The organism is Tessaracoccus sp. MC1865, from assembly GCF_017815535.1.
Classification (GTDB): Bacteria; Actinomycetota; Actinomycetes; order Propionibacteriales; family Propionibacteriaceae; genus Arachnia.
In genome coordinates this window covers 1,258,253-1,314,436 of sequence record NZ_CP072596.1, presented here as the reverse complement: position 1 = coordinate 1,314,436, position 56,184 = coordinate 1,258,253, and the positions used below count along the sequence as shown (strand labels likewise).

Annotated in this window: 55 protein-coding genes, 1 tRNA gene and 3 rRNA genes (2 of these 59 only partly in view); 11 read left to right on the top strand and 48 right to left on the bottom strand. The window is 67.9% G+C overall.

Annotated elements, in window-relative coordinates; all coding sequences use genetic code 11:
• The 7 genes in view from J7D54_RS06005 to J7D54_RS05975 are tightly spaced (at most 53 nt apart) and all read right to left on the bottom strand, a layout consistent with a single transcriptional unit that may run on beyond the window.
• Positions 1–309, bottom strand: the 5' portion of a protein-coding gene (locus J7D54_RS06005; RefSeq protein ID WP_182764905.1) for a pyridoxamine 5'-phosphate oxidase family protein. Its footprint begins 93 nt before the window's first position; only the first 309 of its 402 coding nucleotides appear in the window; it begins with the start codon at positions 307–309; its stop codon lies off the left edge, out of view.
• A 20-nt stretch (positions 310–329) separates the two neighbouring features.
• Positions 330–1,244 carry a hypothetical protein gene (locus tag J7D54_RS06000; RefSeq protein WP_182764906.1) on the bottom strand — a complete coding sequence of 305 codons (915 nt, stop codon included), beginning with the start codon at positions 1,242–1,244 and terminating at the stop codon, positions 330–332.
• A 53-nt stretch (positions 1,245–1,297) separates the two neighbouring features.
• Positions 1,298–2,050 carry a pseudouridine synthase gene (locus J7D54_RS05995; protein ID WP_182764907.1) on the bottom strand — a complete coding sequence of 251 codons (753 nt, stop codon included), beginning with the start codon at positions 2,048–2,050 and terminating at the stop codon, positions 1,298–1,300.
• Positions 2,034–2,636: an SMC-Scp complex subunit ScpB gene (scpB, locus tag J7D54_RS05990; protein ID WP_182764908.1), complete on the bottom strand. Its 603-nt coding sequence runs from the start codon at positions 2,634–2,636 to the stop codon at positions 2,034–2,036. Before scpB ends, J7D54_RS05995 begins: the two co-directional genes overlap by 17 nt.
• Positions 2,633–3,463: a ScpA family protein gene (locus tag J7D54_RS05985; protein WP_182764909.1), complete on the bottom strand. Its 831-nt coding sequence runs from the start codon at positions 3,461–3,463 to the stop codon at positions 2,633–2,635. Before J7D54_RS05985 ends, scpB begins: the two co-directional genes overlap by 4 nt.
• Positions 3,460–3,837 carry a hypothetical protein gene (locus J7D54_RS05980; protein ID WP_182764910.1) on the bottom strand — a complete coding sequence of 126 codons (378 nt, stop codon included), beginning with the start codon at positions 3,835–3,837 and terminating at the stop codon, positions 3,460–3,462. Before J7D54_RS05980 ends, J7D54_RS05985 begins: the two co-directional genes overlap by 4 nt.
• Positions 3,834–4,742 (bottom strand): ParA family protein, encoded by a 909-nt coding sequence (locus tag J7D54_RS05975; protein ID WP_182764926.1) that lies wholly within the window; start codon positions 4,740–4,742, stop codon positions 3,834–3,836. Before J7D54_RS05975 ends, J7D54_RS05980 begins: the two co-directional genes overlap by 4 nt.
• A 475-nt stretch (positions 4,743–5,217) precedes the next feature.
• Here J7D54_RS05975 and J7D54_RS05970 point away from each other — a divergent pair, with 475 nt between their 5' ends.
• A complete protein-coding gene (locus J7D54_RS05970; RefSeq protein WP_182764911.1) occupies positions 5,218–6,486 on the top strand; it encodes a GNAT family N-acetyltransferase in 1,269 nt (422 codons plus the stop codon).
• A gap of 11 nt (positions 6,487–6,497) precedes the next feature.
• Here J7D54_RS05970 and xerD read toward each other — a convergent pair whose 3' ends face one another.
• The 10 genes from xerD to J7D54_RS05920 are packed head-to-tail and all read right to left on the bottom strand — an operon-like array spanning position 6,498 to position 15,863.
• The gene (gene xerD, locus J7D54_RS05965) at positions 6,498–7,412 is read right to left on the bottom strand and encodes a site-specific tyrosine recombinase XerD (protein WP_182764927.1); all 915 of its coding nucleotides are present in this window, start codon (positions 7,410–7,412) and stop codon (positions 6,498–6,500) included.
• A complete protein-coding gene (locus J7D54_RS05960) occupies positions 7,409–8,032 on the bottom strand; it encodes an NUDIX domain-containing protein (protein WP_182764912.1) in 624 nt (207 codons plus the stop codon). Before J7D54_RS05960 ends, xerD begins: the two co-directional genes overlap by 4 nt.
• A 3-nt stretch (positions 8,033–8,035) precedes the next feature.
• The gene (locus tag J7D54_RS05955; protein ID WP_182764913.1) at positions 8,036–9,673 is read right to left on the bottom strand and encodes a CTP synthase; all 1,638 of its coding nucleotides are present in this window, start codon (positions 9,671–9,673) and stop codon (positions 8,036–8,038) included.
• Between the two features lie 47 nt (positions 9,674–9,720).
• Complete coding sequence (locus J7D54_RS05950; protein WP_182764914.1) at positions 9,721–10,161, bottom strand: hypothetical protein; 441 nt, start codon at positions 10,159–10,161, stop codon at positions 9,721–9,723.
• 11 nt (positions 10,162–10,172) lie between these two features.
• Complete coding sequence (gene recN / locus J7D54_RS05945; protein WP_182764915.1) at positions 10,173–11,843, bottom strand: DNA repair protein RecN; 1,671 nt, start codon at positions 11,841–11,843, stop codon at positions 10,173–10,175.
• A complete protein-coding gene (locus J7D54_RS05940; RefSeq protein ID WP_182764916.1) occupies positions 11,844–12,743 on the bottom strand; it encodes an NAD kinase in 900 nt (299 codons plus the stop codon). It abuts the gene before it with no gap.
• Between the two features lie 9 nt (positions 12,744–12,752).
• Entirely contained in the window at positions 12,753–13,469 is a 717-nt protein-coding gene (locus J7D54_RS05935) for a TlyA family RNA methyltransferase (RefSeq protein WP_182764917.1), read from the bottom strand.
• Positions 13,466–13,678: a hypothetical protein gene (locus J7D54_RS05930; RefSeq protein ID WP_182764918.1), complete on the bottom strand. Its 213-nt coding sequence runs from the start codon at positions 13,676–13,678 to the stop codon at positions 13,466–13,468. Before J7D54_RS05930 ends, J7D54_RS05935 begins: the two co-directional genes overlap by 4 nt.
• Entirely contained in the window at positions 13,675–14,667 is a 993-nt protein-coding gene (locus J7D54_RS05925) for an HAD-IIA family hydrolase (RefSeq protein WP_182764919.1), read from the bottom strand. Before J7D54_RS05925 ends, J7D54_RS05930 begins: the two co-directional genes overlap by 4 nt.
• Positions 14,664–15,863, bottom strand: a complete 1,200-nt coding sequence (locus tag J7D54_RS05920; RefSeq protein ID WP_182764920.1) for a tetratricopeptide repeat protein — start codon at positions 15,861–15,863, stop codon at positions 14,664–14,666. Before J7D54_RS05920 ends, J7D54_RS05925 begins: the two co-directional genes overlap by 4 nt.
• 6 nt (positions 15,864–15,869) lie before the next feature.
• On the opposite strand from J7D54_RS05920, the gene J7D54_RS05915 reads away from it, so the two are divergent.
• Positions 15,870–17,336 carry a hypothetical protein gene (locus J7D54_RS05915; protein ID WP_182764921.1) on the top strand — a complete coding sequence of 489 codons (1,467 nt, stop codon included), beginning with the start codon at positions 15,870–15,872 and terminating at the stop codon, positions 17,334–17,336.
• 47 nt (positions 17,337–17,383) lie between these two features.
• On the opposite strand, the gene rrf is transcribed toward J7D54_RS05915, so the two are convergent.
• The 3 genes from rrf to J7D54_RS05900 form a co-directional block, all read right to left on the bottom strand.
• A 5S ribosomal RNA gene (gene rrf, locus J7D54_RS05910) occupies positions 17,384–17,500 on the bottom strand.
• 108 nt (positions 17,501–17,608) lie between these two features.
• Positions 17,609–20,700 (bottom strand): 23S ribosomal RNA (locus J7D54_RS05905).
• Between the two features lie 344 nt (positions 20,701–21,044).
• A 16S ribosomal RNA gene (locus J7D54_RS05900) occupies positions 21,045–22,565 on the bottom strand.
• Together the 16S, 23S and 5S rRNA genes form the textbook arrangement of a ribosomal RNA operon.
• A gap of 1,018 nt (positions 22,566–23,583) precedes the next feature.
• Here J7D54_RS05900 and J7D54_RS05895 point away from each other — a divergent pair.
• A complete protein-coding gene (locus J7D54_RS05895; protein WP_182764283.1) occupies positions 23,584–24,597 on the top strand; it encodes a CapA family protein in 1,014 nt (337 codons plus the stop codon).
• 11 nt (positions 24,598–24,608) lie between these two features.
• Here the strand turns inward: J7D54_RS05895 and tyrS are convergent, their stop codons facing one another.
• Genes tyrS through argC form a run of 8 tightly spaced genes read right to left on the bottom strand, consistent with a single transcriptional unit; the run spans position 24,609 to position 33,612 of the window.
• Positions 24,609–25,862: a tyrosine--tRNA ligase gene (gene tyrS / locus J7D54_RS05890; protein ID WP_182764284.1), complete on the bottom strand. Its 1,254-nt coding sequence runs from the start codon at positions 25,860–25,862 to the stop codon at positions 24,609–24,611.
• Between the two features lie 58 nt (positions 25,863–25,920).
• A complete protein-coding gene (locus J7D54_RS05885) occupies positions 25,921–27,408 on the bottom strand; it encodes a carboxyl transferase domain-containing protein (RefSeq protein WP_182764285.1) in 1,488 nt (495 codons plus the stop codon).
• Positions 27,409–27,458: 50 nt separating this feature from the next.
• Positions 27,459–28,862 carry an argininosuccinate lyase gene (argH, locus tag J7D54_RS05880; protein ID WP_182764286.1) on the bottom strand — a complete coding sequence of 468 codons (1,404 nt, stop codon included), beginning with the start codon at positions 28,860–28,862 and terminating at the stop codon, positions 27,459–27,461.
• Positions 28,859–29,350, bottom strand: a complete 492-nt coding sequence (locus J7D54_RS05875) for an arginine repressor (protein ID WP_182764287.1) — start codon at positions 29,348–29,350, stop codon at positions 28,859–28,861. Before J7D54_RS05875 ends, argH begins: the two co-directional genes overlap by 4 nt.
• Complete coding sequence (locus tag J7D54_RS05870; RefSeq protein ID WP_182764288.1) at positions 29,343–30,515, bottom strand: acetylornithine transaminase; 1,173 nt, start codon at positions 30,513–30,515, stop codon at positions 29,343–29,345. The genes J7D54_RS05875 and J7D54_RS05870 overlap by 8 nt, the downstream gene beginning before the upstream one ends.
• Entirely contained in the window at positions 30,515–31,432 is a 918-nt protein-coding gene (argB, locus tag J7D54_RS05865; protein ID WP_182764289.1) for an acetylglutamate kinase, read from the bottom strand. Before argB ends, J7D54_RS05870 begins: the two co-directional genes overlap by 1 nt.
• Entirely contained in the window at positions 31,433–32,584 is a 1,152-nt protein-coding gene (gene argJ, locus J7D54_RS05860) for a bifunctional glutamate N-acetyltransferase/amino-acid acetyltransferase ArgJ (RefSeq protein WP_182764290.1), read from the bottom strand.
• Entirely contained in the window at positions 32,581–33,612 is a 1,032-nt protein-coding gene (argC, locus tag J7D54_RS05855; RefSeq protein WP_182764291.1) for an N-acetyl-gamma-glutamyl-phosphate reductase, read from the bottom strand. Before argC ends, argJ begins: the two co-directional genes overlap by 4 nt.
• A gap of 92 nt (positions 33,613–33,704) precedes the next feature.
• Between argC and J7D54_RS05850 the strand changes: the two genes are divergently transcribed.
• On the top strand, positions 33,705–34,592 hold the full coding sequence (locus J7D54_RS05850) for a hypothetical protein (RefSeq protein ID WP_182764292.1): 888 nt from the start codon (positions 33,705–33,707) through the stop codon (positions 34,590–34,592).
• Here the strand turns inward: J7D54_RS05850 and J7D54_RS05845 are convergent.
• Genes J7D54_RS05845 through J7D54_RS05835 form a run of 3 tightly spaced genes read right to left on the bottom strand, consistent with a single transcriptional unit; the run spans position 34,589 to position 36,591 of the window.
• The gene (locus J7D54_RS05845; protein ID WP_182764293.1) at positions 34,589–35,659 is read right to left on the bottom strand and encodes a cytochrome P450; all 1,071 of its coding nucleotides are present in this window, start codon (positions 35,657–35,659) and stop codon (positions 34,589–34,591) included. The two genes, J7D54_RS05850 and J7D54_RS05845, sit on opposite strands and share 4 nt — an antisense overlap.
• A 48-nt stretch (positions 35,660–35,707) precedes the next feature.
• Positions 35,708–36,058: a hypothetical protein gene (locus J7D54_RS05840; RefSeq protein ID WP_182764294.1), complete on the bottom strand. Its 351-nt coding sequence runs from the start codon at positions 36,056–36,058 to the stop codon at positions 35,708–35,710.
• Positions 36,059–36,063: 5 nt separating this feature from the next.
• Positions 36,064–36,591, bottom strand: coding sequence for a TetR family transcriptional regulator (locus J7D54_RS05835; protein WP_182764295.1), 528 nt, complete (start codon positions 36,589–36,591; stop codon positions 36,064–36,066).
• Between the two features lie 80 nt (positions 36,592–36,671).
• Here J7D54_RS05835 and J7D54_RS05830 point away from each other — a divergent pair, with 80 nt between their 5' ends.
• Positions 36,672–37,271 carry a DNA-directed RNA polymerase subunit beta gene (locus J7D54_RS05830; RefSeq protein WP_182764296.1) on the top strand — a complete coding sequence of 200 codons (600 nt, stop codon included), beginning with the start codon at positions 36,672–36,674 and terminating at the stop codon, positions 37,269–37,271.
• Positions 37,272–37,458: 187 nt separating this feature from the next.
• Here the strand turns inward: J7D54_RS05830 and pheT are convergent, their stop codons facing one another.
• The 7 genes from pheT to J7D54_RS05795 form a co-directional block, all read right to left on the bottom strand.
• Positions 37,459–39,948 (bottom strand): phenylalanine--tRNA ligase subunit beta, encoded by a 2,490-nt coding sequence (pheT, locus tag J7D54_RS05825; RefSeq protein ID WP_182764297.1) that lies wholly within the window; start codon positions 39,946–39,948, stop codon positions 37,459–37,461.
• On the bottom strand, positions 39,945–41,057 hold the full coding sequence (pheS, locus tag J7D54_RS05820) for a phenylalanine--tRNA ligase subunit alpha (RefSeq protein WP_182764298.1): 1,113 nt from the start codon (positions 41,055–41,057) through the stop codon (positions 39,945–39,947). The genes pheT and pheS overlap by 4 nt, the downstream gene beginning before the upstream one ends.
• 46 nt (positions 41,058–41,103) lie before the next feature.
• Positions 41,104–41,910 carry an RNA methyltransferase gene (locus tag J7D54_RS05815; RefSeq protein ID WP_182764299.1) on the bottom strand — a complete coding sequence of 269 codons (807 nt, stop codon included), beginning with the start codon at positions 41,908–41,910 and terminating at the stop codon, positions 41,104–41,106.
• Positions 41,911–41,921: 11 nt separating this feature from the next.
• Entirely contained in the window at positions 41,922–42,290 is a 369-nt protein-coding gene (rplT, locus tag J7D54_RS05810) for a 50S ribosomal protein L20 (RefSeq protein ID WP_076063952.1), read from the bottom strand.
• A gap of 98 nt (positions 42,291–42,388) precedes the next feature.
• Positions 42,389–42,595, bottom strand: coding sequence for a 50S ribosomal protein L35 (gene rpmI / locus J7D54_RS05805; RefSeq protein WP_076063949.1), 207 nt, complete (start codon positions 42,593–42,595; stop codon positions 42,389–42,391).
• 25 nt (positions 42,596–42,620) lie between these two features.
• Complete coding sequence (gene infC, locus J7D54_RS05800; RefSeq protein WP_371811088.1) at positions 42,621–43,289, bottom strand: translation initiation factor IF-3; 669 nt, start codon at positions 43,287–43,289, stop codon at positions 42,621–42,623.
• A 264-nt stretch (positions 43,290–43,553) separates the two neighbouring features.
• Positions 43,554–44,063, bottom strand: a complete 510-nt coding sequence (locus tag J7D54_RS05795; protein WP_182764300.1) for an SseB family protein — start codon at positions 44,061–44,063, stop codon at positions 43,554–43,556.
• Positions 44,064–44,116: 53 nt separating this feature from the next.
• On the opposite strand from J7D54_RS05795, the gene J7D54_RS05790 reads away from it, so the two are divergent.
• Positions 44,117–44,635 (top strand): hypothetical protein, encoded by a 519-nt coding sequence (locus J7D54_RS05790; RefSeq protein ID WP_182764301.1) that lies wholly within the window; start codon positions 44,117–44,119, stop codon positions 44,633–44,635.
• A gap of 20 nt (positions 44,636–44,655) precedes the next feature.
• Here J7D54_RS05790 and J7D54_RS05785 read toward each other — a convergent pair whose 3' ends face one another.
• Genes J7D54_RS05785 through J7D54_RS05755 form a run of 7 tightly spaced genes read right to left on the bottom strand, consistent with a single transcriptional unit; the run spans position 44,656 to position 49,523 of the window.
• Positions 44,656–45,174: a hypothetical protein gene (locus J7D54_RS05785; RefSeq protein WP_182764302.1), complete on the bottom strand. Its 519-nt coding sequence runs from the start codon at positions 45,172–45,174 to the stop codon at positions 44,656–44,658.
• Between the two features lie 8 nt (positions 45,175–45,182).
• Positions 45,183–46,046 carry an ATP phosphoribosyltransferase gene (hisG, locus tag J7D54_RS05780; RefSeq protein ID WP_209455223.1) on the bottom strand — a complete coding sequence of 288 codons (864 nt, stop codon included), beginning with the start codon at positions 46,044–46,046 and terminating at the stop codon, positions 45,183–45,185.
• A 13-nt stretch (positions 46,047–46,059) separates the two neighbouring features.
• Complete coding sequence (locus J7D54_RS05775) at positions 46,060–46,323, bottom strand: phosphoribosyl-ATP diphosphatase (RefSeq protein ID WP_182764303.1); 264 nt, start codon at positions 46,321–46,323, stop codon at positions 46,060–46,062.
• An 18-nt stretch (positions 46,324–46,341) separates the two neighbouring features.
• On the bottom strand, positions 46,342–47,592 hold the full coding sequence (gene mshC, locus J7D54_RS05770) for a cysteine--1-D-myo-inosityl 2-amino-2-deoxy-alpha-D-glucopyranoside ligase (protein ID WP_182764304.1): 1,251 nt from the start codon (positions 47,590–47,592) through the stop codon (positions 46,342–46,344).
• Between the two features lie 17 nt (positions 47,593–47,609).
• Positions 47,610–48,347, bottom strand: coding sequence for an SCO1664 family protein (locus J7D54_RS05765; RefSeq protein WP_182764305.1), 738 nt, complete (start codon positions 48,345–48,347; stop codon positions 47,610–47,612).
• On the bottom strand, positions 48,344–48,862 hold the full coding sequence (locus tag J7D54_RS05760) for a DUF3090 domain-containing protein (RefSeq protein ID WP_076063930.1): 519 nt from the start codon (positions 48,860–48,862) through the stop codon (positions 48,344–48,346). Before J7D54_RS05760 ends, J7D54_RS05765 begins: the two co-directional genes overlap by 4 nt.
• Positions 48,863–48,866: 4 nt before the next feature.
• Positions 48,867–49,523, bottom strand: coding sequence for an MSMEG_4193 family putative phosphomutase (locus tag J7D54_RS05755; protein WP_182764306.1), 657 nt, complete (start codon positions 49,521–49,523; stop codon positions 48,867–48,869).
• 68 nt (positions 49,524–49,591) lie between these two features.
• Between J7D54_RS05755 and J7D54_RS05750 the strand changes: the two genes are divergently transcribed.
• Both J7D54_RS05750 and J7D54_RS05745 read left to right on the top strand, forming a co-directional pair.
• On the top strand, positions 49,592–50,419 hold the full coding sequence (locus J7D54_RS05750; protein WP_182764307.1) for an undecaprenyl-diphosphate phosphatase: 828 nt from the start codon (positions 49,592–49,594) through the stop codon (positions 50,417–50,419).
• Positions 50,420–50,432: 13 nt separating this feature from the next.
• Positions 50,433–51,416 (top strand): aldo/keto reductase, encoded by a 984-nt coding sequence (locus J7D54_RS05745; RefSeq protein WP_182764308.1) that lies wholly within the window; start codon positions 50,433–50,435, stop codon positions 51,414–51,416.
• On the opposite strand, the gene J7D54_RS05740 is transcribed toward J7D54_RS05745, so the two are convergent.
• Positions 51,397–51,771, bottom strand: a complete 375-nt coding sequence (locus J7D54_RS05740; protein ID WP_182764309.1) for a DUF3224 domain-containing protein — start codon at positions 51,769–51,771, stop codon at positions 51,397–51,399. The two genes, J7D54_RS05745 and J7D54_RS05740, sit on opposite strands and share 20 nt — an antisense overlap.
• 132 nt (positions 51,772–51,903) lie before the next feature.
• Here J7D54_RS05740 and J7D54_RS05735 point away from each other — a divergent pair.
• Positions 51,904–51,988: transfer RNA gene (locus J7D54_RS05735), tRNA-Leu, on the top strand.
• A gap of 70 nt (positions 51,989–52,058) precedes the next feature.
• Here J7D54_RS05735 and J7D54_RS05730 read toward each other — a convergent pair.
• Together J7D54_RS05730 and J7D54_RS05725 are read right to left on the bottom strand one after the other, a co-directional pair.
• Complete coding sequence (locus J7D54_RS05730; RefSeq protein WP_182764310.1) at positions 52,059–53,342, bottom strand: cyclopropane-fatty-acyl-phospholipid synthase family protein; 1,284 nt, start codon at positions 53,340–53,342, stop codon at positions 52,059–52,061.
• A complete protein-coding gene (locus J7D54_RS05725; protein WP_245244164.1) occupies positions 53,339–54,586 on the bottom strand; it encodes an FAD-binding oxidoreductase in 1,248 nt (415 codons plus the stop codon). Before J7D54_RS05725 ends, J7D54_RS05730 begins: the two co-directional genes overlap by 4 nt.
• A 260-nt stretch (positions 54,587–54,846) precedes the next feature.
• On the opposite strand from J7D54_RS05725, the gene J7D54_RS05720 reads away from it, so the two are divergent.
• Positions 54,847–55,521, top strand: a complete 675-nt coding sequence (locus J7D54_RS05720; protein WP_182764311.1) for an SDR family NAD(P)-dependent oxidoreductase — start codon at positions 54,847–54,849, stop codon at positions 55,519–55,521.
• A 35-nt stretch (positions 55,522–55,556) separates the two neighbouring features.
• Positions 55,557–56,184, top strand: the 5' portion of a protein-coding gene (locus J7D54_RS05715; RefSeq protein WP_182764312.1) for a glucose-6-phosphate dehydrogenase. 734 nt of this gene lie beyond the right edge of the window; only the first 628 of its 1,362 coding nucleotides appear in the window; its start codon is at positions 55,557–55,559; its stop codon lies beyond the right edge, outside the window.

Here is a 56,184-nt window from a genome sequence, read left to right as displayed (position 1 = left end):
GTTCGTCACGGCCGGGTCCGCCGCCCCGGCGGTGCCCTGCACCAGGACGGACCAACCGATGGCCGAATCCGGGTCGATCTCGTCCACCTGGAACGAGACCTTCCTGCCGTCGGCGAGCTTCGCGAGGCTGGAATCGGTGTCGGTGTGGAAGATGATGGTGCGATCCACGACCTGGTAGTTCACGGGGACCACGATGATTCCGTCGTCGCCCTGCCAAGCGATGCGACCGATCACGGTCTCACTCAGCAACGCCCAACATTCGTCGCCATCGAGCCGGGAGAAGTAGGTCACCTGTTGCGGATCGGTCATATCTCAAACTGTATCGCTTGTCAGCCGTTGAACGTGGTGCGGCCGCCCAGCTTGGTGGCCAGCGCGTCGTCGATGCCGTCGGCGATCTGGCTGAGGTGGAGTAACGCCTGGTGCAGGTGGGCCGCGACGAAGGGTTTCGCGGCCACGGAGATCTGCACGAAGACGCGGTCCCGGTGCAGCGCGAAACGTCCGTAGCGGGCCTCGACGTTGAGGTCGTTGAGCACCTCACACGCCCGCGAACGGCCGCCGACCTCGTGCACGAGCGCCGAGAACAGCACGAGCTCAGCCGCGTCCGGGGTGGAGCGGAGGAAGACCATCGTGGACCCGACGCGGATGGCGACGTCGCCCTGGTCGTTGCGCAGCGGGGGATGGCCGTAGGCCTTGGCCAACTCGTGGTCCACGAGGTGGTCCAGGTCCGTCCGGTTGGCCGGCATGACCGCCATCTGGTCCTTGCTGAGCGGTTTGGGCGTGAGGGGAACCCAGTCGGTCTGCCCCTTCAGGATCTCGGCCAACTGGTCCGGCTCCAGGAAGATGGGGTGCAGCACGCCGAACACCTCCGCCAGGGTCTCGGTGGCGAGTTGCGCCAGGGCCGCCGAGTTCTCCTGGTCCACGACGGTGTGGAACGTGTTCCACTCGTCGTTGGGCTGGTCCCATGCCAGGCGGTGCAGGCCTTCGGCCTGCGCCCCGGTGGGCGCCCCGCCGTCGGGCCCCTTGACGTAGGCGGCGATCATCCCCGGCGCGGTCACGGAGAACCGGATGCCGGGGGGCTCGTCGGCCTCACCGTCACCGGGCTTCCTGGCCGAAGCCACGGAGATCGTCAGATCCGCAGTGGAATCCATCACCGACAACACCTCGTCGAGGCGTGTGGTGAACTCCTCCCAGGCGCCCTGTTGGGTCGCGTCGAAGTCGAAGTCGAAGTCCTCGTACCCGGCCATGGGCCACCTCCTTGACCTTCAACCTAGCGCACCCGTCTGTTGGCCTGGCCAGGTCACATGCCCACGAGGTCGAGCAGTTCTCCCAGTTCCTCCCTGGTCAGTTCGCGGATCTCGCCGACCGGCAGGTTGCCGAGCCGGACGGGACCGATCGCGGTCCTGGCCAGGCGGTCGACGGGGTGCCCGACCGTGTCGAACATCCTGCGCACGATGCGGTTGCGGCCCTCGTGCAGCGAGACCTCGATCAGCGTCCGGTTAGCAGCGCGGGAGACGAGCTTCACCTTGTCCGGCTTGACGGGGCCGTCCTCAAGCGTGACGCCCTTCTCCAGGCGCTTGATGGTGCGGTTGTCCATCACGCCCGCGGCCTGCACGGTGTAGGTCTTGGTGACTTTGTAGCTGGGGTGCGCCATGCGGTGGGCGAACTCGCCGTCGTTGGTGAGCAGGATCAGGCCTTCGGTCTCGGTGTCGAGGCGGCCGACGTGGAAGATCCGCTCCCGCAGCCTGGGCAGGTAGTCGAGCAGCGTCTTGCGCCCCTCCGGGTCCTCCATCGTGGAGACCACGCCCCGAGGCTTGTTCATCACGAGGTACAGGTTGTGGCGCGGCGGCGGGATGCGCGAGCCGTCCACCCGGATGTGGTCCGTCTCGGGATTGACGCGCTTGCCCTGCTCAGTGACGATCTTGCCGTTGACCTCCACCCGTCCCTCCTCGATGAGGAGTTCACTGGCACGCCGCGATGCGAGGCCGGCCGAGGCCAGCACCTTCTGCAAGCGGATGCCCTCGGTCTTTTCGTTGTCAGGCTGGTCGTTCATCTTCGCGTTCCTCCTCGGGCCGGGCCTCAGGCGCCATCGCGGCGGCGAGTTGTCCCAGCTCAGCTTCCAAGGCTACGGCGTCAGGCAGCATGGGCGCCAAGTCCGGCAATTCCTTCAATGAATTCAGCCCGAGTTTCTGCAGGAACAGCGGCGTGGTCGCGAACGTCATGGCTCCGGTGACCGGGTCCTCCCCCGCCTCCGTGATCAGCCCGCGCACGAGCAACGTCTTGACCACGCCGTCGACGCCCACGCCGCGCACTCCCGAGATCCGGCCGCGGGTCACCGGCTGCAGATAGGCGATGACTGACAGGGTTTCGAGGGCCGCCTGGGTCAGGCGGGAGCGCTGGTCCGAAACCAGCCAGGCCTCCAGGACGTCGGCCAGCGCCGGGTCCGTGGCGAAGCGCCAGCCGCCGGCGATACGTCGCAGCCGGATGCCGCGTCCGTTCTCCTCATAAAAGGCGGCGATCTCGTCCAGCAGGCGGTCGGCCTCATCGACGGTCAGGTCGAGCGCTGCGGCCAACTCCTGCGTGGTGGTCGGCTCAGTGGCCATCAGCAGGATGGCCTCGAGGGCGCCGTGGGTGCTCATGCATCCTCCAGTTCGGGTTGTGGTCCGTAATCGTCGGTGACCTCGATGGCGGCCTCATCACCGGCGGTCCACCGCACCGTCAGCTCGGCGAGCGGTTCGAGTTGTTCGAGTGCCACCTGTTGTGCCCGGAACAGCTCCAGGATGGCCAGGAAACGCACCACAACGGTGAGCCGGTCTGCCCCGGAGATGAGCGACCTGAATGTGGCTGCGCCCTCGCGGCGCAATCTGTCGGCGATGAGCGTGACCTGCTCCGGGACGCTGACAGTGTTGCCGTGCAGGTGGCCCAGCTCGACGACCGGGGCGGGCTTCGGCACCATCGCGGCCGCCGCGAGCCGGGCGACATCGTCGGGGGTCAGCGTCAGTTCCACCTCCGGGAGGAGGCCGCGGAACTGCTCCTCGATCCCGCCGGGCCTCCAGTGCGTGGACTCGGCGCCGTTCATCGACTCCGCCACCCACTCGGCGAGCTTCTTGAACGCGCGGTACTGCAGGAGGCGGGCGAACAGGAGGTCGCGGGCCTCCAGCGCCGCGATGTCCTCGGGATCGCTCACCTCACCTCCGGGCAGGAGGCGGGCGGCCTTGAGGTCGAGCAGGGTGGCGGCCACCACGAGGAAGGAGCTGGTCCTGTCGAGGTCCCAGACCTCCCCGCCCAACTTCACGTAGGCGATGAACTCATCCGTCACGGCGCTGAGCGCCACCTCGGTGATGTCCAGTTCGCGCCGGGAGATGAGGTCGAGCAGGAGGTCGAAGGGGCCCTCGAAGTTGCTCAGCCGCAACTCGAAGCCCGGCAGCTCGTCGCGCTGCTCCGACTGTGCCCGTCCCCTGCTCACTGCTGTCTGAGTTCGGCCACGAGGTCGCTGTCGCCGCCGCGCGCCACGAGGTCTGCGAGGGCGTGGGCGACGGCCACGCGCACGATGCGCCCCCGGTCGACGCGGATGCCGTGCGTGCGCCGCAGGTCGAGGTTGGCGTCCTCGAGGGCGAGCAGTTCGTCCTCGCTGAAGTAGACGGTGATCTTGTGGTCGTGGCGGACCCGGCCGGTGGGCGCGGGTGCGGCCGCGTCAGCGGCGAGCTCTGCCACCGGCTGCACGGCGGGCGCAGCCTGGGCCTCCGCAGGCGGTGCCTCCGGCGTCGCCTCGCGCGGCTGCCGCGTCGGCCGGAACAGCTCCGAGGCCCCGGGGAGTTCGGCGCGCTTGGGCTTGCTCACACCTCACTCCTCAACAACACCTCTCGCGCGAGCTGCCGGTAGGCGTCAGCGCCGGGGGAAGCCGAGGCGTAGGTGGTGATGGGCTCGCCGGCCACCGTCGTCTCCGGGAACTTGATGGTGCGACGGATGACAGTGTGGAACACGTCGTCGCCGAAGGCCTGGACCACGCGCTCCAGCACCTCGCGGCTGTGCAGCGTGCGGGCGTCATACATGGTGCCGAGAATGCCCATGACCTCGAGTTCCGGGTTCAGCCGGTCCTGCACTTTGGCGATCGTGTCGGTCAGCAGCGCCACGCCGCGCAACGCGAAGAACTCGCACTCCAGCGGCACGACGACATAGTCGCTGGCGGTGAGCGCGTTGATCGTGAGCAGGCCCAGGCTCGGCGCGCAGTCGATGAGGATGTAGTCGTAGCTGGAGCGAATCTTGGTCAGGACGCGCTGGAGGGTCTGCTCCCGGGCCACTTCGCTGACGAGCTGCACTTCGGCCGCGGAGAGGTCGATGTTGCTGGGCAGGATGTCGAGGCCGGCCACGGTGGTCTCCATGATGACCTCGCGCGGTTCGTATTCGCGGCTCAGCAGCAGGTTGTAGATGGAGCGGTCCAGTGTGTGGGGATTCACGCCGAGGCCCACCGAGAGGGACCCCTGAGGGTCGAAGTCGACAAGGAGGATCTTGCGGCCTGTTTCCGCCAACGCGGCACCCAGGTTGATGGCGGTGGTGGTCTTCCCGACGCCGCCCTTCTGGTTGGTCATCGCCATGATGATGGCGTTCTTCGGGGCGCCGGGGGCGGGTCTCTCAGGCTCAGGGAACGTTGGGAGGGGTCGGCCCGTGGGACCGATCACACCGGTATCGATGAGGGTCGATTCCCCCGGTGCATCCGGTACCTGGAACTCGGGCTTTTCAAACAGGCCGCTATCCGCCACCGCATTGCCTCCTACTTCTCTGCAAGTGGGGACCAGCCTAGTGGACGCACCCTGGTCTATTTCTTCCGAGCGGCCCCGAACAGGGCGGTGGCCTGACCAAGTATGAGTTGGTCAGGCCACCTGGGTGTGGCGGGTGGTGGCGGCCCACCTGCCTGGAAGGGCATCCGGGTTTTCTCACCCACCTCGCCGGGTGGGGTGCTACTGGATCAAACCTGCAGCAATCGAAAGTAGGACTTTCCCTTCCTGCCCTTCCCCGAAAGGAAGTGCGTAGGGATATGTCTACACCGCTCTTCACCCCATGTCAGCAGAATGAGGGAAATTCACTGGAAGTTTGCCGTTTCGTCGGCGTGTCTTGGGTCGATAGTCACTTCGGACCGATACAAGTGATGCGAGCCCGGACCACGTATGAGGTGGTCCGGGCATATCTGTCCCCCGGATACCGGGCACTAGAGTCGAAGGCGTGCAAGGACCCTACGAATACGATCTGATGCCGCTCGACACCCCGGACGACAGCCCCGCCTGGGCCGAGTATCTCGACGTGTTCCGCTTCAGTTTCCTGGAGCAGCGCGCCTCCGACGAAGGGCTGGCCACCTACCGGAAGCACCGCCGCGAAGACAGGGCGTGGTTGGGCAGGGTGACGACGGAGGGGCCAGGCCTCACGGGCCGGGAGGCGGTCGCGGCCTTCGCGGCGGCACCCACCACGATCAACTGCGGACGCGGCCTCATCGACGGCCTGGTGATCAACACCGTCGCGGTCCGGCCCAGCCACCGCCGCCGCGGTCTGCTGAAGCACATGATGCGTCAGCAACTCGACGCGGCGCGTGGGCACGGCATGCCGCTTGCCACCCTGACGGCGTCAGAAGCGACCATCTACGGCCGTTTCGGTTTCGGCATCAGCACCCACACCCACCCCATCGAGGTCGACACCAGACGCTTCTCGCTCCGGGCCGACGTGCCGGCCGCGCCAGGCACCGTCGAGTTCGTCCCGCCGTCGTTCCTGCGCGACCACTGGGCGCGCCTGGTCACCGCACACCAGGCGCGTTTCCGGGGCGCCGTCGGGCACCTGCACGGCCACTTCCTGGTGGACACCGGCCTCTGGGATTCCGGGGAGAACGGGCCCGCCCGCTCGCTGCGGTGCGCGGTGCACTTCTCCGCCACCGGCGAGGTGGACGGATTCGCGTTGTTCACGCCCAAAGGCTGGGACGAGACCCCCATCACCACGGCCGTTCGCAAGGTGTGCGCTGCGGACCAGGCAGTCAACCGGGCGCTGTGGCGCACGTTGGCGGAGATGGACCTGGTCGAGCGGCTGACCTATCCCCTGTCCCCTCCGGGCGATCCGCTGGCGGCGTCCCTCGTCGACCCATGGGCGGTCACCGCCAAGGAGGGCGACGACCCCGTGTGGTTGCGCATCCTCGACCTCCCATCGGCCACCGCACAGCGCGGCTTCGACGGTGAGGGCGACGTGGTCGTCGAGATCTCCGACGCCATGGGCTACTGCCAGGGCACCTGGCGGGTCAGTGCGCGGGACGGGCACGGCGTCGCGGCACCCTCGGAGCAGGCAGCGGAGGTGCTGCTGCCCATCGACGTGCTCGCGTCTATGTGGCACGGTGACCGCTCCGCGTCGGAGTTGGCCCTGTCCGGGTTGGTGCAGGGTGAGCCCGCCGCCATCAGCCGGCTCTCACGCCTGTTCCAGGTGGACGAGCCGCCGATGAACCTGGCCGCCTTCTAGGAACCCGCAGGTCAGCGGGCCCGCGGGTGGGCGGCTGCGTGCACCTCACGCAGGTGCTCGATGGTCACCAGGGTGTAGATCTGGGTGGTGGCGACCGACGAGTGACCCAGCAGTTCCTGCACCACCCTGAGGTCTGCTCCCCCGTCGAGCAGGTGCGTCGCGAAGGAGTGGCGCAGCGAGTGCGGCGACACGTCCACGTTGAGGCCGGCGGCCTCCGCAGCGCGCTGGATCACGGCCCACGCGGACTGGCGGCTGAGCCGCATGCCACGCTGGTTGAGCAGCAGCGCCGGCGTGTGCTTCTTCGCGGCCTGCGCCAGCGCCGGCCGCGCGCGCACCAGGTAGGCCGACAACGCCTTGGCCGCGTAGCTGCCCAGGGGGACGACCCGCTCCTTTCCGCCCTTGCCGAGCAGGCGGATGCCGACGTCCGGTTCGGACAGTGCGGCGGTCACGTCGTCCACGTCCAGCCCGCAGACCTCCGAGACCCGGGCTCCGGTGCCGTAGAGCAACTCCAACAGGGCGGCGTCCCGAAGGCCGACGACCTCCGTGCCGTCCGGTGCGTCCAGGATCCGTGAGACCTCCGCGACGGTGAGCGCCTTCGGCAGCCGCTGCTCGAGCTTCGGCGGCGACACCTCAGCCGCCGGGTTCTGCGGCGCCAGGCCCTCCTCGGCGCAGAACTGGTGGAACGTGCGCACGCTGACGACGTGTCTGGCCACCGAGGACCGGGCCTGGGAGGTGCTCAACTCGCGGACGAACTCGGTCACCTCCACGGGTGTCACCTCCGCCACCGACAGGATGCCCCGCTCGGACAGGAAGGTGACGTAGCGGGCCAGGTCGCGGCGGTAGGCCGCCACCGTGTTGGTGGCCAGCCCCCGCTCGACGCGGACGTGGTTGAGGTAGTCGTCGCGCGCCCGCTCCAGCGCGCTCACTCCTGGCGGGCGAGCCACGCGGCTTCCGCCGGCCGCAGGTCCTCGAGACGGCCGGACAGCCGGGCGGTCTCGAATGCGAGCACCCCGGCCACCAGCGACGGCGACTGGCAGCGCCCGGCCAGGATCTCGTCGACCAGGTGCTGCCTGGGCACCCAGGACCAGGTCATGTGCGCCTCCTCGCCCTCGAGCACGAAACCCTCCGGACGCGCGGCGGGGCGCACGTCCCTGGCCAGATAGATCCTGAGCGACTCCTCCGACGAGCCGGGGGTGGTCAGAATGTCGACCAGCACGTCCCAACGGTCTGCTGCCAGCTCGACCTCCTCGGCGAGCTCACGCTGGGCGCTGAGGACCCACTGCTCGCCGTCGACGTCGAGCAGCCCGGCGGGGATCTCCACCAGTTCCAGACCGACCGGGTGGCGGTACTGGCGCAGCACGGCGATCTCGTCGGTGCTCTCCTCCCATGCCACGACGGCCACCGCGCCCGGATGCGTGATGAACTGGCGGGTGATCTCCTCGCCGGACGGAGTGGCGACCGTCTCCTCCACGAAGGACGTCACCCTGCCGGACCCCAGCACCTCCCGGCTCCGCACCGGCCACTTCATCGGCTCGTCGACACGCATGCGCTACCCCTTCCGTGCCGCGAGCGCGGCTCCGATCAGCCCAGCGAACAGCGGATGCGGCTTCGTCGGGCGCGACTTCAGCTCGGGGTGCGCCTGCGTGCCCACGTAGAAGGGATGCACGTCCTCCGGCAATTCGACGAACTCGACAAGCTGCGAATCCGGCGAGGTGCCCGAGACCACCAGGCCCGCCTCTTCGAGACGTGCCCGGTAGGCGTTGTTCACTTCGTAGCGATGGCGGTGGCGCTCCTCGACCCTGGCCTCACCATAGACCCTGCGCACGACAGTTCCGTCGCGCAGGAGCGCCGGGTAGGAACCGAGCCGCATGGTGCCGCCCAGGTCGCCGTCTCCGGCCACGATGTGGCTCTGCTCGGCCATCGTCGCCACGACCGGCTCTTCGGTGTCCGCATCGAACTCGGTCGACGACGCTCCTCCCAGCCCGGCCAGATTGCGGGCCGCCTCGACCACCATGCACTGCATCCCCAGGCAGAGGCCGAGCGTCGGAACGCGGTGTTCACGGGCGTAGGTCAGTGCCCCGAGTTTGCCTTCCACGCCCCTGATGCCGAAGCCCCCCGGCACGCAGATCGCGTCGGCCCCCTCCAGGGCCCGGGCCGCCCCCTCGCGGGTCGCGCAGTCGTCGGAGGCGACCCACCGCAGGTCGACAGCGGCGCGGTGCGCGAAGCCGCCGGCGCGCAGCGCCTCGGACACGGAGAGGTAGGCGTCGGGGAGGTCGATGTACTTGCCGACCAACGCCACCGTCACCCGCTCAGCGGGCTGCTCGACGCGGCTCAGGAGCTCATCCCAGGCCTTCCAGTTCACGTCGCGGAAGGACAGTTGGAGGCGGCGCACCACGTAGGCGTCGAGCCCCTCGGAGTGCAGCACCCGGGGGATCGCGTAGATGCTCGACGCGTCGGCGCAGCTGATCACGGCCTCTTCGTCCACGTCGCACATGAGCGCGATCTTGCGCTTCATCGCGGGGGGCACCTCCAGCGAGGAGCGGCACACGATCGCGTCGGGTTGGATACCGACCTGGCGCAGCGCGGCCACCGAGTGCTGCGTGGGCTTGGTCTTCAGCTCGGCTGCCGGTTTCAGGTACGGCACGAGTGAGACGTGGAGGAAGAAGACCCGGTCACGGCCCACCTCGTGGCGAACCTGGCGGGCGGCCTCCAGGAACGGCAGGGACTCGATGTCGCCGACGGTGCCCCCGATCTCGTGGATGACCACGTCGACGTCCGGCCCGGCCATCGAGAGCATCCGGTCGCGGATCTCGTCGGTGATGTGTGGCACCACTTGAACGGTCTGGCCGAGGTATTCGCCGCGGCGTTCGCGCGCTATCACGGTGGAATAGACCTGGCCCGTGGTGACGTTGGCGCTGCTGGTGAGGTTCACATCCAGGAAGCGCTCGTAGTGGCCGATGTCGAGATCGGTCTCCGCACCGTCGTCGGTGATGAAGACCTCGCCGTGCTGGAACGGGTTCATGGTGCCCGGGTCCACATTGAGGTAGGGATCCAGCTTCTGCATGGTGACGCGGAGGCCGCGCCCTACCAGCAGCGTGCCGAGGCTGGCGGCGGTGAGGCCCTTGCCCAGCGAGGAGACGACGCCCCCGGTGACGAAGATATGACGGGTGGTGTTCGGTTCATGCACGGAACTCCATGTTAAGTGGCCCACGTTTCCACCGCGTTACATCTGGGTCACGGCTGCGCCGGCGTCGTTTCCACCGCCTCGATCCTCGCCCAGCGCCGCGCTCGGGCATCGCCCCAGGCGGCCCCGAGGACCACCCAGACGTAGAGCGCCACGGCGATCCACCAGCCCGCATGCAGCGGCTCGTGCTCCTCGCCGAGGAACATGACCTGCAGGTCCCAGGCGGCACCGCCGAGGAGCTCGCCGACGACCACCACCAGCGGGTAGGCGAACGCTCCTGCCAACGCGGCACGCACCAGCCCGAAGGCGGCGAGGATGAGGGGCGGCGCGACGAACAACAGGATCCGGTCGTCCATCCAGGTGGGGACATACCTCTGCGTGCCCCACTCCAGATGCCCCAGGTGCCAGATCCAGAACAGCAGCACCACGCCCACGGCCACCAGGATCCGGTCCAGGTACCGTTGCACTCCCGCGAGGAGCCGTGCGGCCATTGATGTTCCCCCTACCGGGCAGCTTGTGCGAGCAGCTCCTGCGCGTGCTCGATCCCCTTCGTCGATGAGGAGGCGCCGCCCATCATACGGGCGAGTTCCGCGGCGCGCTGGTCCTGGGTGAGTAGACGCACACCCGAAGTGGTCACTTGGCCGTCGGACTCCTTGGCCACCACGAAGTGGGCGTCTGCGAACGCGGCCACCTGAGCCAGGTGGGTCACGACGATCACCTGGCTGTGGCCGGCCAGTCGTTGCAGCCGCCGCCCGATCTCCAGGCCGACGGCGCCGCCCACGCCCGCGTCCACCTCGTCGAACACATAGGTGTGCTGCGCGCCGGCGTCTGCCAGCACGACCTCGAGCGCGAGCCTGACGCGCGAGAGTTCGCCGCCGGATGCCACCTTGCCCAGCGGCGCGGGTTCGGAGCCCGGGTTGGCGGTGAAGAGCAGTTCGATGCGGTCCGCCCCGTGCGGCCCGATGGGCGCGTCGGTGACGGCGAAGCGGAGTTCGGCATGCGGCATGGCCAGCGCTTCCAGCTCGCCCTTGACGCGTTCCGCGAGGTCGTCGGCTGCCTGGTGGCGGGCCGCCGAGATGGCCGCCGCGTCCGCCGCGAGCGCGGCATCGAGTTCGGCGACGCGGACGCGCAGCGTGTCGATGCGCTCGTCGCTGCCGAGCAGCTGGCCCAGCCTGGCCGCAGACGTCTGAGCCCAATTGAGCACGTCGTCGACGGTGGTGCCGTACTTGCGGGTGAGGCCAGCCAGCGCGCCGCGCCGCTGCCCCACTGCTTCGAGGCGGAGCGGGTCCGCCACCAGGTCCTCCACGTAGCCGGCCACGTCCGCGGCGAGGTCTCCGGCCAGCATCGTGAGCTCAACTGCACGGCTCGCCAGCAAGGCGGCGGCCTCGTCGCGTTCAGCCAGGGCCGCGAGCGCCTTGCGTGCCTCCCCGGCGAGGCCGACGGCGCCGGGAGCATCGAAGTCGGTCTCCGAGCCGCTCAACGCCTCGTGCGCGGTGGCCGCGAGGCTGCGCAGGTCGTCCAGGTCCATGAGCTTGGCCTGCTCTGCGGCCAGCGCGTCATCCTCACCCGGTTGCGGATCCACGGCGCCGATCTCCTCCAGACCGAAGCGCAGCATGTCGGCCTCGCGGGCGCGGGCCATGGACTGCTCCTCGAGTTCCTGCAGTTCGGCGGCCGCGGCTTTCCGCTCCGCAAAATTGGCCCGGTAGCGGGCCAGCTCCCCGGGCTTGGCGTGCGCGTCGAGCAGCTCGCGCTGGCGGTCCGGGCTGGACAGCCGGATCTGGCCTGACTGCCCGTGGATCGTGGCGATCTCACCGATGAGGTCCGCCAACGCGGAGATGGGGACGCCCGCGCCTCCGAGCACCGCGCGGGAGCGGCCCTGAGCCGTCACCTGCCGCAGCGTGACCAGCTCGCCGTCCTCGGCGTCGCCGCCGAGGTCACGGACGCGCGCGGCCAGGTCTTCGGCCACTTCCCAGCGGCCCTCCACGACGGCCCGGTCCGCGCCGCGCCGTACGATCCCCGCGTCGCCGCGGCTACCCAGGAGGTGGCCGAGGCCCGAGACGATCATGGTCTTGCCGGCACCCGTCTCGCCGGTCAGGGCGGTGAGGCCCGGCCCAAGTTCGAGTTCGGCCTCGTCGACCACTCCGAAGGCTGTCATCCGCAACGCGGTGAGCATCTACTTCTCCGTCTGCTTGCGCCACCCGTGGACGGGGAGCACGAACTTCTTCACGAGTCTGGTGGTGAACGGCTGCTCGCCGAAGCGGGCCAGGCGCAGTGCGACGCCGAGCTGGGTGACTTCGACGGTCTCACCGTCGGCGACCTCGTGGCTCCTGCGCCCGTCGCACCACAGGATGCCGCGCGCGGGGAGGTCCGGGGTGATGTTGAGCCGCACCTTCGACGAAGGGCTCAGAACCATGGGGCGGTTGAACAGCGCGTGGGCCGCGATGGGCACCACGAGCATGGCCTTCACGTCGGGCCAGACGACGGGCCCACCTGCGGAGAAGGCGTAGGCGGTGGAGCCGGTGGGGGTGGACACGAGCACTCCGTCGCAGCCCCAGCGCGAGAGCGGGCGGTCGTCGATGCTCACCAGGACGTTGAGCATGCGCTCGCGGGCCATCTTCTCCAGCGACACCTCGTTGACCGCCGAGGAAGTCCACGTGAGGTTGCCATCACGGTCAGTGACCCGCACCTCCAGGGCGAGGCGCTCCTCCACCTGATAGCGGCGCTCCTCGACGACGGTGGCCAGCTCGTGCAGATCCGACGGCTCAAGTTCGGCGAGGAAGCCCACATGACCGAGGTTCACCCCGAGCAGGGGCACGCCCAGCGGCAGCGCCCACTCCGCAGCGCGCAGGATGGTGCCGTCGCCACCGAACACCACGGCCAGTTCCGCCATGCGGTTGTCCAGGGCCTGGAACTCGACGGCTGAGCTCACCCGGGCGGCGATCCGCTCGACATCGTCGTCGAAGACGAGGAAGTCGAAGCCCATCCTGTGGAGGTCCGCCATGAACGCGATCGCGTTGTCGAGGGCCTCCTCCCGGTCAGGGTGGACGAGGACGGCCACGGTTCGCTTGTTCACGCGCCCAGCCTACCGAGTCAGCCGGACGAAGTACTCCACGTTGCCCGATGCGCCGGGCAGTTCGCTGATGCCGCGCCACCGCTCGATCCAACCGAAGACTGCGGCGTCGGAGACCACCGTGTCGACCGCCTCGGTGCGCAGTCTCTCGTCCCGGACGACACCACCGGAGCCGAGCCGTTCGCGGCCCACCTCGAACTGGGGCTTGACGAGAAGGAGCGCCTCGCCGTTTGCCGGCAGCACGCCGAGGAGGGGCTGGAGCAGGAGGCGCAGGGAGATGAAGGAGATGTCGCCGACGATCCGGTCGACGGGTTGCCCGTCGAGATGCTCGAGTGTGAGGTCACGCAGGTTGAGACCTTCGTGGACGCGCACGCGGGGGTCCGAGCGGAGCTCGGCGACCAACTGGTCGTGGCCCACGTCGACGGCGTAGACCAGGTCTGCGCCGCGCTCTAGGCAGACCTGGGTGAAGCCGCCGGTGGACGCTCCCGCATCGAGCACCCTGCCCCGGACTGTGAAGCCTGACGCGTCAAGGGCCCCCAACAGCTTGTGGGCGGCGCGGGAGACCCAACGCTCCGCGTCCGCAACGAGTTCGTCCTCGTAGCCGACGCGCAGCGACGCCTTCGCCGCCGCGGCTCCGTTGACGCTCACACGTCCTTCGGCGATGAGCGCGGCCGCATGCGTGCGGGACCGCGCCAGTCCACGCTCGACGAGGGCGACGTCAAGTCTCACCGTGCGACGCCGGGGATCCCCAACTGCGTGAGGTTGGGGTCGTTGTTGAGCACCGCCTGGAGCACCGACTGCGCCTCGGTCAGCTTCGCCGTCTGCTCTTCGAACGGCAGGTCGTCCAGCGACTCGAGGCCGGCCATGACCTCGCCCACCAACTCGACCCGCCGAACCTCGGCGGGTGCTGCGCTCCGCGGCGTAGCCCCCTCGCTCACCTCAGGAGGTCCAGCGAGTTGAGCACGTTCGAGATGTCCACGTCGAAGCGCCACCGCGCCTGGAGGCCAGCCCAGAGGGCATCGAGCTGCTCGTCGCGGGTGACTGGCCGGGTGGACAGGTAGCCCACCCCGTCGGTGAAGTCGACCTCCTGGTAGCCACAGATGTAGCGCTGCCCCTGGAATGCGGCCTCCCGCTTGGGCTCGAGCAGCGCGGTGGCGTCGAAACCGATGTGGGTGGGGCGGAACGCCGGCGGGGCGACATCGAGGTCGGCCTTGCCATGGGCGCCGGTGAAGACGAACAGCGAATCCATGCCGACGTTGTTGGCCCCCAGGATGTCCGTGTCGGTGCGGTCACCCACGAAGATGGGGTGCGCCGCGCTGAGGCGGAGCACGGTTTCATCGAGCAGCGGACGGTACGGCTTGCCGGCGATCTTCGGGTCGATCGCCACGCAGTTACGCACCACGCCGATCTGGGAGCCCAGCCCGGGCACGATCCCGCGCTCGGAGGGCCTGGTCAGATCGGGGTTGGTGGCGTACCAGACGGCGCCGCCCTGGATCGCCAGGGCTGCGTCCTCCAGACGGGTCCACTCCAGCGTCGGGTGGTAACCCTGCACGACGGCCATCGGCTCGTCATCGAGGGAGTCGACGACGGTGAACCCGGCGCCCGCGAGCTGCTTGGTCAAGGCGTCCGTGCCCACGGCGAGGATCTTCGCGCCGGCCGGGAGATCAGCCACCAGCATGCGCAGGGTCGCCTGCGTGGAGTTCACGACGTCGCCCTCGCTGGCGCGGATCCCCAGTTCCTCGAGGTGCTCCGCGACAGCCGCGGGGGTACGCGCGGCGTTGTTGGTGACGAAGCCCACGTGGGTGCCGCGGGAACGCAGTTCCTCCAGCGCCTCAGGAATGCCCTCGACCGCATAGGGGCCGAGGTAGATCACTCCGTCGAGGTCGAACAGGGCTGCGTCATAGTCAGCGGCAAGGGCCTTGGTCATCGCTCGGTCTCCTCCGTCGTCGGCTCCCCCAGCGTATCGGTCACCGGCTCGTCAACTCCCCCAGGTAGGCCGTCGGTGTCGACGGTCACGTCCCCGGGGGTCGCATCCTCCGTCGTCACATCGGTGGAGTCGACAGACTCGGGATCGTCGCCCACAGCAGGTGCCTCCACCGCAGCGAAGTCCTGTTCTTCCAGGTCGTCGTCGTCCTCGGGCTGGGACTCCGACTCAAAATGGCCCCCCGCTTCGACGACTTCGAGCTCTTCGTCGTCTTCCGGGCCGTCTTCCCCATCGTCGTCGAGGTCGTCTTCCTCATCGTCGTCGGCGTCGTCATCGTCGAGGTCGTCATCGTCGAGGTCGTCATCCTCGAGGTCGTCTTCCCCATCGTCGTCGAGGTCGTCTTCCCCATCGTCGTCGTCGTCATCGTCGAGGTCATCATCGTCGAGGTCGTCATCCTCATCCTCCTCGAGGTCATCCTCGTCGTCGAACTCGTCGGCGTCGCGCCCGTCCCTGTCGAGATCCTCCTCGGACTCGTCCTCTTCGGACTCGTCCTCGTCGTCCTCTTCCTCAGTGAAATCGGGCAGCGTGATGCCGTCGATCTCCGCGAGCCGCTCGGCGATGTCCAGGTCGCCGGAACGGTCGAGTTCAGAGGCGGAAGTGAACCACTCGCGCGCAGCAGCGCTGTCACCGCTCTCCTCGAGGAGGTTGGCCAGCGCGTACTGCAGGCGCGCTTGGGCCTGGGGCGGGCCGACCTTGCGGGAGATCGCCGCCCTCAGGAGACGGAGGGCTTCGTCGCGCTGACCGAGGTCATCGCGGATCCCGGCCTCCACCAGGAGGCACTCGATGTGCAGGTTCACGTCCGGGTGCTTCGGGTTGAGTTCGTTGAGCACGTCGAGCGCTTCGTGGTGCCGCCCGAGCGCCCGCTCGCAGTCGGCGATCAGCGGGATCAGTTCATCGCCCCCGGACATCCGGCGGATGGCGCGGAACTCGCGCAGTGCGACGGCGAATTCGCCGGCGGCATACGCGGTCTCAGCGGCCGCTTCACGGACGATCGGAAGCCGGCCGGCACGACGCCTGGCTGCCTCCGCGTGACGGAAGGCAAGTGCAGGGTCGGTGTCGATGTACTGGCCAGCGGCCCAGATATGCGCGGCGACGGTCGCAGCAAGGTCCTTGGGGAGGCCTCTGAGCTCGGCCTTCACACCGGGATGCAGTTCCTTCTCGTCGTACTCGAGCGGGGTTGCGGGTTCATCCGCACGCGGTGCAGTGCCGGGGCGGTGGACGCGCTCTTCCCGATCGTCACGGTCCCAGCGTCGATCATCATCGCGGCGAGGGCCGCGGTCATCGCGGTCGGCCCAGGGACGGCGTTCGCCCTCGGCGCGGGGGCCACGGCGGTCGTCGTCGCGGCGTGGGCCGCGGCGGTCGTCGCGGTCACCCCACGGGCGGCGTTCGCCCTCGGCGCGAGGGGGACGACGGTCGTCGTCGCGGCGTGGGCCGCGGCGGTCGTCGCGGTCGCCCCAGGGACGGCGTTCGCCCTCGGCGCGAGGGGGACGGCGGTCGTCGTCGCGGCGTGGGCCGCGGCGGTCGTCGCGGTCGCCCCAGGGACGGCGTTCGCCCTCGGCGCGAGGGGGACGGCGGTCGTCGTCGCGGCGCGGGCCGCGGCGGTCGTCGCGGTCACCCCACGGGCGGCGTTCACCCTCAGAGCGAGGAGGACGCCGGTCGTCACGGTCGCCCCAGGGACGGCGTTCGCCCTCGGCGCGAGGGGGACGACGGTCGTCGTCGCGGCGTGGGCCGCGGCGGTCGTCACGGTCACCCCACGGGCGGCGCTCACCCTCAGCACGAGGAGGACGACGATCGTCGTCGCGGCGCGGGCCACGGCGGTCGTCACGGTCACCCCACGGGCGGCGCTCACCCTCAGCACGAGGAGGACGACGGTCATCGTCGCGGCGCGGGCCACGCCGGTCATCGCGGTCGCCCGAGGGACGACGCTCACCCTCAGAGCGAGGAGGACGCCGGTCGTCACGGTCGCCCGAGGGACGACGCTCACCCTCAGAGCGAGGAGGACGCCGGTCGTCACGGTCGCCCCAGGGACGACGCTCACCCTCAGAGCGAGGAGGACGCCGGTCGTCGCGATCGCCCCAGGGACGACGCTCACCCTCAGCACGAGGAGGACGACGATCGTCGTCGCGGCGCGGGCCACGGCGGTCGTCGCGGTCACCCCACGGGCGGCGCTCACCCTCGGCGCGAGGGGGACGACGGTCATCGTCGCGGCGCGGGCCACGGCGGTCATCGCGGTCGCCCCAGGGACGGCGTTCACCCTCGGCGCGAGGGGGACGACGGTCATCGTCGCGGCGCGGGCCGCGGCGGTCATCGCGGTCACCCCAGCTACGCGCTTCCCCACCCTGACGCGGGCCGCGACGTTCATCGTCGCGTCCGGTTCCGCGGGAGCCTCGCGGCGCACCGCCGCTTCGAGGAGCGCGACGTTCGTGGTTCTCGCCGTCTCGCCCGCGGTTGCCCTGGCCTTCGTCCGGTGTGGAGTTGTCAGTCATAGGGACCATCATCCCAGCAGAGGGGCGCTACTCCCAACTTTTCGGGGCAGTCCCTCCGCAGCCGCCGCCTCGACCGGCAGCCCGACGCCGACGACCCCGCTGAGGGCGCCGCAAAAGGGACTGTAAATGCAACAAACCCCCCGAACGAGGTTCGGGGGGTTTGCTATAAAGAAGTCCGGCGGCGTCCTAGTCTCCCACGAGGTCCCCCTCGCAGTACCATCGGCGCAGAGAGGCTTAACTTCCGGGTTCGGGATGGGACCGGGTGTTTCCCTCTCGCTATGGCCACCGTAACACTATGGGAAATAGCGTTCGGATACACCTTGCTCAAGTCTGTGTTGAGTTGTGTGTTCCCGACCGTATCTCGGGAACCTCACAGTGGACGCGTAGCATCTTTGTAGAAAGACAAGCCCTCGGCCTATTAGTATCGGTCAGCTCCGCACATTGCTGTGCTTCCACATCCGACCTATCACCTCGTGGTCTACAAGGGGCCTTACCAGATTATTCTGTGGGAGTCCTCATCTTGAAGTGTGCTTCCCGCTTAGATGCTTTCAGCGGTTATCACGTCCCAACGTAGCCAACCAGCCGTGCTTTTGGTAAACAACTGGCACACCAGAGGTTAGTCCGACCCGGTCCTCTCGTACTAAGGTCAGCTCTTCTCAAGACTCCTACGCGCGCAGCGGATAGGGACCGAACTGTCTCACGACGTTCTAAACCCAGCTCGCGTGCCGCTTAATGGGCGAACAGCCCAACCCTTGGGACCGACTCCAGCCCCAGGATGCGACGAGCCGACATCGAGGTGCCAAACCATGCCGTCGCTATGGACGCTCGGGCAAGATCAGCCTGTTATCCCCGGGGTACCTTTTATCCGTTGAGTCCTGGCGCTTCCATGTGCCACCAGAAGATCACTAGTCCCGACTTTCGTCCCTGCTCGAGATGTCTCTCTCGCAGTCAAGCTCCCTTGTGCACTTACACTCGAAACCTGATTGCCAACCAGGCTGAGGGAACCTTTGGGCGCCTCCGTTACCTTTTGGGAGGCGACCGCCCCAGTCAAACTACCCATCAGGCACTGTCCCTGATCCAGATAATGGACCTAGGTTAGATAACCAGAGTGACCAGAGTGGTATTTCAACGATGACTCCACCTGAACTGGCGTCCAAGCTTCAAAGTCTCCCACCTATCCTACACAAGTCACACCGATCACCAATACCAAACTATAGTAAAGGTCCCGGGGTCTTTCCGTCCTGCTGCGCGTAACGAGCATCTTTACTCGTAATGCAATTTCGCCGAGTTCGTGGTGGAGACAGCGCCCAAGTCGTTACTCCATTCGTGCAGGTCGGAACTTACCCGACAAGGAATTTCGCTACCTTAGGATGGTTATAGTTACCACCGCCGTTTACTGGGGCTTAAGTTCTAGGCTTCGCCGTGAGGCTAACCCTTCCCCTTAACCTTCCAGCACCGGGCAGGAGTCAGTGCGTATACATCGTCTTACGACTTAGCACGCACCTATGTTTTTAGTAAACAGTCGCTTGGGCCTGGTCTCTGCGACCCTCAACGCTTTCGAAGTAAATTCTAATACGCATCAGGTCCCCCTTATTCCGAAGTTACGGGGGTATTTTGCCGAGTTCCTTCACCACGATTCTCTCGATCGCCTTAGTATTCTCTACCTATCCACCTGTGTCGGTTTGGGGTACGGGCGGCTAATATCTCGCTCACGAAGCTTTTCTAGGCAGCATAGGATCACTCTTACGACAACCAAAGTTGCCGACACATCATGTCTCAGGCTTAATGAAACGCGGATTTGCCTACGTCTCGCCCTACACACTTGACCCGGTATATCCAAAACCGAGAAGAGCTACCTTCCTGCGTCCCTCCGCAGCTTGCCTACTATGAACTTGGGTCACAGACTCAGTGAAGATCCGTCCGAAGACATCACCACACCTCGCGTGCTTAGCATCATCCAGTTCGGCAGGGGCGATATTTCGCCGGTACGGGAATATCAACCCGTTGTCCATCGACTACGCCTGTCGGCCTCGCCTTAGGTCCCGACTTACCCAGGGCAGATTAGCTTGACCCTGGAACCCTTGGATATTCGGCGGACGGGTTTCTCACCCGTCTTTCGCTACTCATGCCTGCATTCTCACTCGTGTGCTCTCCACGGCTGGGTCACCCCGCCGCTTCACTGCGCACACGACGCTCCCCTACCCATCCACACAACCTTACGGCTTAAACGTGTGAATGCCATAGCTTCGGCGGATAACTTGAGCCCCGCTAAATTGTCGGCGCAGAATCACTTGACCAGTGAGCTATTACGCACTCTTTCAAGGGTGGCTGCTTCCAAGCCAACCTCCTGGTTGTCTCCGCAACTCCACATCCTTTTCCACTTAGTTATCGCTTAGGGGCCTTAGCTGATGATCTGGGCTGTTTCCCTCTCGACTATGAAGCTTATCCCCCACAGTCTCACTGCCGCACTCTCACTTACCGGCATTCGGAGTTTGACTGATTTCGGTAAGCTTGTGGGCCCCCTAGACCATTCAGTGCTCTACCTCCGGTAAGAAACATGCGACGCTGCACCTAAATGCATTTCGGGGAGAACCAGCTATCACGAAGTTTGATTGGCCTTTCACCCCTATCCACAGCTCATCTCCTCGGTTTTCAACCCAAGTGAGTTCGGTCCTCCACGACGTCTTACCGTCGCTTCAACCTGGCCATGGATAGATCACTTCGCTTCGGGTCTAGAGCACGCGACTAAAAACGCCCTATTAGGACTTGCTTTCGCTACGGCTTCCCCACACGGGTTAACCTCGCCACGTACCACTAACTCGCAGGCTCATTCTTCAAAAGGCACGCCGTCACCCCGAAAGGCTCCGACGGATTGTATGCGATCGGTTTCAGGTACTATTTCACTCCCCTCCCGGGGTACTTTTCACCTTTCCCTCACGGTACTTGTCCGCTATCGGTCACCAAGGAGTATTTAGGCTTAGCGGATGGTCCCGCCAGATTCATGCGGAATTTCAGGGGTTCCGCATTACTTGGGGTGACGCTCCAGAGTGATCAACTTACGCCTACAGGAGTCTTACCTTCTCTGCTGTGCCATTCACAGACACTTCAACTTCACTGATCATTTTTTACTCTGTGGCTGCTCGACAGCGCAACCAGAACGGCCCCACAACACCCCGCATGCAACGCCTGTCAGCTATCACACACACGAGGTTTGGCCTCTTCCGCGTTCGCTCGCCACTACTAACGGAATCACTATTGTTTTCTCTTCCTGTGGGTACTGAGATGTTTCACTTCCCCACGTTCCCTCCAACTGCCCTATATATTCAGGCAGAGGTTGCCGGACATGACTCCGGTATTTCAAGGTTTCCCTATTCGGAAATCCACGGATCAAAGCTCGTTTACCAGCTCCCCATGGCTTATCGCAGGTTACAACGTCCTTCATCGGCTCTTGGTGCCAAGGCATCCACCGATCGCACTTAGTAGCTTGTCAAAAAATCTACAAAGATGCTCGCGTCCACTGTGAAGTTCTCAAAATACGGGCGAGCCCAGGACAACAACCACCTCGAAAGGCGACTGCCGGCATGGTCCGCTAGAAGGCGTTGCACAAGCAACCGACCCTTCAGGACCCAACAGCGTGCTTAGCCCGACACCCACCATCCCCCGACTTTCCACTCCCAGACCACAAGGACCCAGGTTGTACTGACGAGAAACGACTTCCTCCGAGCTTCAAAAGTCAATGTTCCACATTCCGGTGCCGGCCGCGCTGGAAACATCTGTCCCAGAACACGACCATGAGCACCACAGTCAAAAACTGTGCTGCTACAGGCTCCTTAGAAAGGAGGTGATCCAGCCGCACCTTCCGGTACGGCTACCTTGTTACGACTTAGTCCTAATTACCGGTCCCACCTTCGACGGCTCCCTCCCACAAGGGGTTAGGCCACCGGCTTCGGGTGTTACCGACTTTCATGACTTGACGGGCGGTGTGTACAAGCCCCGGGAACGTATTCACCGCAGCGTTGCTGATCTGCGATTACTAGCGACTCCGACTTCATGGGGTCGAGTTGCAGACCCCAATCCGAACTGAGACCGGCTTTTTGAGATTCGCTCACCCTTGCAGGTTCGCAGCTCTTTGTACCGGCCATTGTAGCATGCGTGAAGCCCTGGACATAAGGGGCATGATGACTTGACGTCATCCCCACCTTCCTCCGAGTTGACCCCGGCGGTCTCCTATGAGTCCCCGGCATTACCCGCTGGCAACATAGGACGAGGGTTGCGCTCGTTGCGGGACTTAACCCAACATCTCACGACACGAGCTGACGACAGCCATGCACCACCTGTAAACCGACCATAAAGGGGCACCTATCTCTAGATGTTTCCGGCATATGTCAAACCCAGGTAAGGTTCTTCGCGTTGCATCGAATTAATCCGCATGCTCCGCCGCTTGTGCGGGGCCCCGTCAATTCCTTTGAGTTTTAGCCTTGCGGCCGTACTCCCCAGGCGGGGTACTTAATGCGTTAGCTGCGGCACGGAGTTCGTGGAATGAACCCCACACCTAGTACCCACCGTTTACGGCGTGGACTACCAGGGTATCTAAGCCTGTTTGCTCCCCACGCTTTCGCTTCTCAGCGTCAGGAAAGGTCCAGAGAACCGCCTTCGCCACTGGTGTTCCTCCTGATATCTACGCATTCCACCGCTTCACCAGGAATTCCATTCTCCCCTACCTTCCTCAAGTCTGCCCGTATCGGAAGCAGGCTCAGGGTTAAGCCCTGAGTTTTCACTACCGACGCAACAAACCGCCTACAAGCTCTTTACGCCCAATAAATCCGGACAACGCTCGCACCCTACGTATCACCGCGGCTGCTGGCACGTAGTTAGCCGGTGCTTCTTCTGCAGGTACCGTCACTCTCGCTTCGTCCCTGCTGAAAGCGGTTTACAACCCGAAGGCCGTCATCCCGCACGCGGCGTTGCTGCATCAGACTTGCGTCCATTGTGCAATATTCCCCACTGCTGCCTCCCGTAGGAGTTTGGGCCGTATCTCAGTCCCAATGTGGCCGGTCACCCTCTCAGGCCGGCTACCCGTCGAAGCCTTGGTGAGCCACTACCTCACCAACAAGCTGATAGGCCGCGAGTCCATCCTTGACCGCCGGAGCTTTCAAACCAACACGATGCCGTGAAGGCTGGTATCCGGTATTAGCACCTGTTTCCAGGAGTTATCCCAAAGTCAAGGGCAGGTTACTCACGTGTTACTCACCCGTTCGCCACTCGTGTACCCCCGAAAGGGCCTTACCGTTCGACTTGCATGTGTTAAGCACGCCGCCAGCGTTCGTCCTGAGCCAGGATCAAACTCTCCGTTGAAAATTATCAGCACAGACACCCCAAAAGGCACCTGCTCAACTGTCAACTAGTTTGATACCGACAAAATCCAAAAAACTGGACTTTAATCAATATTAATTCAAAGGAATCCATCCCCAACCAAAGCTGGGAGACGGGTTCGCACGACAAGACTCCAAAAAGCCTTGCCAGTGCATGTATTTGGCATTGACTTAAAGCACACTGTTGAGTTCTCAAGTTTCGGGTGCGACCCGCGCATCAAACACACCATTTCCAGTGCGATTTCCGCTTGGGGCAACTCGATCAACCTTACTCGCTTGCTGCCGGCCGGTCAAACCCGGGCCGTCTTGAGCTCGTGCAGTTGAATTGTCTTCGCCGCTGAGCGGCTCGTCCAACTTTACTTACTTGCGCTCGGCCTGTCAAATCGTTTCGACGTGGCTGAGGAGTTCAAGAGCAGAAGCAAATCCCATGTGACTGGGGGTTTTGCTTGTTGGCAACCGCTTTCGCGGTTCCAAACCCTACCCGACTCACCTCATCGATGTCAAACCGACTGGTTTGGGGCCGATCGCTGTTGAGTTGTTGGTACCGCCGAAGCGGCCTGCTACACATTACCCGTTTCCCGTGAGGCCGGCAAATCGCTGGCCCCGGGCCCACGCTCGTCGCCCAGGCATGGAGCGGGTTCCTCTGAACGCACACTCGTCCCGTAGCTACGGCTTGGTGGGTATGGCTCCTGGTCCGTCCTGATTCAGTGCGGTGCACCTCGGAGCTTGAGGAACATTACACCTGTGCCGCAGTCCCGGCAAATCAGACCTGGGGGTGATCCGGGTGCGTGCACTCCGCAGGGGATTCGTACAGTGGAGCCATGAGACTGAGGGGCTGCGCCATTGCTGCTGTGACGGCGGTGCTCCTGGTGGGTTGTGTCCCCATGAGGGCTGGGGTGGTCCCGTCACCTCTCCCCTCTCCCCCAGGTAGCGCTGCTTCGCCCACCGCTGCGTCGTCAGCCCTAGAGGCGCCCAGGCCGTTCGCCGCCCGCACTGTCAGCGTGAACGTGAGCGGGGACCTGTTGTGGCACAACAGTCTCTGGGCCAGCGCGGAGCTGGATGCCGGCGCGTCGGCCTCGGGGAGGTTCGACTTCGTCCCCCAGCTCGCGTCCCTGACCGACTACGTGTCGGCCGCTGATCTGGCCATCTGCCATTCGGAGGTGCCCTTCGCCCCCGCGGGAGGCCCGTACGAGAACTACCCCACGTTCGCCGCGCCCCAGGAGATCGCCCCGGCCATCCGGGCGACGGGTTGGGACCTGTGCACCACGGCGTCGAACCACACCATGGACCAGGGCTGGGAAGGGTTGGTGCGCACGATCGAGGTGCACCGGGCTGCGGGGATCCTGACCGCCGGCTCCTACGCCTCGCCACTGGAGGCGTCCACCCCGGTCATCTTCACCACAGCCTCAGGCGTGAGGGTGGCCGTGGTGAGCCAGACCTACGGGCTGAACGGTCTGGCGAGGCCGGCCGGTAAGCCCTGGTCCGTCGATCTGCTCGACGCCGAGCGGGCTGTGGCACAAGCGAGAGCGGCCAAAGCAGCGGGGGCCGACCTCGTGGCGGTGCACATGCACGCCGGAGACGAGTACTCCAGCGCCGTCACCGCTCAGCAGGCCGCCTACGCCGAAGCCGTGACTGCCGCGCCGGAGGTGGACCTCGTGTTCGGGCAGCACGCCCACGTGGTGCAGCCCGTCACGAAGGTCAACGGCAAGTGGGTGGTCTACGGGGCGGGCAACCTGATCGCGGCCAGCGGCCCCGCCCAACCCCACACCTACGACGGATACGTGGCCCAGATCACCTTCACGGAGCAGGAGGGCGGGGCCTTCACCGCCACCGCCGCAGAGTACGCACCCACCATGATCACCGCGAAGTCGGGCAGCGTGCCCGCCCGGGTCCACCTCATTCCAGATGAGCTCAGGAAGGGTACGCCGCTGTCCTCCGCGATGTTGGAATCCGCCGCGCGCACTCGCGCCGTGGTGCACTCGCTCGGCGAAGAGGGCCTGACTGAACGGCAGTAGCCGTCGAGGTCTCAGCGCAGGCTGGCGATGCCGACCGTCTTGCGCCCGCGCCGCACGACGGCGAAGCGACCGTGCAGCAGCCGTTCCCCGTCGAGCGTCACATCCGGGTCCTCGACCTTCTCGTTGTTGAGGTACGCGCCGCCCTCGGCCACAGTGCGACGGGCTTCGCCCTTCGACTTCGACACTCCTGCCGCGACCATGGCGTCGACGATCGTGGCCCCGGGTTCCAGCTCGCCGCCACCGACTTCGCCGGCGACACTGCTGAGCGTTTCCGGGCTCAGTTCGTGCAACTCACCGCGACCGAAGAGCGCCGCGGCCGCGGCGACAGCCGCCTCCCGTTCCGCTCTTCCGTGGACGATGTCGGTCACTTCATCAGCCAGCGCCCGCTGCGCCTCGCGCTTGAAGGGCGCCTCGATGGTGGCCTGCTCGAGGGCCTCGATCTCCTCGCGGGAGCGGAACGAGAACACCTTCAGGTAGTCCACCACCTTGGAGTCCTCCGAGTTCAGGAAGAACTGGTGGAAGGCGTAGGGGCTGGTGAGCCTGCCGTCGAGCCAGACGGTGCCGGATTCGGTCTTCCCGAACTTGGTGCCGTCCGCCTTCGTCAGCAGCGGGGTGGCCAGCGCATGCGCCCTCCCCTGGTCTGAACGACGGATGAGTTCCACACCTGCGGTCAGGTTGCCCCACTGGTCCGAGCCGCCCGTCTGCAGGGTGACGCCGTAGCGGCGGTACAGCTCACGGAAGTCCATCGACTGGAGGAGCACATAGGAGAACTCCGTGTACGAGATGCCGGCCTCGAGGCGACGGGCCACCACGTCGCGGGCCAGCATGCGGTTGACCGGGAAATGCTTGCCGACGTCGCGCAGGAAGTCGAGCACCGACATGGTGCTGGTCCAGTCGTAGTTGTTGACCATGGTGGCGGCGTTCGGGCCGTCGAAGTTGACGTAGCGCCCCACCTGGCCGCGGATCCTGTCCACCCATTCGTGCACCAACTCGACCGAGTTCATCACGCGCTCGCCTGATTCCTTCGGGTCACCGATGAGGCCGGTGGCACCGCCCACCAGCATGAACGGCTGGTGGCCGGCGTCCTGCAACCGTCGGGCCAGCAGCGCCTGCACGAGGTTGCCGGTGTGGACGCTCTCCGCCGTGGGGTCGAAGCCGATATAGAACTTGACCGGCCCGTCGTCCAGGTGCGCAGCGAGCGCCTCCGGATCGGTCGAGTGGGCGATCAGCCCACGCCAACGCAGGTCGTCAAGTAGTGCATTCACAAGCGCCATCGTAGCGTCCGCTCCCGGGGAGCCGTTCCGCGGCCGTCTGACGGTGCGACTACCCCGCGGGCCAGCCGAGCTGCCGGTACCGCCTGCGGCGGATCGCCCTGCGGTCGCGGCCGGGCATGGTCACGACGCGGGCGACCTCGTCGTGCAGCGCCTCGCCCAACCGTCGGCAGAACTCCTCGCGGTCCCGCGCGGGGTCGTCCGGCTCCGCAACGATGCGGTCGACGATGCCGGCCGTCACCAGGTCTGCCGAGCGAACCCCCTGGGCGGTGGCCATGTCCGCCGCGTGATCGACGTCGCGGTACACGATCGCCGAGGCCCCCTCGGGCGGGAGCGGCGCGAGCCAGGCGTGCTGTGCGGCGACCACGCGATCTGCCGGCGTCAGGGCCAGCGCGATGCCGCCGGTCCCCTGCCCCATCAAGAGGCTCACGGTGGGGCTCGGCAGGGTGAGCAACTCGCTGAGCGTCCGGGCGATCTCGGAGGCCAGCCCGCGCTCCTCCGCCTCCTTCGACAGCGCCGCCCCAGGGGTGTCGATGACGGAGATCAGCGGCAGCTTGAGCTCGCGGGCCAGCCGGATCCCCCGTCGGACCTCCCTGAGGGCGGCGGGGTCGAGCGGCCGCCCCTGGTCGTGTCGGTCCTGCCCGACGATGACGCACGGCGCATCGCCCCAACGGGCCACGGCCAGGACGGAGCCGGGGTGGGACTCACCGTCGCCGGTGCCGTTGAGCATGGTCACGTCCGAAGCGGCGACCTCCAGGAGGTCGCGGAGGCCGGGGCGGTCGTCGCGGCGGGTGCGGGCCACCGACTCCCAAGCGGGGACATCCGGCAACTCCACCGCGGACGGCAGCGGCGGCGGCATCGCACCGACGCGCTGCTGGACCACGCTGAGCAGTCTGTCAAAGGCCGCCGGCACGTCGGCGATGTCGCACACGGCATCGATGACGCCGCGTTCGGCCAGGTTGTCCGACAGTTGCACACCGGGCGGGAACGGGGCGCCGTAGAGCGCTTCGTACACGCGGGGCCCCAGGAAGCCGACGAGGGCGCCGGGCTCCGCGAGCGTGACGTGCCCCAGCGATCCCCAGGAAGCGAACACGCCGCCCATCGTGGGGTTGCGCAGGTACACGAGGTACGGCAGGTGCTCGTCCTTGTGAGCCATGACGGCGCCGGTGATCTTGACCATCTGGAGGAACGCGACGGTGCCCTCCTGCATGCGGGTGCCGCCGCCCACCGGCAGCGCGATGATGGGGAGGCGCTCAGCGGTGGCGCGCTCGATGGCGCGGGTCAGGCGCTCCCCCGCCGAGACCCCGATGGACCCGCCGAGGAAGGCCGCATCACCGGCGACGAGGGCCACACGTCTGCCGTTGAGGGTGCCCTCACAAGCGACGACCGACTCGTCGCGACCCGTCCTCGCGCGGGCGGCCTCCAGGTCGTTGCGGTACGGCTCGACGATGGCGGGATCCGGGATCGCCTCGTCCCAGGCCCGGACGGAGCCGTCGTCGAGGATGGTGGAGATGATCTCGTCCACAGTGAGTCGCGTCATTGCCTGCCCCTGTCAGCGGATGGCTTCAGGTTAGTGGGGCCCTGCCGGCATCAGAAATCCGCCAGGGCCGCCTGGGCTGCGCGGAGTTCGGCGAGCTGTTCGGCGACCCTCGCGGGCGCGGTGCCGCCACGTCCGTCGCGCGACGCCACGGACCCCTCGACGGTGAGCACTCCGAGGACGGCGTCGTCGAGGTGCGCGGAGATCCGGGGAAGGTCGTCCGCGGCGAGGTCCTGGAGCGTGATGCCCTCGGACTCGCAGTAGCGGACGGTCTCCCCGGCAACCTCGTGGGCGACGGCGAACGGCACGCCGCTGCGCACCAGGTGGTCCGCCACGTCCGTCGCCAGCGAAAAGCCCTTCGGCGCCACCTCTGCCATGCGCTCGGGATGGAACGTCAGCGTGCCGACCATCCCGGCGACCGCGGGGATCAGCACATGCAGCTGATCGATGCCGTCGAAGATGGGCTCCTTGTCCTCCTGCAGGTCGCGGTTGTAGGCCAGCGGGAGACCCTTGAGCGTGGCCATCAGGCCGGTCAGGTTCCCGATGAGGCGGCCGGCCTTGCCCCGGGCGAGTTCGGCGACATCGGGGTTCTTCTTCTGCGGCATGATCGAACTTCCCGTGGACCAGGCGTCGTCGAGGGTCGCGAAACCGAACTCTGCGGTGCACCACAGGATGACGTCCTCGGAGAGGCGGGACAGGTCCACGCCGATCTGCGCCAGCACGAACGCCGCTTCGGCGATGAGGTCGCGCGCCGCGGTGCCGTCGATCGAGTTCGGCACGGACGAGGCGAAGCCCAGTTCCCGGGCTACCAGCTCAGGGCTCAGGCCCAGCGACGTGCCCGCCAGGGCAGCCGAGCCGTACGGGCTGACCGAGAGGCGCTTGTCGAGGTCGTGGAGGCGTTGGATGTCGCGGACCAGCGGCCAGGCGTGGGCCAGCAGGTGGTGGCTGAGCAGGATGGGCTGGGCCGACTGGAGGTGCGTGCGGCCGGGCATGACGGCGCCCAGATACTTCTCCGCCTGGGCCGCGAGCGCACTGAGGACACCGTCGACGTCCTGGGCGATCAGCCGGATCTCCTCGCGGAGGTAGGAGCGGATCAGCGTGGCGATCTGGTCGTTGCGCGAGCGGCCGGCGCGGATGCGGCCGCCGAGGTCCGCCCCGACGATGTCCTTCAGACCCCGCTCGAGGGCGCCGTGCACGTCCTCGTCGCTGTCGGCGGGCAGGAAGTCGCCCGCCTCGACGCGACGGGCCAGCTCGGCCAGCCCCTCATCCATGGCCGTGGCCTGCTCCTGGGTGAGCAGGCCGGCCGCCAGCAGTGCCTTGGCGTGGGCGCGGGAGCCGGCGATGTCGTGCAGGGCGAGGCGCCAGTCGAACTGGGTCGACTTGCTCAGCGCGAACATCGCCTCGCTGGGCCCGCCCTCGAATCGGCCGCCCCAGAGTCGTCCCTGATCAGTGCTCACAAGTCTTCCTTTGCTGGTTTGCCGGTGCGGGTCATCTCGGAGACGGCCCCCACCGTTCGGATGGCGGCCTCAGTGTCGGTGGCGATCACCAGCACGGTGTCGTCGCCGGCGATCGTACCCAACACGCCGGGGAGCCCGGCGAGGTCGAGGTACGAGGCGAAATACTGCGCCGCGCCGGGCGGCGTCCTGACGAGGATCTGGGTGCCGGCGTGCCGGATGGACTGCAGCAGCTCGGCGCACAGCCGGGCGAGCTTCTCCAGGGCGGCGTCCTCGCCCTCCTCCCCTGCGGGGGCGTACACGAGGGCACCGCCGACGGCGCGCTGCCGCACGGCGCCCAGCTCGAGGAGGTCCTTGCTGAGCGTGGGCTGGCTCACGGCGATGCCGTGCTCGGCCAGGGCGTCGATCAGTTCACCCTGCGACGTGTAGCGCGCCTCCACGAGCAACTGACGCAGCGTGGCGAGCCGGCCGGCGCGGGTCAACTTAGGCATTGTCCCGGAGCAGCGCGGGAAGTGCGTCGAGGAACGGCTGCAGGTCGTCGGGGGTCGCGATCAGCGGCGGAGCGAGCCGGATAACGTTGGGCCGCGGTGCGTTGATCACGAAGCCCGCGTCGAGGGCCGCGTCGGCGACCTGCGCGGCGTTCTCGCCGGTCAGCACGACGCCGAGCAGCATGCCCCTTCCGCGCACCTCACTGATCGACGGCGCGTTCAGGCCGCGCACGGCGTCGGCGAGCCACTCCCCTGTGCGGCGCGCGTTCTCCAGCACGCCGCCCTCCAGCGCGTCGAGCACGGCGTTGCCTGCGGCGGCAGCCACCGGGTTGCCCCCGAACGTGGTGCCGTGCTGCCCGGGCTGCAGGAGGTTTGCCGCGGCGCCGGTGGCGATGCAGGCGCCGATCGGGAAACCGTTGCCGAGCCCCTTCGCCAGGGTGACGAGGTCGGCGACCGCGCTCACCGTCCGGTATGCGAGGTATTCGCCGCACCGCCCGAGACCGGTCTGCACCTCGTCGACCCACATCAGCGCACCGTGCGCCCGCGTGAGCTCGCGGATCTCGGCGAGGTAGCCGTCGGGCGCCGGCACAACGCCGTTCTCTCCCTGCACCGCCTCGACGACGACGGCGGCCACGGTGTCGTCGAGAGCGGCCCGCAGCGCCTCGATGTCGCCGTAGGGGACGAACGTGACGTCGCCCGGAAGGGGCACGAAGGGTTCGCGGTACTTCGCGTTGGCGGTGATGGCCAGGGCGCCCATGGTGCGGCCGTGGAAGGCCCCCTCCATCGCGATGATGCGCGTGCGGCCGGTGAGCCGGGTCAGTTTGAAGGCGGCCTCGTTCGCCTCGGTGCCGGAGTTGGTGAAGAACACCCGGGCACCGGAATCGCCGGTGAGTGCGGCGAGCCGCTGCGCCAGCCGGATCTGCGGCTCGCTGGCGAAGAAGTTCGACACGTGGCCGAGGCGGCCGAGCTGCTCGGTGATCGCCTGCGTGACGCCGGGATGGGCGTGGCCCAGGGCATTGACCGCCAGGCCGGAGAGCAGGTCGGTGTACTGCCTGCCGTCGGCGTCCCAGAGGTGCACGCCCTCGCCGCGCTCGAAGATGCGCTTCGGGGCGCCGAAAGCGTTCATCATGACCGCCGCGTAGCTGGCCGTGAGTTGGTCCTGCGTCATCAGTTGTCTTCCTTCGCTACGCCGGCGTTGGTGACCATGGTGCCCACGCCCTGGTTGGTGAAGATCTCGAGCAGCAGGCAGTGCGGGACGCGGCCGTCGAGGACGGTCGCCGAGGTGACCCCGCCGTCGACCGCCCGGACGCAGGCCTCCATCTTGGGGATCATGCCGGCGTCGAGCGTGGGCAGCATCTCGCGCACCTCGTCGGTGCTGATCTGCGTGATGACCGAACTCTCGTCGGGGTAGTTGGCGTAGACGCCCGCAACGTTGGTCAGCATCACGAGGCGCTTGGCGCCGAGCGCGACGGCGAGCGCAGCGGCGGCGGTGTCGCCGTTGACGTTGTACACCTGCCCGTCCGAATCCGGGGCTACCGTGGCGACCACGGGGATCCGCCCGGCGTCGATGAGATCGTTGATGCCGGCGGGGTCCACCGCCTCGACGTCGCCCACCAGGCCGAGGTCGATCTCCTCGTCGTCGACCATCAGCCCGCGCCGCTTGGCGGTGAAGAGACCGCCGTCCTCACCGGACATACCGACGGCGAACGGGCCGTGCTGGTTGATCAGGTTGACGAGTTCGCGGCCCACCTGGCCCACCAGGACCATGCGCACCACATCCATCGCCTCCGGCGTGGTGACGCGCAGGCCGCCGCGGAACTCCGAATCGATGTCCAGCTTCTTGAGCATCGACGAGATCTGCGGCCCGCCGCCGTGCACCACCACCGGCTTCACCCCGACGCGTCGCAGGAACACGATGTCCTCCGCGAAGGCGCGCTTGAGGTGCTCGTCGGTCATGGCGTTTCCGCCGTACTTGATCACGACGGTCTGGCCGGCGTATTCGGCGAGCCAGGGCAGGGCCTCGATGAGGGTGGACGCCTTGGCGATCAGTTCGGGCTGCTGATGGGGTTGGGGCCTGGTCATCATTTAGGTGGAGTACTCCGCGTTCTCCTTCACGTAGTCATACGTGAGGTCGTTGGTCAGGATGGTGGCTGCGGCGTTGCCGGCGTGGAGGTCGACGGTCACGGCGACATGGCGCCGGGAGAGGTCGACCAGGTTGCGGTCGTCGCCGATCTGCCCGCCCCGGCACACCATGACGCCGTTGAAGGAGACGTCGAGGTCGTCAGCGTTGAACGTCGCGTCGGTGACACCGATGGCCGACAACACCCGCCCCCAGTTCGGGTCTCCGCCGAAGACGGCGCACTTGAACAGGTTGGAGCGCGCGATCTCGCGGCCGACCACCTCAGCGTCGCGCTCGGTTGCGGCTCCGGTGACCTCGATGGCGATCTCGTGCTGGGCGCCCTCGGCGTCGGCGATGAGCTGGCGCGCCAGGTCCTGGCAGACGTCCACCAGCGCTGCGGTGAAGGCGCCGATTTCCGGGCGCACCCCGGCGGCGCCGGACGCCAGCAGCGCGACGGTGTCATTGGTGGACATGCAGCCGTCGGAATCAGCCCGGTCGAAACTGAGCCGGGTGGCCTCCCGCAGGGCCTTGTCGAGGTCCTTGGCACCCAGGTCCGCGTCGGTGGTGAGGACCACCAGCATGGTGGCCAGGCCGGGTGCCAGCATCCCGGCCCCCTTGGCCATGCCGCCGATCGACCACTGGCCGACGGTGACGCCGGCCTGCTTGGCCACCGTGTCCGTGGTCATGATCGCCGCAGCGGCCGCCGCTCCCCCGTCCGTGGTGAGGGCCGAGCACGCGGCGTCGACGCCGGGGAGGAGCTTGTCCATCGGCAACCGCACCCCGATGAGCCCGGTGGAGCAGACGGCGACATTGTCGATGATGAGCCCGAGGTTCGAGGCGACGCGGGCTGCCGTGGTGGCTGAGTCCTGGTAGCCCTCGGCACCGGTGCAGGCGTTGGCCCCACCGGAGTTGAGCACGACCGCCTGGAGCTGGCCGTCGGAGACAGCCTGCCGTGACCACTTGACCGGCGCGGCGAAGACCCTGTTGGTGGTGAAGACCGCGGCGGCCGCCATGGACGGGCCGGTGTTGTGCACGACGGCGACGTCCGGCTTGCCGGACACCTTCAGGCCGGCCGTAGCGCCGGAGGCGGTGAAGCCCTTGGGGAGAGTGACGCTCACGGTGCAACCCCCACGGTGCTGAGGCCGGTGGTTTCCGGCAGGCCGAGGGCGAGGTTCATGGACTGGACGGCGCCGCCTGCGGTGCCCTTGGTGAGGTTGTCGATGGCCGAGATGGCGATCAGGCGCCCGGCCGTCTCATCGACGACGACCTGCACGGTGACGCGGTTGGACCCGACCACGGCTGCGGTCTGGGGCCAGACGCCTTCGGGGAGGAGATCGACGAAGGGCTCGCTCTCGTACCGGGTGGCGTAGGCCACGCGGGCGGAGGCGGTGGTCACGCCGTCGGCGACCGGGGCGGAGCAGGTGGCCAGGATGCCCCGGGGCATGGGGACCAGCAGCGGCGTGAAGCTCACGTTCACCGCGGAGTCCGTGACGCCGGAGAGGTTCTGGACGATCTCGGGGGTGTGGCGGTGCAGGCCGCCGACGCCATAGGGGCTCATGTTGCCCATGGTCTCCGAGCCCAGCAGGTGCGGCTTGAGCGATTTGCCTGCACCCGAGGTGCCCGAAGCGGCGACGACGGAGATCTGGGAGGCGTCGATCAGTCCGGCTGCGACGGCGGGCAGGAGCGCCAGGGTGGTGGCCGTCGGGTAGCACCCCGGCACCGCGACGCGCTTGCTGCCAGCGAGGGATTCGCGGGCGCCGGGCAGCTCTGGTAGGCCATAGGGCCAGGTGCCGGCGTGCGGGGAGCCGTAGAACTTCTCCCACTGCGTGGCGTCCCGGAGCCGGAAGTCTGCGCCGGCGTCCACGATCAGCACGTCGTCGCCCAACTGCTCCGCGATGGCGGCGGAAGTGCCGTGCGGCAGCGCGAGGAACACGACGTCGTGACCGGCGAGCACCTCGGCGGTGGTGGGCTCGACCACGCGATCTGCGAGCGGCGCGAGATGCGGCTGGTGGTTGCCCAGGCGGTCACCCACACTGGAGTTGCCGGTGAGGGCACCGATCGTCACATCCGGATGCTGCAGCAGGAGCCTCAGCAGTTCCCCGCCCGCGTAGCCCGTGCATCCGGCCACCGCCACTGAATACGTCATGGGGGAAACTATTCCATAGATCGAATAGATATGCCACCGCGCCGGGACCAAGGTCACAGACCGGCGTCAGACGCAGCGTCTACGCTTACCACATGAGTTTCATGCGCTCGTTCATCGCGCTCACAGTCCTGCTCGTGGCCGTGGCCGTCGGGTTCGGGGCCATGGGCGCCCACTGGGTGGACCGGCTGGCGCGCACCCCTGCGCCCCTGCAGCGCATCATCGGACCTCTGGTCTCGGACAGCGAGATCACCGCTGAGCTTTCCTCCACGCTGACGGCCGAGGCGAAGAAGGCCGTGCCGGCGGAGATGCTCGAACTGCCGCTCATCGGGGAACAGATCAACCAGGTCATCACCGTCGCGGTGGTGACGGCGCTCGCGGATCCCGGCGTGCAGCGCGCCTGGAACGAGTCGATCAACCGCTCCCGTGTGGCCTATGTGAAGGCGCTCGACGCCGTGCGCGAGGACGAGACGCTGGAGGCTCCCACCATCTGGTTCGACCTCTCCCCCTTCGCCCAACTGGGGAAGGCGAAGCTGATGGAGGTCTCGGCCGAGCCGCTGCACCCCTACCTCGACCAGATCCAGTTGGATGAGGTCCGCCTCCCGCTGGGTCAGCCGTCGGAGTCCATCACCCAGTCCATCGCCGACGGCGTGGGCGCCGCCCGCAACTGGCCGTGGTTCTACGCGGCGGCCGGGGCGCTGGCGGTCAGCGGCCTGGTCATCGGGTCACGGCGCGGCCGCTGGGTGGCGCTTCTCCTGGCGGCAGCGGCGGCGGCGGTGGGCCTGTGGTTCGGTCGGCTCACCGTCGAGAGGGTCGCCTTCCCCGAGGGCGACTCCCTGGCCGCCGCGGTGCGCACCCGGATCGTCGAGGGCGGCACCCAATCCTTCCTGGACTTCACCCAGCCCGCGCTGTACGTCGTCTACGGGCTGATCGGACTGAGCCTGCTGGCCCTGCTCCTCGCAGGGACCACCAGGCGCTCCTAGGCGAAGACGACCGGCTTCTGCGACCAGCCGCCCAGCGGGCGTTCGGCGCGGACGCCGGGCTGATCCGCGGGAAGCGACAGATCCCTGGTTGCGTCGAGCACCTCTTCGAGGAGGATGCGCAACTCCAGAGTGGCCAGCGGCCGCCCAGGGCACACGTGCGGACCGGCGCCGTAGACGAGGTTCGCCCCGGCATTGGCCTCGGGCTCGTACCGGTCGGGGTCCTGGAAACGCGCCGGGTCCCGGTTCGCCTCCGTCCAGTCCACGACGAGGCGCTGGCCGTGGGCGACGGGGCAACCGCCCACCTTGGTCTCACGCGTGGCCACGCGTCGGTTGCTGACGAACGGGTCGTCGATGCGGAGCAGCTCGTCGATCGCCGCGGCGAGCGCCGACGGGTCGGTGCGCCGGGAGCGGACCTCCGCCTCGATGGCCGGGTCCTGCGCAAGCTGGTGCAGGACGACGCCGGCGCAGAGGGCCAGGGACCCGAGGTCGCCGCCCGTCCAGTTGCGCAGGATGGAGATGATCTCCGGCCGGGCCAGCTGCCGGCCGTCCACCTCCTGGCGGATGAGCTCGTCGGTGACGTCCTGGGCCGGTTCGCTGAAATGCGCCGCCCGCGGGTCCACCACGCGACCGATGATGTCGTCAAACCACTGCGCCACCTCTGTGGTGCGCTCGAGGTCACCCGAGCGGGAGGCATTGGCGTTCTCCGCCACCCAGTCGATCAGTTCCTGGCGGAGTTCCGGTGACCAGCCGAGCCAGGCCAGCATCGCGTCGACGGCGAACTGCACGCCGAGGCCGTGAATGACTTCGACGGGCTCACCCTTAGGCACGGCGGCGACGGCTCGGCGGGCCACCTCCCGGACAGGTCCTTCGAGGGCGGCCATCCGCTCCTCGTTGAAGTAGGGGTCCAGCGCACGCCTGAAGGCGGCGTGCTCCTCACCGTCGAGCCCGTTGGGTACCTGCAGGAAACGCGACACCTTGCTGGAGAACGTCTCGGGGTCCTGCACCACGGCGAGGGCCTCGGCGTGTCCGGTCACCCGGATGGTGTCGCCGTCAGGGAAAGCGCTCATGGTTTGACACTAGCGGATTGGAATAACAGGGGCACGTGGGTTGCGCCGTCAGGCCTGGGGAATGGCCCGGCCCTCGGTGTCGACGACCTCCCGGGTGCCCAGCACCCTGTCCAGTTCCACGACCGCCTCGAGACTGGCGGCGTCCTCGCTGTCGCGGGCGCTCTCGTCGATGAGGACCTCGATCACGACCTGCTCATCGGTCTCCTCGGTCACCTCCGCGGCTGCAACGGTGTCGCCTGCGGCGGCCTGGATCTGGAGGGTGAGCGCCTGGGAATCAGGATCGCCCGAATAGGTGGACGGACTGACTTTCACGGTGTCGGTGCAGGCCATCAGGGCGCACGCGAGCGCAACTACCGCGATCCAGACCGCCGGCCGGGAACCACGTCGCTGTCGGTTCATAGGAGTTACCCTACCGGGGTTACTCCCCGCACGAAGGTGTCAACGCCGACCCGGAAATGATGCTCCGCGAGGGCGGGGTCGAACTCCGTCAGAACTCCGAGGGCGTACATCTGGGTGCGGGTCTGCTCCTCGACGACGTGCCCGAGCACGAAGTGGAGCAGAGCCGCCATCGTCGCCTCAGGTTCCGGGTGCCCCGCACGCGCGAGGAGGTCGCGGCCACCTGCCGTCGGATCAAGGGTGCCGAGGCCGAGGGCGTGGGAGGAGCTCACGAGTTCGGCGGCATCGCGATGGGTGAGCAGCGCAGCACGGAGGCTGTGGGCCCAACCGGACAGGTCATCCACCGAAGTGAGCGTGGCGAGGATCTGGTCCGCGATCGCGGCCAGCAGCGACTGCTTATTGGGCACGTGGTAGTACAGGGCCCCCGCCTGGACACCCAACGAATCCGCGACGCGCCGCATGCTGAGGTCTCCGAGGCCGTACTCGTCGAGGATCGCCAACCCGGCATCGACGATGGCCGCCCTGCTCAGCGCCACGAGGCCCCTTCCCTGTCCGCCCGGCTGCCCCGGCGGAGATATGCACGCGCCCACCCTACTGGCACGCCTACGCTGGAGGCATGCGTGAGTTCCACAAGCCAGTCCGACGCCCCGGCGACATCATCGAGGCGCTCCACGGCGCCGGCGACCCTGCAGAGCTCGGGGGGCTGGCCCACGACACGGCCGCCGCTCTCCTCCACCGGGTACGCACAGCGCCGGACCCGCGGATCGTCGACAGGCTGATCGGGTACGCCGACGAGCACGGGATCGACGATGTCGCCGAGCTGTGGGCCGACGCGCCCGCGGAGACGTTGCCCGGCGCGCTGTGGCGGCTGTACCTCGTCCGGCACACCGTGGCCGCCAACCCCGAGGACGCGGGCCGCATCTTCGCCCGGGGTGCGGAGGTCGACGGCGTGAACCAGGCCATCGCGGGCTCCCCGCACGCCCCCACCCCGGCGGAAGTGGTGGTCCTGGTCAACCAGATCCTGCGCGGCGCCTTCACCGGCGACTTCGCCGTGGCGCTCGAGCGCGCCTCCGCGTTCAGCCGGGTGATGGCGGCAGGAGCTGCGGAACTGGGCCCGCGCCACGACGACCACGAGCGGCTCACCGCCGGCTACACGACGATGGCCGAGGAGTTCACGATGCAGGCGAAACTGTGGCGATCAGGGCAACTGACTTGAGCCTCAGCGCGGAGCCATTACACTCGGTAGATGCCGGGCCGCGGTAACCCCGGGCTCCACTTTAAGCCGCTTCGAGCGGCCACGCGCCGAGAGGCGTTCTGCGGTCCGGCCCTCACTTCTTCAACGCCATGCGGGCCCTGCAGCGTGATCGCTGCAGGGCCCGCATCGTTCCCGTATCTTCCGATACTCAGGCGCGCTGGACCGCGCCGAAGCGCTCCTCCGCCATCTTCACCGCGGACTGCCGGGCCGCCGCCGCCTCTGCGTCGGTCAGCGTCCGATCGGCGCGGAAACGCAGCGCGAACGCCAGCGACTTCTTCCCCTCGCCCACCTGGTCGCCCGTGTAGACGTCGAACAGCGCGATCGACTCGAGCAGTTCACCGGCACCCTCAGCCAGAGCTGCCTCCACCTCGACGGAGGCGATGTCGGCGTCGACGATCAGCGCCACGTCCTCCTTCGCCATGGGGAAGGAGCGCATGGGTTCGATGTCGCCGCCGCGGACGGCGTGGCCCAACAGCAGGTCGGCGTTGAACTCGACGGCGCAGCTGCGTTCCGGCAGGCGGAAAGCGGCGACCACCCGGGGGTGCAGTTCACCCGCGTGGCCCAGCACGATGCCGTTGACCGACAGCTCGGCACACCGGCCGGGATGCCACGGCGCCATCTCCACGTTGCGGCGCTCCAGTTCGACGCCGACCGCCGCGGCGGCCGCTTCGGCGAACGCGACGACGTGGGTCCAGTCGGCGACGACGGCGGGACCGTCCCAGCCTGCGGACTTCCAGTTGCCGGTCACGACGGCGGCCATGGTTTCGGGCTGCGCGGGCAGCGCTGCGTCGAGCGCGGCCAACTCATCCTCGGTGGGGCGGGTGGCGACTCCGGGGCGGGGGGCGTCGGGCTCCCCGCCGTCGAAGAAGACCCTGCCCTTCTCGAACAGCGCCAGATCCGGCAGGCTGCGCGACGTGTTGCGAGCGACGGCCGTGAACAGGCCGGGCAGCAACGAGGTGCGCAGGTAGCTGTGCGTCTCCGACAGCGGGTTGGCCAGCTTCACGAGGCGTCGACGGGGGTCCGCCTCAGCGACACCCAACTGGTCGAGCTCATCGACCGAGACGAACGGCAGGGACAACACCTCGGTGAAACCCAGGCCCGCCACCGCGCGCATCGCAGCGCGCCGGTCACGGATGGCCGGGTCGAGGCCGCGGGTCACGGGGGGGACGGGCAGGGTCATGCCGATCCGGTCGAAGCCGACGTGACGACCGACCTCCTCCACCACGTCATAGGGGTCCACGAGGTCGTTGCGCCAGCTGGGGGCGGTGACGGTCAGCGAGTCCCCCAGCGCGGTCACCCCGATCGACGCGGCGTTGAGCAGGCGCAGCGTCTCGTCCTGCTCGATGCGGGTACCCAGCACGTCGGAGATCAGGCCGCTGCGCAGCGACACCGTGTGCGGCACTGGGGCGGAACCGACGACGGTCTCGGCCGTCACCTGTCCCCCACCGTGGGTGGTCAGCAGCTTCGCGGCTCGCTTGGCGGCGGCGTAGGGCAGCTGCGGGTCGACGCCGCGCTCGAAGCGTTTCGAGGCCTCGGACGGCAGGCCGTGACGGCGGAACGTGCGCGACACCGAGGTGGCCTCGAAGTGCGCGGCTTCGAGGACGATCCTCGTGGTGCCCTCCGAAACCTCGGTGTTCTCGCCGCCCATGACGCCGGCCATGCCGATGGGACCGGAATCATCCGTGATCAGCAGGTCGTCGGTGGTGAGCGCGCGGTCCTGGCCGTCCAGCGTGGTCAGGCGCTCACCCTCGTGCGCGAGCCGCACCCGGATGGGGCCCTGCAGCTTGTCGCCGTCGTAGGCGTGCAGCGGCTGGCCGGATTCGAGCATCACGTAGTTGGTCACGTCGACGGCCAGCGAGATCGAACGCACGCCCGAGGCGCGCAGCCGCTCAGCCATCCACTCGGGAGAGGACGCGGCGGGATCGATGCCTTCGATGGTCAGCGCCACGAAGGAGGTGCAGCGCTCGGATTCCAGCACCAGCGGATGGCCGCCCTCAACGGGCTCGGGCAGGGGCTGGCGGTAGGTGTCCTCGAAGGTCACGCCGTTGGCGATGGCCGCCTCGCGGGCCAGTCCACGCAGCGACAGGCAGTAACTCAGGTCCGGCGTCACATCGATGTCGAGCACCTCGTCGGCGCTCCACAGGATGTCCTGCGCCTGGGTACCGGGCTCCGCGCTGCCCGGGGCGAGCACGATGATGCCGTCGTGATCCTCGCCGAGGCCCAACTCGAGCTCCGAGACGATCATGCCGTCGGAGACGTGGCCGTAGGTCTTGCGGGCGGCGATCTCGAAGTTGCCGGGGAGGACGGTGCCAGGCAGCGACACGACGACGAGGTCGCCCTCGGCGAAGTTGTGCGCGCCGCAGACGATGCCGCGGGAGGCCGGGAACTCGTCGGTGGCAGGGTCGTTGTGCCCGCCGACGTCCACGCGGCAGTAGCGGATGGTCTTGCCATTCTTCTGCGGTTCGTCGACGTGGCTGAGCACGCGTCCGACCACCAGCGGGCCCGTCACCGGCGACTCCGTGGACTCGATGCGTTCGACGGTGAGCCCCACCGCGGTGAACTGCTCGGCGAGCTTGGCGGTGGTGACGTCGGAGGGCAGCGTGACGAGGTCGCGCAACCAGGAGACGGGGGCCTTCATCGGGCTCCTCCCAGGATGGATCGGCTGAAGCGGATGTCGCCCTCCACGAAATCGCGGAGGTCGGGGGCGCCGGTGCGGAACATGACCGTGCGGTCGATGCCCATACCGAACGCGAAGCCGGAGTAGACCTCCGGGTCCACGCCGCAGGCCCGCAGGACCCGCGGGTTCACGACGCCGCAACCGCCCCACTCGATCCAGCCTTCGGAACGGCAGGTGCGGCAGGGCGCGTCGGGGTTGCCGACGGACTCGCCGTGGCACACGAAGCACTGCACGTCTACCTCGGCCGAGGGCTCAGTGAACGGGAAGTAGTGGGGGCGCATGCGGGTGGCGGTGTCGCCACCGAACATGGCCTTGGCCAGGTGGTCGAGCGTGCCGCGCAGGTCCGACATGGAAATGCCCTTGTCCACGACGAGGCCCTCCAGCTGGTGGAAGACCGGGAGGTGCGTCGCGTCGTACTCATCGGCGCGGAACACCTTGCCGGGGACGACGACATACAGCGGCACACCGTGCGTCAGGAGGGCGCGCGCCTGGACCGGGGAGGTCTGGGTGCGCAGCAGCTTGCCTGCCGACGGCGGGTCGATCCAGAGGGTGTCCTGCAGGGCCCGCGCGGGGTGGTCCACCGGCACGTTGAGGGCGTCGAAGTTGTACCACTCCGCTTCGAGCTGCGGACCGTCGGCGACCTCCCAGCCCATGTCCGCGAAGACGTCGATCATCTCGTCGATCTGGTTGGTGATGGGGTGCAGCGCCCCGCGCGGGCCGGTGGTGACCGGGAGGGTCATGTCGATGCGCTCGGCGATCAACGAGGCCTCAAGCTCAGCGGCCGCGACCTCTTCCTGGCGAGCCGCGAAGGCCTGGTTGACCTGGCCGCGGGCCTTGCCGATGCGCTGCCCGGCCTCCTTGCGTGCCTGCGGGGGCAGGGCGCCGATCTCGCGGTTGGCGAGCGCCAGCGGCGAGGTGTCGCCCGCGTGGTCGTGCCGCGCCTGCTTGAGTTCAGCCGTCGTGACCGCGGCGCCGATGGCTGCCAGCGCGTCAGCGACGAAACCGTCGATGGCCGCCGGGCCGAGCGAGGCGACCTGCTTGGGATCGAAGTTGTCGTTTGGCCCCGACATGGGTCCCTCCTTGTTCACTGTTGCGTGGACGGACGGCGCGGTGCCGTCATCCTGCTGAAGAGCGTCGTTGTGCGGAGGCGGTGGCGTAGAGGCACACCGCAGCAGCGCTGGAGAGATTGAGGCTCTCCGCCCCACCCCACATTGGCACGGCGACCACCTCGTCGGCCAACTCACGGTCTTCTTCGGGCAGTCCCCATGCCTCGTTGCCCATGATCCAGGCCACAGGGCCGCTGAGTTCGCCGGCGGCGGCCTTCAGGTCGAGCGGGTCCCCGTCGCCGTCGGCCGCCAGCACCGTCATGCCCATGGCCTTGACCTTGGCTACCGCCTCAGCGAGTGGCACCCCGGTGAGGATGGGGAGGTGGAAGAGGCTGCCGACGGTGGAGCGCACCGTCTTGGGGTTGTAGATCTCGACGCTTCCCGTGGTGAGGATCACGCCGTCGGCGCCGAAGGCGTCCGCGCAGCGGATCACGGTGCCGGCGTTGCCCGGGTCCCGGACCTGCGCGCAGATCACGAGGAGGCGGGCGTCGGTGACGTCCTCCCAGCCGAACGACAACTGGCGGCAGACCGCCACGATCCCCTGCGGGGTGACCGTGTCGCTCAGCGTGCGCATCTGCTGGTCCGTGGCCTGCCACACGGGCACGTTCACGGCGTCGAGCAGATCGGCGTGTTTGGCGGGGTCATCGACGATGACCTCCTCCACCAGCGAACCGACGGCCAGCGCCTCGCGCACGGCCTGTCGGCCCTCGGCCAGGAAGAGCCCGGCCGTGTCGCGGCCGCGTCGCCCCGTCAAACGACGAACCGAACGCAGCACCGAGGCGGGAAGGCCGGGGGCTGCGTCCGGTCGAAGGGTCACTGAGTCCGCTTTCAGGCGGCTGCAGCGGGCTGGTTGTCCTTGGCGACGGCGACGAGGGCGTTGAACGCCGTGATGTCGTTGACGGCAAGGTCGGCGAGGATCTTGCGATCCACCTCGACACCGGCGTTCTTCAGGCCGTTGATGAAACGGTTGTAGGTCATGCCCTCGGCGCGGACGGCAGCGTTGATGCGCTGGATCCAGAGGCCGCGGAAGTCGCCCTTCTTGGCGCGACGGTCGCGGTAGGCGTAGGTGTACGAGTGGAGCAGCTGCTCCTTTGCCTTGCGGTACAGACGCGACCGCTGGCCGCGGTAACCCTTCGCCTGCTCGAGAACTTCGCGGCGCTTCTTGAGCGCGTTCACCGAACGCTTCACGCGTGCCATGGTGACTCCTTGGGTGGTGTGTGTGATTCAGAAAGATGGTGGGGTGGGAACTGCGTCCCGGCTTGAGCCCCGGCCTGGGCCGGGTTCAGCGTGCGGGATCAGCGGCCCTTGTGCTTGCCGAGCAGCTTGCGCACCGACTTGACGTCGGCCTTGGACACCTGGGCGGTGCCCTTCAGGCGACGCAGGCGCGTCGAGCCGAAGGTCTCGTTGAGGTGGCCGAGGTTGGCCTGAGCACGACGGATCTTGCCAGTGCCCGTCATCTTGAACCGCTTCTTCGCACCGGAGTGCGTCTTCATCTTCGGCATATCTAGCTCGCTTTCCTACTCGATCTCAGAGATCGATGTCTGGGTCCATGTTGTCTGCAGGACCACGCTTCTTCTGGTGGGCATCCGTCTGGGCGGCGGCGCGGAGTTCCGCTTCCATCACCCGTTCGTTCTCGGCCTGCTCCCTGCGCTCCGCCATGCGGCGGTCGCGGTCGGCGGCCTGATCGACCTTCGCTTCGGTCTTCTTCTTGGTGGGTCCGAGCACCATGAGCATGTTTCGGCCGTCCTGCTTGGGAGAGGCTTCGATGAAGCCGAACTCCGCCACGTCGGCCGCCAGGCGGCGCAGCAGTTCCATGCCCAGTTCGGGGCGGGACTGCTCGCGGCCGCGGAACATGATGGTGATCTTCACCTTGTCGCCGGCTTTGAGGAAGCGGACCACGTGGCCCTTCTTCGTCTCGTAATCGTGCTGGTCGATCTTGAGGCGGAGCTTCATCTCCTTGGTGGTGACGTTCTGCTGGTTCTTGCGGGCGTCGCGCACCTTCTGTGCCGCCTCGTACTTGAACTTGCCGTAGTCCATCAGCTTGGCGACCGGCGGACGCGCCTGCGGGGCCACTTCGACAAGATCCAGATCGTTCTCCGCCGCGAGACGCAGGGCGTCCTCGACGCGCACGATGCCGACCTGCTCGCCATTGGGGCCGACGAGCCGGACTTCGGGTACTCGGATGCGATCGTTGATCCGCGGTTCAGTGCTGATGGGTCCTCCAGTTGAAGAGTTGGTATGTACTGGTCAACAGCAAAAGGCCCCTGCACATGCAGAGGCCCACACACCAACTCGACGACGGAGCAACCGCTCGTCGTGGGGTGACCCGGCCGCCACAGCAACTCGGGTGGGAGTGGAACTCCGCTTTATCAGGGCAGCCGGAAGCCGCCAACCTTGAAGATTATACGCAGGCCGCCCTGCATCTTCCAAAACCGGGCTCGCCGGGGCCCGGCGGCGTGGTCAGGCTTCGTCGTCCTCGGCGTACTTCACCCACGCGAAGTCCTCGCCCTCGAACTCGACGAGACGGAAACCGTCGGCGAACTTCTGCAGCGCGTCGCCGGCGATCACGAACGGTACAGGGCCGGCGACGTCGATCAGCAATTGCTCCGCGTCAGCGGCCTCGACGGTGGCGCAGAGCTCGTCGAGCAGGCAGGGCACGGGCCGCGCGTCGGCCTCCCAGGCCTTGAGGGAGTCGTAGCCGGTGAAGGCCAGGAGGTAACTGCCGGACTCGTCCGTGAGCGTGACGGCCGCCATCTCCGCGTGACGGTCCGGGTCCGGGGCGTCACCGCCCTCGTCACCGCTGGCCACGATCGGCAGGAGCAGGCGGCTGGTGCAGAGCGCCACCAGGGCCCTGATGTAGCCGTTGTGGTCCTGGGCGCGCGCGATGGCGGCGCGGGTCAACGGATCCGCCGCCCCGTCGTCCCCGGCGAAGCGGGAGTTCGGTTGTGCCAGGGAGCGCAGTTCGACCATGCCCAGAACCCTAGCCGTTCATGCGCCCGCGGCGATGTGCCAGACTGGGGGACATGCCCATTGAGCTCATCGGGACCATCGCCGTCGCCGTCGTGATCCTCGCCATCGCCGCAGGAGTCACCGCCCGGGTGGGAAGGGTGCGGCCGCTGATCATCGGGCTGGGCCTGGCCGCCATCCCCGTGGGGCTGTACCTCACCGGCCTGCTCAGGCTGCTCATCAACGGGATCATGAGCCTGGTGGACTGGTTCCAGCGCACCGTGTTCACCAACGCCGTGGCGTGGGGCCTGGGCCTGCTGGTGGGCGGCATCATCCTCACCGTCGTGGGGCTCATGCTGCCCCGGAAGCCCGCCCGTGAGCATGCGGCTCAGCCCGCCGCGGGCAGGGAGGCCCCCCAGCGCAACCGCACCAGGCAGGTGCCCGGCGCCACCGCGGCCAAGCCCGCCACCGGCACCGCGCCGTCGACGCCCTCCCCCGCCCCGAAGCCGGCCGACAAGCCCGCCGCGGTTCAGAAGGGCACAGACCCCGAGGACGCGGAGATCGAAGCGCTGCTGCGCAAGCGCGGCATCATGTGAGCTGGGCGGGATCGGCCGGCTCAGTCGGCGTCGGCGCTGCTGTAGCCCGCCGAGGTCGCCCCATTGGCCTTCAGCCACCGGCGCAGTTCGATGATCTTGCGCTTGCCACCCTCACCTTCGAGGAACTGGATGGCCAGCACGGGCCTGCGCTTGAGGGTGTCCTCCTGCTTGACCAGCAGTGAACTCCAGGCATCGCCGGGACGCAGCCGCACCCCCGCGATCGTGTCCACGCCGTAGCGGCGCAGGAACGGCCCGTTGCGGACGGTGACCACACCGTCGGCCGCCCACAGCCGTGAATAGCCGACGGACAGCATGATGGCGATCATCAGGAACACGATGAACAGCAGCGTGCCCGCCTGAGCCCAGGTGACCTGCCCACGGATCTCCGGACCCAGCGCGTACCAGCCGTACAGCGCGCCGAAGAGCAGCACCATGGACAGCACGACACCGGTCATCAGCGCCGGCGGGCTGGAGTACGAGAGCCTCGCGGGGACGGGGTCTTCCCCGGGGGTGAGCGGCTGGTCGACGGGATCTGTCACGACGCTCCTCAGAGCCTGCAGGCGGCGAGTTCGGTGAGCAGGATGCCCCGCGCGCCGGCGTCGTGGAGGCGGTCCATGAGGAGGTGGGCGCCCTTCCGGGGAACCAGCACGCGCACGGCGCTCCAGCCCTCCTTCGAGAGCGCCGACACCGTCGGGCCCTCTACGCCCGGGGCCAGCGACGTGGTGGTCTCCAGGTCATCGGTGTGCACGTTGTAGTCGAGCATCATGTAGTTCTGGGCGACGAGCACCGAGTGCAGGCGGGTCTTCAGCGCCTCCGCCAGAGGCGGCAGCGCGCTGCCGCCGTTGCGCTGGATGAGGACGGCCTCGGATTCGCAGATCGGGTCGCCGAACATCTCGAGGCCCGCGCGACGCAGCGTGGTGCCGGTGTCGACGACGTCAGCCACGACGTCGGCGACGCCGAGCCGGATGGCGGATTCGACCGCGCCGTCGAGCCCGACGAGTTCGGCCTCGATCCCCTTCTCGTCGAGGTATGTCTGGAGCAGACCGGTGTAGGAGGAGGCGATGCGCTTGCCGCGGAGGTCTTCCAGCGTCATCGACGACCCGTTGACGGCAGCGAAACGGAACCGGGAGCCGCCGAAACCGAGCGCCATGACCTCGGTAGCGTCCGCCGCCGAATCCAGGAGCATGTCGCGGCCGGTGATGCCGATGTCCAGGTGGCCGCGGCCGATGTAGATCGCGATGTCACGGGGACGGAGGTAGTAGAACTCCACGCCGTGATCGGTGTCGATCAGCGTGAGGTCCTTGCTGTCCGTGCGCTGGCGGTAGCCGGCGGAGCGCAGCATCTGGGACGCGGCCTCGGCGAGGGCGCCCTTGTTGGGCACGGCAATGCGAAGGAGTCGTTCGGTGATCACGTTCGGTTCGTCCTCAGAGGTAGCGGTAGATGTCGTCGAGGTCGAGATCAAGGGCGATCATCATGACCTGCAGGTGGTAGAGCAGTTGGCTGATCTCCTCGGCGGCCTGGTCCTTCGACTCGTACTCGGCGGCCATCCACACCTCGGCAGCCTCCTCGACGACTTTCTTGCCGATGGCGTGCACGCCGGCGTCCAGCCGCTCCACCGTGCTCGAGCCTTCGGGCCGGTTGCGCGCGGTTTCGGTGAGCTGCTCGAAGAGCTGTTCGAAGGACTTCACGTTTCCAGACCTTATCGCTTAGAGCTTGATGCCGAGCAGCGCGTCGACCGCGGCGGACATCTCCGAGATGGCGTCGGTGTCGTCGCCACCGATGCTGAGGCTGGCCGCCGCCCAGGTGTCGACGGCCGCGAGGGCGGCAGGGGCGTCGAGGTTGTTGCGGAGCGCGGTACGCATGGCGGCGATCGTCTCGCCCGCGGGCAGCGCCCCGCCGTCGTTGACCATGCCCCGCCAAAGGGCGAGGCGCTCGGTGGCCCGTTCGAGCTGGTCCGGCGTCCACTCCCAGTTCTCCTGGTAGTGGTGGTCCAGCAGCGCCAGCCTGATGGCCATGGGGTCCGCCCCGGCCTTGCGCAGGCGGCTGACGAGCTCGAGGTTGCCCTTGGACTTGCTCATCTTCTCGCCGTGGAGCGCCACCAGGCCGGAGTGCACGAAGGCATCCGCGAGGGGCTCACGGCTGGCCACGATGGCCTGCGCCGCGCACATCTCGTGGTGCGGGAAGACCAGGTCTGCCCCACCACCCTGGACGTCGAAGTTCGCTCCGAGGTAACGCAGCGAGATGGCGGTGCACTCGATGTGCCAGCCGGGACGACCGGCGCCCAGCGGTGAGGACCAACTGGGTTCACCTTCCCGGGAGTAGCGCCACAACAGGCTGTCGAGCGGGTGCCGCTTGCCCGGGCGGTCCGGGTCGCCGCCGTTCTCACGGAAGCTGGCGATCATCTCGGCCTCGCTGAGGTGACTGACGCCGCCGAAGCCTGGCGCGGCTGCCGTGTTGAAGTACCAGTCCGGGTGCTCGTCGTCGCCCACCTGGTAGATGAAACCGCTGGCGAGCAGGTCGTCGATCAGTTCGGTGACGCAGCTGATGGACTCCACGGCTCCGATGTAGTTGTTCGGGGGCAGGACGCGCAGGTCCTGCATGTCGCTGCGGAACAGTTCGGTCTGGTCCGCGGCCAGTTCCTCCCATTCGACGCCGGTCTCGGCGGCGCGCTCGAGGAGCGGGTCGTCGACATCGGTGACGTTCTGGGTGTAGTCGACGTTGAGCCCGAGGTCGCGCCAGACGCGGTTGATCAGGTCGAACGTGAGGTAGGTGTTGGCGTGACCCAGATGCGTGGCGTCGTAGGGGGTGATGCCGCACACGTACATGCGCGCGGTCTCCACGTCCGCGGCCACAGGCACCTGGCTGCGCGACGCTGTGTCGAACAGGGTGAGCTTGTCCGGAACGGCGCCGCCCGAGGGCGGCAGGGCCGGGACGTCAACGGTTTCCCACGCATACATGGGTCACAACTTACCGCCTAGATCGGAGGCCACGGGATGCTGGGCCACCGCTCGGATGGCCGCGGCATCGCTCCTTCCGCCAGCATCTCCTCGGCCCGGCTGGTCAGCGCGGCCCATTCCTCGTCGGTCAGCCCGGGCGCGAGCGGCGCTTCGATGGCCGCAGCGAGCGCCACGACGGCGAGCTCGCCCTCGGTGAGTGGATCGCCGGCCCATCCCCACAGCACCGTGCGCAGTTTGTTGTCTGTGTGGAGGCTCACGCCGTGGTCGACCCCGGCGAGGGCGTCGCCGTGCGTGATGACGTGGCTGGCCTTGCGGTCGGAGTTGTTCAGCAGCGCGTCGAACAGGGCGAGAGCGCGGAGCCGGGGGTCGTCGCGGTGCGCCAGCACGACGGGGCGGTCCTCAGCGTTCAGACCGGTGAGGATCGGCAGCCAGGTCTCGTCCACGTCGGTGGGCTCGAGCAGGTCGATGAGCGGCGTGGGCGCGCCGTCGACCCAGCGCTGGGCAGATCCCTCGCCGAGCGGCCCCTCGCACCAGACTGTCAGCGGCACCACACCGAACCCGAGTTCCTCTGACAGCGCGTAGGCCGCGACCTCGCGGCGGCCGAGGGTGGCCATCGGGAAGTCCCACAGCGGCGACTCCCCCGCCACCGGTTTGTACACCCAGTGCGCCTCCTCCTCGTCGACGGCGAGGAAGGTGGCGTTGGAGGCATCGACGAGCCGCCCCACGACCTGGAGCGCTCCGCTGGGCCCGGTCATCCGAACAGCGGCCCGCGGTAGCCGTTCGCGCGGGGGCAGATGTGTCCTGCCGGGTCCAGTGGCTGGCTGCACGCCGGGCAGGAGGGCCGCCCGGAGGCGACGACGACCTCCGCGCGGGAGGAGAACTCCCGCGCCATCACGGGCGTCATCCGGATCTGTACCAGTGAGTTCTCGCCCTCCTCGTCAGGTTCGGCGGAGAAGAGTTCGAGGAGGAGGCGGTTGCGCTCATGGTCCCAGGCCAGGCCGATGGCCGCCGCGCGGAACAGCACCTCGACGGGCGCGTCGAGCGGACCGTTGTCAGCCGGTGGCTGCCGCGGCGGCACTTCGTGGCCCAGTTCCGCGAGCTGGTCGAGCACGTCGCCGACCCGCACGCCCAGCAGGAGCGTCTGCTCCTTCTCGAGCGCCACGGCCGCCAGGCGGTTGCCCTGCGCCACCTGGATGAGGAACAGGCGTTCACCGGGCGCGCCGATGGTGCCGACGATGCAGCGATCCGGGTTGTCGAAGGCGAGCATCATGGCATCACCCTACGCCCGCGACATCGCCACCGCCGATGGTCGGAGCGGAGTTCCCCCCGAGCAGGGAGGCGAGGTCGCCTCCGGTGTTCACGCACACCACGAGGGGCCGCTCGCCGCTGTAATCGATGACGCTGAGGCCGGCCGGGTGCACGTGGAGGCGCTGGAACTGGTCGAGGTGCATTCCAAAGGCGTGCGCGAGAATCGCCTTGATGGGGTCGCCGTGCGAGAACACGGCGACGACATCGTCGGCACCGTGCCTGGCCGCCACCTCCGCGATGGCCGCAGTCGTGCGCTGGAACATGGCCAGCATGGACTCACCGCCGGGGAAGGCCACGACGGAGGGCCGGGCCTGCACGTCGGCCCACACCTCCTGGGAGCTCAGGTCGTCGAGTTTCGCGCCGGTCCATTCGCCGTAGTCGCATTCGCTGACGCCGTCGAGCAACTCCGGACGGGGGAAGCCGGCCAGCGTGGCCGTCTCGATGCACCGCTCCACCGGGGAGCTGTAGGCGGCCGCGATGGTCACGTTCCTCAGCAGCTCGCCGAGGGCCACCGCCTGCTCCCGCCCGATGTCGTCCAACGCCACCCCCGGTGCGCGCCCGGCGAGCACGCCCGCTGCGTTCGCCGTCGAGCGGCCATGCCTGATCAGCACCACCTTGGTCATGGGGCCCAAGCCTAGTAGCCGCGTCGGCGGTACAGTTGCCCCCGATTTGGCTTCGGGAGGACGCACACATGGACTGGTTGCAGGCGATCGTGCTCGGCATCGTGCAGGGTCTCACGGAATTCCTGCCCATCTCGTCGAGCGCGCACGTGTCGATCATCGGGCAGCTGTTGTTCGACGGCCGCGACCCAGGCGCCGCTTTCACCGCGGTCACCCAGCTGGGCACTGAGACGGCCGTGCTCGTCTACTTCCGCAAGGACATCGCGCGCATCATCGCGCGCTGGTTCGGTTCGCTCCGCGGCACGGTGGAGCGCTCCGACCCCGACGCACGCATGGGCTGGCTGGTGATCATCGGCTCCGTCCCCATCGTCGTGCTGGGGCTGCTGTTCCAGGACGCCATCGACACCACGCTGCGGAACCTCTGGATCACGGTGGCGATGCTGGCCGGCGTCGGCATCGTGCTGGCGATCGCTGACAGGTTCGGCGAGAACAACTCCAAGGACCTGCGGGAGCTGAGCTGGCGCGACGGCATCCTGTTCGGCCTGTTCCAGGCCGCGGCGCTGATCCCCGGTGTGTCGCGCTCCGGCGCCACCATCTCCGGCGGTCTGTTCCTGGGCTATGACCGGCCCGCCGCCACCCGCTACGCGTTCCTGCTGGCCGTCCCGGCGGTCTTCGGCTCCGGCCTCTACAAGCTCAAGGACATCGGCGGCGACGCCACCGCCGCCTGGGGTCCCACCATCGTGGCCACCGTCCTGGCGTTCATCATCGGCTACGCCGTGATCGCGTGGCTGCTGCGCTACGTCTCCACGCACAACTTCCGGCTCTTCGTCGTCTACCGCCTGGCTGTGGCCGCGATCGTCGCGGTGCTGCTGCTCACCGGCGTGCTCGCGGCCGCATAGGCTGGGTCCCGCTATGCAGCTTCGTCCACTCGGTGCCACCGGTCTCCATGTCTCCCCCCTCGGTTTGGGGACCATGGCGTGGGGCCGCGACGTCGAGTGGCCGATGGCGCAGGCCCTCCTGCACGATTTCGTCGACGGTGGGGGCAACCTCGTCGACACCGCACCCGCGTACGGCGCCGGGGTCGCGGAGAAGATGATCGGCAAGGCCCTGCACGCTGGTCTGCCCAGGGAGTCGCTGGTCATCGCCACCAAGGCGGGCTTCGTGGTGCGCGACGGACGCCGGGTGATCGACACGTCCCGCGGCGCGTTGCTCAACGACCTGGAGCAGTCGCTGCGGCGGCTGGGGACGGACCACGTGGACCTGTGGCAGGTGCACGCCTGGGGTGACGCCCCCGTCGACGAAACGATGTCTGCGCTGGACACCGCCGTCGCCCGGGGCATGGCCCACTACGTGGGCGTGTCGAACTTCGTGGGCTGGCAGACCGCCACGGCCGCCACCTGGCAGGACGCGGACCGGGTCCGGGTCACGTTGTCCAGCGTGCAGGTGGAGTACTCGCTGCTGGCACGGCGCGCCGAAGTGGAGGTCATCCCCGCCGCCGCGCACCACCGGCTGGGCGTGCTGGCGTGGTCCGGGCTGGGCCGCGGGGTGTTGACCGGCAAGTACGCCGGCGGCCGGATCCCCCGCGATTCCCGCGGCGCCTCGGATCACTTCAGCTGGTTCGTCGAGCCGTATCTGCAGCCCCGCTCGTCGGCGATCGTCGACGCCGTGGCACACGCCGCGCAGGGCTTGGGGCTGACGGCGGCCCAGGTGTCGCTGCTGTGGACGAGGGACGCTCCCCAGGTGGCCTCGGCCCTCATCGGCCCCCGCACCACGGAGCACCTGGCCGAGCTCATGGACGTCGAGCACAAGACGCTCGTGCCGCCCATCGTCGCCGCCCTCGACGACATCTCCGGCGGCCCGAACGGGCTACGGCCGGCTAGCCCAGCTCGAACGTGATGTGGTGCAGGCCCTCGCCGTCGATCTCGAGGTGCAGCGTGCCGGTGACGTCTTCCAGTTCCCCGGTGCCCGAGCCGGGGACGATCTCGTAGCGAAGCTCCTGCACGCCGCCCTGCATGGTGCCGAACTGCTGGAACGAGACGGCTCCCTTGCGGCCGTCCAGCGTCCCCTCGAAGACCTCCATGGCCACGTAGCCGGCCGTCCCGCTGGACGCGTCCCCACCCGAGACCATGACGCCCTTGCTGATGCCCTGCGCCGCGCCCTCCCATACCTTGGCGAAGTCGAATCTGCTGGTGGCGGGCAGCAGGGCCTCAGTGGGGGTGATCTCAATCTCAAAGGTCGCCTCAACGCCCATGTCATCTGCTCCTCAGACGTTCCGCGCCCACCTGCCGGGGCCCTTCTGAACCCCACCCTAGCCCCGATTTGCGTAGTCCCGGGGTGTACCTGCTAGAGTTCCTTGTCGCTCCCCGAAAGGGAAGCACACCCTGTCCGGGTGGCGGAATTGGTAGACGCGCTAGCTTGAGGTGCTAGTGCCCGTTTAGGGCGTGGAGGTTCAAGTCCTCTCTCGGACACACTGGAAACCCCGGTGATCAGCGGAAACGCAGATCATCGGGGGTTTTGCTTTCTGTACGCGTGTGTCGCTCACCAGGTGGGTCGCAGCGGGAAACCGTTGGTGCCGTCGTCGGTGACACGCACCGCGAGAACGTGGTGCAACTGGACGTGGTTGCGTTCGAAACTCAGCCTGGAACCAGCCATGTAGAGCCCCCAGGCACGGGCCTTCGTCTCCCCCACCTCCGCCACGCAGGCATCCCAGTGGTCGACGAGGTTGCGGCACCAGGCGGCGAGCGTGAGGGCGTAGTGCGGGCGGAAGTTCTCCTCGTGCATGACCTCGAACCCGGCGTCCTGCGCGTCCCTGATGATGACGCCGGACCCGCTCATCTCGCCGTCGGGGAAGATGTAGCGGTCCAGGAACGGGCCCACCGGCTCGCGGCGGTTATGGGAATGGGTGATGCAGTGGTTCAGGAGCCGGCCCTCCGGCCGGAGCCGATCCCGCAGGAACGCGAAGTAGGTGGGGTAGTTCTTCACGCCGATGTGTTCCGTCAGCCCGATCGAACTCACGGCGTCGAAGCCGCTCTCGGTCACGTCTCTGTAGTCCCCGTGCCGCACCTCGGCGAGGTCGCGGAGCCCCTCACGCGCGATGGCGTCCGTGGCCCAGAGTGCCTGCTGGCGCGACAGCGTCACCCCCAGAGACCGCACGCCGTAATGCTTCGCCGCGTGGCGCACCATGCCGCCCCAACCGCAGCCGACGTCGAGCAGCCGCATTCCGGCGCGCAACCCCAGCTTGCGGCAGATCAGGTCGTACTTCTCCGCCTGCGCCTCCTCCAGCGTCGCATCCCCACTGGGATAGACGGCGCACGTGTAGGTCATCGACGGTCCGAGGATGTGTTCGTAGAACGTGTTGGAGACGTCGTAGTGATGCGAGATCGCGTCCGAATCGCGGGCCTTCGAGTGGCGCAGTCCCCTGGCCAGTCTCCGCCAGCGCGGCGGGTACTCCAGCGGGGGCGGCGGGGGCGGCTTGAGCGTTTCGAGCCCGAGAGAGCGCGCCAGTTCGAGCGCCTCGGGGGCGCTGGGCAGCCGGAACGCCACCCGGTCCTGGACGAGTTTGAGGATCTCGTAGGGGTCGCCCGGGTGCACGCCCCTCAGTTCGAGGTCCCCGGCGAGGTACGCCCTCACCATGCCGAGTTCGCCGGGGGCGGTCAGCAGGTACGCGAGTCCGCGCCGGGTGCGCAGCGCCAGGCCCAGCTCCGCGTCCTCCGGTCCGGTCGCGCTCCCGTCCGATGCCGTGAATCTCAGGGGCATGCCCTCGCGCAGCAGCGACGCGACCGCGTCGGCGATGGGCATCCGTGCGTTCAGGTTCTGTTTCATCGTTCCTCCACCGCCTTCTCGTACAGGCTGGTCAGCCGGTTGTCAGGGTCGTAACGGGCCTTCACCGCGGCCAGATTCGCGCCGCCGTACAGACGCTCGAACGTGTCCCGGTCATAGAAGGCCTCGGAGTAGAGAGACTTGTGCCCACCCAGCGCCTGCACCTTCTCCTCGATCGCCCGGTTGCGCGGCGCGAGCGGCGCGTCCGGCCCGACGGGCACGGCGCCCCAGAAGCCCACGTTGACGTAGGTGGTGCCCCCGCGCAGGGGGTACGTCGGCCAGGGCCGGGCGCCGGGTCCGCCCGTCGCCCTCAGTCGCAGCGGGCAGAGCCACACCGGGCGCATCCCGACGGCGTCATCGAACCAGGTGAGGAACTCCCCCACCCGCTCCACCGGCACCTCGACGTCCTGGATCACGCGTTCCTGCCGCGGGCGGCGGGCGAGCGCGTCCAACCGCTCGCTGAGGCGGGTGCGGCGGTCGAGCCCGACCAGCCGGTGGTAGACGTCGGAGCGGCGCCAGCGGCGGGGCCACAGCCTGCGGACCAACGGGTGCTGCACGCCGAAGGCGCGCGAGCACCAGAACCAGTCCGTGTCCCACCGCCAGAGGTAGTCGTGGCCGGTGAGTTGGTCAGTGGAGAGGCTCCGGATGGAGCGGTAGTAGATCTGCTGGCCGGTGTAGTCGCTGACAGGGCCGGAGGGTGCGTCGGTCCAGGTGGCGAGGGTGAGGTAGTACTCCCCGGGCGCGAAGGCCACGCCGTCGAGTCCGTCGACCGCGGCGCCGTCGTGGGAGCGGGTCGCGCAGATGTCGGCGATGGTGGCGGCCAGCGAGCCGGTGTCGCTGAAGCGCAGGTGACGCAGCGCGACGAAGGCGGGCGCCCGCTCAAGTTCGATCAGGAGCCGGGTGACATAGCCCAGGGAGCCGTAGGAGTTCGGCACGGCGTCGAAGAGGGCGTCGCCGGGCCTTGTCGTGACCACCTCGCCGGCCCCGGTGAAGACGTCCATCTCGAGGACGGACTCGTGCGGCATGCCGTTGCGGAAGCTCGTGGACTCGATACCGAGCCCGCTCACCGCACCACCGATGGTGATCGTCCGCAACTGCGGGACGACCAGCGGCATCAGCCCGTGGGCGAGCGTGGCGTCCACGAGGGTTTCGTAGGTGCACATGCCCTGGACTTCTGCCGTGCGCGTCACGGGGTCGACGGCCAGTACCCCGGTGAGGCCGGAAACGTCCAGTCCGGGAGCTGTCATGCCGCTTCTCGGACGGAACAGGTTCGACGTGGGCTTGGCGAGGCGCACCGGCGAGCCTGCCGGGATCGCCTCGTACGACGATCGCAGGCTCGCTATTGCCTGGTCATGCTCCGTCCGGACAGGTGCTGCTGCCACGAGGCCACAGTAACCCGGAGCCTCTCGTGTATCTGCCCGGACGGAGAATCCGTACCCCTTTCGCTTTCGCCGCTCAGGCCGACGCTACGCTCAGCGAGAGGGGACTTTGAGTGAAGGAGAGCCTCATGGCAACGTTGGCAATCGTCGGGGCGGGGCCTGGTCTGGGCGCCGCGGTGGCGCGCAGGTTCGGGCGCGAAGGGTTCTCGGTGGCGCTCGTCTCACGCGACAAAGCAAAGCTGGACGCCCTCGCGGCCGAGCTCGCCGACGGCGGCGTGACGGCACGCGGATATGCAGCCGATGTCCGCGATGCCGCGTCCCTCGAGGCCGCGCTGTCGGCAGCGGCCGGCGAGCTGGGTCCGATCACCGCGCTGCAGTACAGCCCGCTCCCGTCCCGGTCATACCTGGAACCCGTCCTCGACCTCACCCCCGAACTGGCGCTCGAGGCGCTGCGCTTCTCAGCGTTGGGGCTCATCACGGCGGCCCGTGCAGTTCTGCCTGGGATGCGCGCCGCGGGCGACGGCACGATCATCCTCATCAACGGCGGCACCTCGGTGAAGGCCCGGGCGGGCTTCTCGGGCACGTCGGTGGGCTTCCCGGCAGAGAGCGCGTACGGCGAGATGCTGCACGAGGCGCTGGCCGACGAGGGCGTCCGCGTCGTCCAGTTGGTGATCCCCGGCTCCATCCCCAAGCTGAAGGTCGCCAACGGCGTCGACGGTGTCGCGGAGCGCATCTGGCAGCTCCACACGACGCCGGGTGAATTCAGGACGATGCTCATCCCACTCGAGGAGGGGCGCGAGTAGCGCCCGATCCCGGGCCGGGTGCATAGAGTGGGCAAATGGCCGTTCCCGTCACGCTCGCGATCCTCGGCGCCTCAGGCGACCTCGCCACCCGCCTCCTCCTGCCCGGTCTGGGGACCCTGCTCGAGACCAACCCTGAATACGACGTGACCCTGGTGGGGTGCGCCGCCGATGAGTTGTCCCAGGAGGAGTGGGTTGAGCGCGTCCGCGGGGCGCTGGGTGGTCGGTGCGCCAAGGCGAGCGTCGAACGGGTGATCGCCACCACGCGCTACGAACAGCTCGACCTCACCGACGCCGGCGCCCTGCGCACCCTGCTCGATGGCCTCGGCGACGCACCGGTGCTCTACCTGGCGCTCCCGCCCCGGATCTCGATCGAACTCTGCAAGGCCTTGACCACCCTCGAGATTCCGCCGGGGCTCCGGCTCGCCCTGGAGAAGCCGTTCGGCTCCAGCCTCGAAACTGCCCGCGAACTCAACGGGGTGCTCGCCGGTCTCGTGCCGGAGAACCAACTCTTCCGCATCGATCACTTCCTCGGTAAGTCCGTGGTACTCAATCTCCTGGGGCTCCGCTTCACCAACCGCATCTTCGAGCATGCCTGGAACAACCAGAACATCGAGCGCGTCGACATCACCGTCGACGAGGTGCTGGCGCTCGAGGGCCGCGCCG

Coding starts and splice junctions, on each gene's coding strand:
- J7D54_RS05725 (WP_245244164.1), bottom strand. CDS start 54,586: ATGACAGCTCCCGGACTGGACGTTTCCGGCCTCACCGGGGTACTGGCC.
- recN (WP_182764915.1), bottom strand. CDS start 11,843: ATGCTCACCGCGTTGCGGATGACAGCCTTCGGAGTGGTCGACGAGGCC.
- J7D54_RS05870 (WP_182764288.1), bottom strand. CDS start 30,515: ATGACGCAGGACCAACTCACGGCCAGCTACGCGGCGGTCATGATGAAC.
- J7D54_RS05915 (WP_182764921.1), top strand. CDS start 15,870: ATGCAGTTCCTTCTCGTCGTACTCGAGCGGGGTTGCGGGTTCATCCGC.
- J7D54_RS05885 (WP_182764285.1), bottom strand. CDS start 27,408: ATGACGCGACTCACTGTGGACGAGATCATCTCCACCATCCTCGACGAC.
- J7D54_RS05765 (WP_182764305.1), bottom strand. CDS start 48,347: ATGACCGGGCCCAGCGGAGCGCTCCAGGTCGTGGGGCGGCTCGTCGAT.
- J7D54_RS05730 (WP_182764310.1), bottom strand. CDS start 53,342: ATGAAACAGAACCTGAACGCACGGATGCCCATCGCCGACGCGGTCGCG.
- J7D54_RS05840 (WP_182764294.1), bottom strand. CDS start 36,058: ATGAACCGACAGCGACGTGGTTCCCGGCCGGCGGTCTGGATCGCGGTA.
- rpmI (WP_076063949.1), bottom strand. CDS start 42,595: ATGCCGAAGATGAAGACGCACTCCGGTGCGAAGAAGCGGTTCAAGATG.
- J7D54_RS05720 (WP_182764311.1), top strand. CDS start 54,847: ATGGCAACGTTGGCAATCGTCGGGGCGGGGCCTGGTCTGGGCGCCGCG.
- rplT (WP_076063952.1), bottom strand. CDS start 42,290: ATGGCACGCGTGAAGCGTTCGGTGAACGCGCTCAAGAAGCGCCGCGAA.
- J7D54_RS05795 (WP_182764300.1), bottom strand. CDS start 44,063: ATGGTCGAACTGCGCTCCCTGGCACAACCGAACTCCCGCTTCGCCGGG.
- J7D54_RS05850 (WP_182764292.1), top strand. CDS start 33,705: ATGAGTTTCATGCGCTCGTTCATCGCGCTCACAGTCCTGCTCGTGGCC.
- J7D54_RS05960 (WP_182764912.1), bottom strand. CDS start 8,032: ATGCGTGTCGACGAGCCGATGAAGTGGCCGGTGCGGAGCCGGGAGGTG.
- argC (WP_182764291.1), bottom strand. CDS start 33,612: ATGACGTATTCAGTGGCGGTGGCCGGATGCACGGGCTACGCGGGCGGG.
- J7D54_RS05755 (WP_182764306.1), bottom strand. CDS start 49,523: ATGACCAAGGTGGTGCTGATCAGGCATGGCCGCTCGACGGCGAACGCA.
- pheS (WP_182764298.1), bottom strand. CDS start 41,057: ATGTCGGGGCCAAACGACAACTTCGATCCCAAGCAGGTCGCCTCGCTC.
- J7D54_RS05750 (WP_182764307.1), top strand. CDS start 49,592: ATGGACTGGTTGCAGGCGATCGTGCTCGGCATCGTGCAGGGTCTCACG.
- J7D54_RS05790 (WP_182764301.1), top strand. CDS start 44,117: ATGCCCATTGAGCTCATCGGGACCATCGCCGTCGCCGTCGTGATCCTC.
- J7D54_RS05925 (WP_182764919.1), bottom strand. CDS start 14,667: ATGACCAAGGCCCTTGCCGCTGACTATGACGCAGCCCTGTTCGACCTC.
- scpB (WP_182764908.1), bottom strand. CDS start 2,636: ATGAGCACCCACGGCGCCCTCGAGGCCATCCTGCTGATGGCCACTGAG.
- J7D54_RS05745 (WP_182764308.1), top strand. CDS start 50,433: ATGCAGCTTCGTCCACTCGGTGCCACCGGTCTCCATGTCTCCCCCCTC.
- J7D54_RS05740 (WP_182764309.1), bottom strand. CDS start 51,771: ATGGGCGTTGAGGCGACCTTTGAGATTGAGATCACCCCCACTGAGGCC.
- J7D54_RS05845 (WP_182764293.1), bottom strand. CDS start 35,659: ATGAGCGCTTTCCCTGACGGCGACACCATCCGGGTGACCGGACACGCC.
- mshC (WP_182764304.1), bottom strand. CDS start 47,592: ATGTATGCGTGGGAAACCGTTGACGTCCCGGCCCTGCCGCCCTCGGGC.
- J7D54_RS05995 (WP_182764907.1), bottom strand. CDS start 2,050: ATGAACGACCAGCCTGACAACGAAAAGACCGAGGGCATCCGCTTGCAG.
- J7D54_RS05875 (WP_182764287.1), bottom strand. CDS start 29,350: ATGCCTAAGTTGACCCGCGCCGGCCGGCTCGCCACGCTGCGTCAGTTG.
- J7D54_RS05760 (WP_076063930.1), bottom strand. CDS start 48,862: ATGATGCTCGCCTTCGACAACCCGGATCGCTGCATCGTCGGCACCATC.
- J7D54_RS05950 (WP_182764914.1), bottom strand. CDS start 10,161: ATGGCCGCACGGCTCCTCGCGGGAGTGCAACGGTACCTGGACCGGATC.
- J7D54_RS05830 (WP_182764296.1), top strand. CDS start 36,672: ATGCGTGAGTTCCACAAGCCAGTCCGACGCCCCGGCGACATCATCGAG.
- J7D54_RS06000 (WP_182764906.1), bottom strand. CDS start 1,244: ATGGCCGGGTACGAGGACTTCGACTTCGACTTCGACGCGACCCAACAG.
- argB (WP_182764289.1), bottom strand. CDS start 31,432: ATGATGACCAGGCCCCAACCCCATCAGCAGCCCGAACTGATCGCCAAG.
- pheT (WP_182764297.1), bottom strand. CDS start 39,948: ATGAAGGCCCCCGTCTCCTGGTTGCGCGACCTCGTCACGCTGCCCTCC.